The sequence below is a fragment of the Frankia sp. Hr75.2 genome (assembly GCF_949319125.1).
In the GTDB taxonomy this organism is placed as follows: Bacteria; Actinomycetota; Actinomycetes; order Frankiales; family Frankiaceae; genus Parafrankia; species Parafrankia soli.
This window is the reverse complement of record NZ_CASGGV010000284.1, coordinates 1-57,671: the sequence shown is the minus strand read 5'-3', so window position 1 is coordinate 57,671 and position 57,671 is coordinate 1. Positions and strand designations below refer to the sequence as shown.

Annotated in this window: 44 protein-coding genes and 1 pseudogene (1 of these 45 running past the window's edge); 10 read left to right on the top strand and 35 right to left on the bottom strand. The window is 73.3% G+C overall.

Annotated elements, in window-relative coordinates; all coding sequences use genetic code 11:
* From AC559T_RS19280 to AC559T_RS19230, 11 genes are all read right to left on the bottom strand, one after another.
* Positions 1–452, bottom strand: the 5' portion of a protein-coding gene (locus tag AC559T_RS19280; protein ID WP_498869631.1) for an NAD(P)-dependent oxidoreductase. 433 nt of this gene lie to the left of the window's left edge; only the first 452 of its 885 coding nucleotides appear in the window; its start codon is at positions 450–452; its stop codon lies off the left edge, out of view.
* Between the two features lie 76 nt (positions 453–528).
* Positions 529–2,094 (bottom strand): ABC transporter substrate-binding protein, encoded by a 1,566-nt coding sequence (locus tag AC559T_RS19275; protein ID WP_112108046.1) that lies wholly within the window; start codon positions 2,092–2,094, stop codon positions 529–531.
* A 44-nt stretch (positions 2,095–2,138) separates the two neighbouring features.
* Positions 2,139–3,542 carry an FAD/NAD(P)-binding protein gene (locus AC559T_RS19270; RefSeq protein ID WP_498869630.1) on the bottom strand — a complete coding sequence of 468 codons (1,404 nt, stop codon included), beginning with the start codon at positions 3,540–3,542 and terminating at the stop codon, positions 2,139–2,141.
* Between the two features lie 150 nt (positions 3,543–3,692).
* Positions 3,693–4,406, bottom strand: coding sequence for a 3'(2'),5'-bisphosphate nucleotidase CysQ (locus AC559T_RS19265; RefSeq protein ID WP_112108060.1), 714 nt, complete (start codon positions 4,404–4,406; stop codon positions 3,693–3,695).
* A gap of 5 nt (positions 4,407–4,411) precedes the next feature.
* Complete coding sequence (gene cysN, locus AC559T_RS19260; protein ID WP_498869629.1) at positions 4,412–6,355, bottom strand: sulfate adenylyltransferase subunit CysN; 1,944 nt, start codon at positions 6,353–6,355, stop codon at positions 4,412–4,414.
* Positions 6,355–7,257: a sulfate adenylyltransferase subunit CysD gene (cysD, locus tag AC559T_RS19255; RefSeq protein WP_498869640.1), complete on the bottom strand. Its 903-nt coding sequence runs from the start codon at positions 7,255–7,257 to the stop codon at positions 6,355–6,357. The genes cysN and cysD overlap by 1 nt, the downstream gene beginning before the upstream one ends.
* Before the next feature lie 65 nt (positions 7,258–7,322).
* Positions 7,323–8,357 carry a zinc-dependent alcohol dehydrogenase gene (locus AC559T_RS19250; RefSeq protein ID WP_498869628.1) on the bottom strand — a complete coding sequence of 345 codons (1,035 nt, stop codon included), beginning with the start codon at positions 8,355–8,357 and terminating at the stop codon, positions 7,323–7,325.
* Positions 8,354–9,160, bottom strand: a complete 807-nt coding sequence (locus AC559T_RS19245; RefSeq protein WP_498869627.1) for a sugar phosphate isomerase/epimerase family protein — start codon at positions 9,158–9,160, stop codon at positions 8,354–8,356. The genes AC559T_RS19250 and AC559T_RS19245 overlap by 4 nt, the downstream gene beginning before the upstream one ends.
* Complete coding sequence (locus tag AC559T_RS19240; protein WP_498869626.1) at positions 9,157–10,383, bottom strand: MBL fold metallo-hydrolase; 1,227 nt, start codon at positions 10,381–10,383, stop codon at positions 9,157–9,159. Before AC559T_RS19240 ends, AC559T_RS19245 begins: the two co-directional genes overlap by 4 nt.
* A complete protein-coding gene (locus tag AC559T_RS19235; protein WP_498869625.1) occupies positions 10,380–11,651 on the bottom strand; it encodes a sulfotransferase family protein in 1,272 nt (423 codons plus the stop codon). The genes AC559T_RS19240 and AC559T_RS19235 overlap by 4 nt, the downstream gene beginning before the upstream one ends.
* Positions 11,642–12,448, bottom strand: coding sequence for an SDR family NAD(P)-dependent oxidoreductase (locus tag AC559T_RS19230; protein ID WP_498869624.1), 807 nt, complete (start codon positions 12,446–12,448; stop codon positions 11,642–11,644). Before AC559T_RS19230 ends, AC559T_RS19235 begins: the two co-directional genes overlap by 10 nt.
* Positions 12,449–12,749: 301 nt before the next feature.
* Between AC559T_RS19230 and AC559T_RS19225 the strand changes: the two genes are divergently transcribed.
* A complete protein-coding gene (locus AC559T_RS19225) occupies positions 12,750–13,787 on the top strand; it encodes an aldo/keto reductase (RefSeq protein ID WP_112108055.1) in 1,038 nt (345 codons plus the stop codon).
* A gap of 12 nt (positions 13,788–13,799) precedes the next feature.
* Here the strand turns inward: AC559T_RS19225 and AC559T_RS19220 are convergent, their stop codons facing one another.
* From AC559T_RS19220 to AC559T_RS19210, 3 genes are all read right to left on the bottom strand, one after another.
* Positions 13,800–14,792: a ParA family protein gene (locus AC559T_RS19220; protein WP_020461750.1), complete on the bottom strand. Its 993-nt coding sequence runs from the start codon at positions 14,790–14,792 to the stop codon at positions 13,800–13,802.
* A 329-nt stretch (positions 14,793–15,121) separates the two neighbouring features.
* Positions 15,122–16,330 (bottom strand): glycosyltransferase 87 family protein, encoded by a 1,209-nt coding sequence (locus AC559T_RS19215; protein ID WP_498869623.1) that lies wholly within the window; start codon positions 16,328–16,330, stop codon positions 15,122–15,124.
* 428 nt (positions 16,331–16,758) lie between these two features.
* The gene (locus AC559T_RS19210; RefSeq protein WP_498869622.1) at positions 16,759–17,946 is read right to left on the bottom strand and encodes a YihY/virulence factor BrkB family protein; all 1,188 of its coding nucleotides are present in this window, start codon (positions 17,944–17,946) and stop codon (positions 16,759–16,761) included.
* A 166-nt stretch (positions 17,947–18,112) separates the two neighbouring features.
* Here AC559T_RS19210 and AC559T_RS19205 point away from each other — a divergent pair, with 166 nt between their 5' ends.
* Positions 18,113–18,472 (top strand): hypothetical protein, encoded by a 360-nt coding sequence (locus tag AC559T_RS19205; RefSeq protein ID WP_112108057.1) that lies wholly within the window; start codon positions 18,113–18,115, stop codon positions 18,470–18,472.
* 32 nt (positions 18,473–18,504) lie between these two features.
* On the opposite strand, the gene AC559T_RS19200 is transcribed toward AC559T_RS19205, so the two are convergent.
* From AC559T_RS19200 to AC559T_RS19180, 5 genes are all read right to left on the bottom strand, one after another.
* Positions 18,505–18,651 carry a DUF1059 domain-containing protein gene (locus AC559T_RS19200; protein ID WP_018500697.1) on the bottom strand — a complete coding sequence of 49 codons (147 nt, stop codon included), beginning with the start codon at positions 18,649–18,651 and terminating at the stop codon, positions 18,505–18,507.
* A 164-nt stretch (positions 18,652–18,815) separates the two neighbouring features.
* Positions 18,816–19,823, bottom strand: coding sequence for an ArsR/SmtB family transcription factor (locus AC559T_RS19195; RefSeq protein ID WP_498869621.1), 1,008 nt, complete (start codon positions 19,821–19,823; stop codon positions 18,816–18,818).
* Between the two features lie 26 nt (positions 19,824–19,849).
* Positions 19,850–20,719 carry a M20/M25/M40 family metallo-hydrolase gene (locus AC559T_RS19190; protein ID WP_498869639.1) on the bottom strand — a complete coding sequence of 290 codons (870 nt, stop codon included), beginning with the start codon at positions 20,717–20,719 and terminating at the stop codon, positions 19,850–19,852.
* Positions 20,655–20,945, bottom strand: coding sequence for a hypothetical protein (locus tag AC559T_RS19185; RefSeq protein ID WP_498869620.1), 291 nt, complete (start codon positions 20,943–20,945; stop codon positions 20,655–20,657). The genes AC559T_RS19190 and AC559T_RS19185 overlap by 65 nt, the downstream gene beginning before the upstream one ends.
* A gap of 134 nt (positions 20,946–21,079) precedes the next feature.
* Positions 21,080–22,498 (bottom strand): amidase, encoded by a 1,419-nt coding sequence (locus tag AC559T_RS19180; RefSeq protein ID WP_498869619.1) that lies wholly within the window; start codon positions 22,496–22,498, stop codon positions 21,080–21,082.
* Between the two features lie 641 nt (positions 22,499–23,139).
* Here AC559T_RS19180 and AC559T_RS19175 point away from each other — a divergent pair.
* A complete protein-coding gene (locus tag AC559T_RS19175; RefSeq protein WP_498869618.1) occupies positions 23,140–24,282 on the top strand; it encodes a DUF2637 domain-containing protein in 1,143 nt (380 codons plus the stop codon).
* A gap of 34 nt (positions 24,283–24,316) precedes the next feature.
* On the opposite strand, the gene AC559T_RS19170 is transcribed toward AC559T_RS19175, so the two are convergent.
* Complete coding sequence (locus AC559T_RS19170; RefSeq protein WP_071063123.1) at positions 24,317–24,835, bottom strand: MarR family winged helix-turn-helix transcriptional regulator; 519 nt, start codon at positions 24,833–24,835, stop codon at positions 24,317–24,319.
* A gap of 152 nt (positions 24,836–24,987) precedes the next feature.
* Between AC559T_RS19170 and AC559T_RS19165 the strand changes: the two genes are divergently transcribed.
* Positions 24,988–26,502 (top strand): MFS transporter, encoded by a 1,515-nt coding sequence (locus AC559T_RS19165; protein ID WP_071063121.1) that lies wholly within the window; start codon positions 24,988–24,990, stop codon positions 26,500–26,502.
* Positions 26,503–26,570: 68 nt separating this feature from the next.
* Here the strand turns inward: AC559T_RS19165 and AC559T_RS19160 are convergent, their stop codons facing one another.
* Both AC559T_RS19160 and AC559T_RS19155 read right to left on the bottom strand, forming a co-directional pair.
* Positions 26,571–27,974, bottom strand: a complete 1,404-nt coding sequence (locus AC559T_RS19160; RefSeq protein WP_112108950.1) for a histidine kinase — start codon at positions 27,972–27,974, stop codon at positions 26,571–26,573.
* 59 nt (positions 27,975–28,033) lie between these two features.
* Positions 28,034–29,821: a sensor histidine kinase gene (locus AC559T_RS19155; protein WP_498869617.1), complete on the bottom strand. Its 1,788-nt coding sequence runs from the start codon at positions 29,819–29,821 to the stop codon at positions 28,034–28,036.
* 305 nt (positions 29,822–30,126) lie between these two features.
* Between AC559T_RS19155 and AC559T_RS19150 the strand changes: the two genes are divergently transcribed.
* Positions 30,127–31,233: a cation diffusion facilitator family transporter gene (locus AC559T_RS19150; RefSeq protein ID WP_498869616.1), complete on the top strand. Its 1,107-nt coding sequence runs from the start codon at positions 30,127–30,129 to the stop codon at positions 31,231–31,233.
* A 24-nt stretch (positions 31,234–31,257) separates the two neighbouring features.
* Here AC559T_RS19150 and metX read toward each other — a convergent pair whose 3' ends face one another.
* The 3 genes from metX to AC559T_RS19135 all read right to left on the bottom strand — a co-directional run bounded on the left by metX (position 31,258) and on the right by AC559T_RS19135 (position 34,376).
* Positions 31,258–32,547 (bottom strand): homoserine O-acetyltransferase MetX, encoded by a 1,290-nt coding sequence (gene metX / locus AC559T_RS19145; RefSeq protein WP_498869615.1) that lies wholly within the window; start codon positions 32,545–32,547, stop codon positions 31,258–31,260.
* Positions 32,544–33,839: a bifunctional o-acetylhomoserine/o-acetylserine sulfhydrylase gene (locus AC559T_RS19140; RefSeq protein WP_498869614.1), complete on the bottom strand. Its 1,296-nt coding sequence runs from the start codon at positions 33,837–33,839 to the stop codon at positions 32,544–32,546. The genes metX and AC559T_RS19140 overlap by 4 nt, the downstream gene beginning before the upstream one ends.
* Positions 33,840–34,283: 444 nt before the next feature.
* Positions 34,284–34,376, bottom strand: a complete 93-nt coding sequence (locus AC559T_RS19135) for a putative leader peptide (RefSeq protein ID WP_338045467.1) — start codon at positions 34,374–34,376, stop codon at positions 34,284–34,286.
* A gap of 197 nt (positions 34,377–34,573) precedes the next feature.
* Between AC559T_RS19135 and AC559T_RS19130 the strand changes: the two genes are divergently transcribed.
* Together AC559T_RS19130 and AC559T_RS19125 are read left to right on the top strand one after the other, a co-directional pair.
* Positions 34,574–35,821 carry an isopenicillin N synthase family dioxygenase gene (locus tag AC559T_RS19130; protein ID WP_498869613.1) on the top strand — a complete coding sequence of 416 codons (1,248 nt, stop codon included), beginning with the start codon at positions 34,574–34,576 and terminating at the stop codon, positions 35,819–35,821.
* Positions 35,818–37,224 carry a bifunctional o-acetylhomoserine/o-acetylserine sulfhydrylase gene (locus AC559T_RS19125; RefSeq protein WP_083390972.1) on the top strand — a complete coding sequence of 469 codons (1,407 nt, stop codon included), beginning with the start codon at positions 35,818–35,820 and terminating at the stop codon, positions 37,222–37,224. The genes AC559T_RS19130 and AC559T_RS19125 overlap by 4 nt, the downstream gene beginning before the upstream one ends.
* A gap of 63 nt (positions 37,225–37,287) precedes the next feature.
* On the opposite strand, the gene AC559T_RS19120 is transcribed toward AC559T_RS19125, so the two are convergent.
* Entirely contained in the window at positions 37,288–39,807 is a 2,520-nt protein-coding gene (locus AC559T_RS19120; protein ID WP_498869612.1) for a TIR domain-containing protein, read from the bottom strand.
* Positions 39,808–40,021: 214 nt separating this feature from the next.
* A complete protein-coding gene (locus AC559T_RS19115) occupies positions 40,022–41,656 on the bottom strand; it encodes a serine/threonine-protein kinase (RefSeq protein ID WP_498869611.1) in 1,635 nt (544 codons plus the stop codon).
* Between the two features lie 337 nt (positions 41,657–41,993).
* Here AC559T_RS19115 and AC559T_RS19110 point away from each other — a divergent pair, with 337 nt between their 5' ends.
* Both AC559T_RS19110 and AC559T_RS19105 read left to right on the top strand, forming a co-directional pair.
* Positions 41,994–42,581, top strand: coding sequence for a pyridoxamine 5'-phosphate oxidase family protein (locus AC559T_RS19110; RefSeq protein WP_071063107.1), 588 nt, complete (start codon positions 41,994–41,996; stop codon positions 42,579–42,581).
* A 111-nt stretch (positions 42,582–42,692) separates the two neighbouring features.
* The gene (locus tag AC559T_RS19105) at positions 42,693–43,970 is read left to right on the top strand and encodes an MFS transporter (RefSeq protein WP_071063106.1); all 1,278 of its coding nucleotides are present in this window, start codon (positions 42,693–42,695) and stop codon (positions 43,968–43,970) included.
* Here the strand turns inward: AC559T_RS19105 and AC559T_RS19100 are convergent.
* The 6 genes from AC559T_RS19100 to AC559T_RS19075 form a co-directional block, all read right to left on the bottom strand.
* Positions 43,920–44,111, bottom strand: coding sequence for a hypothetical protein (locus AC559T_RS19100; protein WP_498869638.1), 192 nt, complete (start codon positions 44,109–44,111; stop codon positions 43,920–43,922). The genes AC559T_RS19105 and AC559T_RS19100 overlap by 51 nt on opposite strands.
* Before the next feature lies 1 nt (position 44,112).
* Positions 44,113–45,309, bottom strand: coding sequence for an FAD-dependent oxidoreductase (locus AC559T_RS19095; protein ID WP_112109124.1), 1,197 nt, complete (start codon positions 45,307–45,309; stop codon positions 44,113–44,115).
* 452 nt (positions 45,310–45,761) lie between these two features.
* A complete protein-coding gene (locus tag AC559T_RS19090; RefSeq protein WP_498869610.1) occupies positions 45,762–47,627 on the bottom strand; it encodes a DNA-binding protein in 1,866 nt (621 codons plus the stop codon).
* Between the two features lie 26 nt (positions 47,628–47,653).
* The gene (locus AC559T_RS19085; protein ID WP_498869609.1) at positions 47,654–48,325 is read right to left on the bottom strand and encodes a hypothetical protein; all 672 of its coding nucleotides are present in this window, start codon (positions 48,323–48,325) and stop codon (positions 47,654–47,656) included.
* Between the two features lie 140 nt (positions 48,326–48,465).
* The gene (locus AC559T_RS19080) at positions 48,466–49,338 is read right to left on the bottom strand and encodes a vWA domain-containing protein (RefSeq protein ID WP_020461782.1); all 873 of its coding nucleotides are present in this window, start codon (positions 49,336–49,338) and stop codon (positions 48,466–48,468) included.
* Between the two features lie 199 nt (positions 49,339–49,537).
* Positions 49,538–50,068, bottom strand: a complete 531-nt coding sequence (locus tag AC559T_RS19075) for a hypothetical protein (RefSeq protein ID WP_498869608.1) — start codon at positions 50,066–50,068, stop codon at positions 49,538–49,540.
* Between the two features lie 638 nt (positions 50,069–50,706).
* On the opposite strand from AC559T_RS19075, the gene AC559T_RS19070 reads away from it, so the two are divergent.
* Positions 50,707–56,805: a type I polyketide synthase gene (locus AC559T_RS19070; RefSeq protein ID WP_498869607.1), complete on the top strand. Its 6,099-nt coding sequence runs from the start codon at positions 50,707–50,709 to the stop codon at positions 56,803–56,805.
* Between the two features lie 103 nt (positions 56,806–56,908).
* Here AC559T_RS19070 and AC559T_RS19065 read toward each other — a convergent pair whose 3' ends face one another.
* Together AC559T_RS19065 and AC559T_RS19060 are read right to left on the bottom strand one after the other, a co-directional pair.
* Positions 56,909–57,034 carry a hypothetical protein gene (locus AC559T_RS19065; RefSeq protein ID WP_498869606.1) on the bottom strand — a complete coding sequence of 42 codons (126 nt, stop codon included), beginning with the start codon at positions 57,032–57,034 and terminating at the stop codon, positions 56,909–56,911.
* Between the two features lie 21 nt (positions 57,035–57,055).
* Positions 57,056–57,671 (bottom strand): annotated as a pseudogene (locus AC559T_RS19060) (hypothetical protein); the annotation flags it as partial.

Genomic DNA, 57,671 nt, shown 5'->3' with positions numbered 1-57,671 from the left:
CCGACCATGACCAGCAGCCTGCGCTGCGCGGCCGCATCGCCTCCGCCGCTGACCGGCGCGTCGATGATCGAGATCTCCTGCTTCGCCGCCTCGGCGGCAAGGCGCTGGCAGGTCTCCGGACGGATCGTGGAGTGGATGACGACGACTCCCCCGGCTGCCATACCGGCCAGGACACCGTCGTCCCGTAGCAGCACGTCCTCCACGTCGGCATCCGCGACCACACAGATGCCGACCACGTCACTCGACTCGCCGACCTCCGCAGGCGTGGAAGCTACGGCGGCGACCCCCGCGAACGGCTCCACGGACGCCGCGCGGCGAGCCCAGACCGTCAGAGGGTAGCCCTCGTCCGCGATGCGCCGGGCCATCGGCCCGCCCTGGCTGCCCAGCCCGATGAAACCGACTCTCGTTCCCCCGACGCCCGGCGGAACGGGGGAAATCGGCGGAGTGTCCACAAGTACCCCCCTGGGTGATCTCCGACGGGTCGGAGCCCATCTGTCGTCGGGTCGGCGCCCGGATCAGGAACGACCGCTACTTCTGGATCCAGATCTGGTCGGGCAGCAGAGATCCGAGTCCGTACTGGATGAGGCCGCCCACGTTCTTTCCCGCGATGGCGCTGGGTTCGGCTCGAGTGAGGAAGACCACCGGGGACAGCTCGGTTAGTCGCTGCTGCACCGTCTTGTAGGCGGCTGCGCGTTCCTGTTCCGACGTACCGGTCCGGCCGGCGAGGAGGGCGTCGTTGAGTTCCTGGTCGTTGATCCCGGACAGGTTCGCGGCCGAACCGGCGGCGAAGGCCGTCCACAGCCGTGGCTCGGGGTCCTGGAAGAACGCCGACGAGGTGGCGGCGTCGAAGTCGTGGGTCGTGCGTAGCGCGGCGAGTTCGGTCACTTCGATGACCTTTACGTTGACTTTGACGTTTTTGAAAGCGCCGAGCTGGGCCTGAATGTTCTCGGCTGTGTTCCTGTTCTCGGTGGTGGGAGCGCTGGAGTAGGTGAAGGTCACCGGCTTTCCTTCGGCAGCGAGTTCGTCGAAGAGCCGTTGGGCGGTCGCCTTGTCCGTCGTGCGCAGTGGTGTGTCCGAGTGGAACGGCGAGGTGTCGCTGAACAGGGTGTCGACGGGTTCGCCCTTGCCGTTGTAGACGGCGAGGTTCAGCGCGTCCATGTCGAGGGCGGCGGCGACGGCCTGGCGGGCGCGGACGTCGTCGAAGGGTGCCCGGCGGGTGTTCAGCGCGATGAAGGTGCCACCGCTGAGGGCCATGACGGTGGTGGGCAGGCCGGCGTCGGTGGCCTTTTCGATGTTGACCGGGTTCGACTCGATGGCCACGTCCGCGCCACCGGTGAGCACCGTGTTGAAGCGCTGGCTGGTGTCGGAGGTGGTGCGCAGGGTGAGACGGTCGAGGTAGGGCCTGGGTGCGTCCCAGTAGCGGGGGTTCCTGGCCAGTTCGATGGCTGCCTGGCGGGTCCAGCTCGTCAGGGTGAACGGCCCGGCACCGACCGGGGCCGCGTCGAAGGCCTGCGCGCCCTTTTGCAGAGCCGCGGGTGAGGCGATCCAGTTCAGGGTGGAGGTGATGACCGAGTGGGCGTACTTCGGTGCGGGCGCCGCCATGGCGATCTTCAGTGTGGTGCTGTCGACGACCTCGGTCGAGGAGATCATCGATGCTTCGGACAGGTTGGTCGCGCGGGTGGCGGGATCCTTGAGGCGGTCCCAGTCGAACTTCACCGCTTCGGCGTCCAGCGGGGTGCCGTCGGAGAACGTCAGGCCGGGGCGCAGTTTCAGGGTGAAGGTCGCGCCGCCGTCGGTGGTGGTGAACGACTCGGCCATCGTGTACTGGATCTCACCGGCGTCGTCGGTCGTCATCAAGGTGCCGTACAGGGCGTTACCGAGGGCGCCGGTGGTCGCGTAGGCGTTGCCGAGCGTCGCCGGGTCCAGGCTACGGGGGTCGCTGAGCATCAGGATGCGGCCATGACCACCCGCGACCGGCTCTCCGGTGGCACCGCCCGTCGACGACGCGGGATCAGCACCACCACAGGCCCCCAGAGCCAGAACCGCACCGCACACAACGGCCGTAACGATTAATCGAGACCTACTGAACATCATGAACTTTTCCCTCGCGATTGATATCAGGAACGTTTTCGGGTCTTCTACTGCGCGGTTTCCGCACCTGCGCCACGGCGCCGACTTCCGCTGTAAAGCAGCGCCGATATCTTCTCCGCCAGTGACTGGGCCTGTTCTCTGAGTTCCGGGATCGCCGTCGTCTCGAACAGGCCGCCCCGGCGCGGGGGGCCCAGCGTGAAGGCGTTGCTGTGGGGTCTCCCGTCACGGGCGATCAGCCGCCCGCCCGGATCCGTCTCCAGCCCGAGGTGTAGCGGTTCGACTCTCGCGAAGCCCGAGGTGAGGAGCTGGGCTGTCAGCCTGTCCGGGGAGCGCGAGACGTCGGCCGGCGGGCCCGAGCAGTCGACGATCCAGTGGAACCGCTGCTCACGAAGCTGGCCGTCCTGCAGGAGCCTGACCAGCAGCGCGTCGCCGTCGTTCGCCGCCTCGACGACGCTGCCCCGGCCGAGCCGCAGCTGCCGCCACCGCACCAGGTCGTCGATCCAGACCGCGACCTCGGGCGCCATGCGGTGGCGGTGGATGTCCCAGTAGCGCCCGAACCGGGCGAGGAGAACACGTCGGGAGTCGTGGTCGAGTCCGCTCCACACCTGCTCTGACCGGGCTCGCAGGCTGTCGACGACCTCGCGCCACCGGCAGGGGTCCACCGCCGCGGCGCGGCGGATCGCGTGGACCAGGTCACGAGGGCCCGCACCGGACGACGGGCTGAAATTCACCGCGGGCACCGAACCCGCTGCGGGATCCGCCGGCCGGTGCCGGTGGGGAAGCAGGCCATGCCGGGAGACGGCCCGGATCGTCAACCTCGGCCGCCGCTCCGTGAGCCGCAGAGCCACATCCACCATCGTGAGCCCGGTGCCCAGCAGGAGAACGTCGTCCCCGTCCTCGATGCGTCCGAGAGCGTCCCCGCGCAACGGGTCCGCCACGTAGCGCGCGGCGCAGCCGGGCTTCGTCGCCCAGCCGGGAGGCTCCCTGGGAAGAACGCCGAGCGCCAGGATCACGCAGTCGGCGTCGATCGGCTCCCTGCCCGGCAGCCCGATCCGGAGCCCTGCGTTGTCCGGGGCGACGGAGACCTCGGTGGCTTCGGCCGGCACCCACTCGATCGCGCCGGGCAGCGCGTCGCGCTCGGCCGAGGCGAGGACCTCGGTCAGATAGGACCCGTAGAGTCCGCGTGCCAGGAAAGCACCGGGGTCCGCTGGGACTCCGGCGCCCCGCGCCCATTCGACAAAGTGCTCCGGCTGGTCGGGAAAGACGCTCATGCGGCCGGCCGGCACGTTGAGGCGGTGCCGGGGATACGTGGTCCCGTAGGCGAGCCCTGGCCCGTAGCCGCCGTCCCGATCGATGATCGTGATGCGGACCAGCGCTCCGGACCTCGTCGACTCCCGCAGCAGGTGCGTCGCGCACAGCGCGCCGCTGGCGCCTCCTCCCACGATCGCCACGGACGGGCCGCCGGCGCCAGTCCGACCTCGACGCCCGGCCGCTGCGTCACCGCACGTGCGTCCCTCGGCGTGTGTCATCCCGGCTCCCCGCCGCCCGTGTGTCGGCAGCCTTTCCCGGCGGCCCACGGGGAAAGGCCGCGGGGGCCCCGGTCAGGCGTCATGGAGTGCTCGCAGGACTGTGTCGGTGAGCTCGGGACGGCAGATGAGCAGGTCGGGGAGGTAGGGGTTGGGCTCGTTGTAGCGCAGGGGGCTGCCGTCGAGGCGGGAGGTGTGCAGGCCCGCGGCGTGGGCGACGGCGACGGGGGCGGCGGAGTCCCATTCGTACTGCCCGCCGGAGTGGGCGTAGACGTCGACGTCGCCGCGGACGACGGCCATGGCCTTGGCGCCGGCGGAACCCATGGGGACCAGTGCCGCGTCCAGGCGGGCGACAAGCTGGTCGACGCAGGCGGGTGGGCGGGTGCGCGAGACGGCGAGGCGGACCGGGCCGGGAGTCGGGGCGGCGAGGGCCGGTGGTTCGCCGGTGTGCAGCACGAGGCCGGCGGCGGGCAGTCCGACCGCCCCCGCGGTGGGTGTCCCGTTGACGGCGAGGGCGACGTGGACGGCCCAGTCGTCCCGTGGCGGCTCGCCGTACTCGCGGGTCCCGTCGAGCGGGTCGATGATCCAGACCCGGCCCCGGGTGAGGCGGATGGGATCGTCGGCGCTCTCCTCGGACAGCACGGCGTCGTCCGGACGTGCCTGCGCGAGCAGGCGCAGCAGCAGCTCGTTGGACTGGCGATCCCCCTCGGCCCCACCCCGCCCGCGGATGTCGAGGAGGAGGGACCCCGCCTGCTCGGCGAGGGCCGTGGCAAGTGCGTGATCGTCCATGCTGTTCATGCTCCGGCGGGCGGGGTCGGGCGAGGCGCGGGCGGGGCGAGCACACCAGCCTGACGCAGATGGTCGACGACCAGGTCGGCGGCGGCCGCGGCCGGGTGGGCGCCGCTGGCGTCGAGGCGCAGTTCGGGGTTCTCGGGGGGCTCGTACGGGGAGTCGATGCCGGTGAAGTGGATCAGTTCTCCGCGCCGGGCCTTGGCGTAGAGCCCTTTGCGGTCCCGGGCCTCGGCCACCGCCAGGGGCGCGTCCACGTGCACCTCGACGAACTCGCCGGCGCCGAGCAGGTCGCGGGCCAGTGCACGTTCGGCGCGGAACGGGGAGATGAACGAGGCCAGCACGATGACGCCCGCGTCGACCATGAGCCGGGCCACCTCCGCGACGCGGCGGATGTTCTCGACCCGGCCGGCGTCGGTGAACCCGAGATCCTTGTTCAGGCCGTGCCGGACGTTGTCACCGTCCAGCAGATAGGTGTGGTAGCCCTGCTCGTGGAGCCGTTTCTCGACCAGGTTCGCGATGGTCGACTTCCCGGCGCCGGACAGGCCGGTGAACCAGATGACCGCCGGGCGCTGGCCTTTCAGCCGGGCGCGGGCGTCCTTGTCCACCTCGACCGCCTGCCAGTGCACGTTGTCGGCGCGACGCAGCGCGAAGTGCAGCAGCCCGGCGGCCACGGTGGCCTGGGTGAAGCGGTCGATGAGGATGAACCCGCCCAGGTCCCGGTTGGCGGTGTAGGGGTCGAACGGGATCTGCCGGTCGAGGCTGATGTTGCACACGCCGATCTCGTTGAGATCGAGGGTGCGGGCGGCGGTGTGCTCGAGAGTGTTGACATTGACCTTGTACTTCGGCTGCGTGACCGTCGCCCCGACAGTGCAGCTCCCGATCTTGAGCAGGTAGGGACGGCCGGGAAGCATGGGTTCCTCGGCCATCCAGACGAGGTGGCATTCGAACTGGTCCGCGACTGCGGGCGGATCCGAGGCCGCGGCGAGGACGTCGCCGCGGCTGACGTCGATCTCGTCCGTGAGCGTGAGAGTGACCGACTGGCCCGCGGCCGCCTCGTCGAGGTCGCCGTCGGCGGTGACGATCCGCGCGACGGTGCTTTCCTGACCGGACGGCAGCACTCGAACGCGGTCTCCGGGGCGCACGGCACCGCCGGCGATCTGCCCGGAGAAGCCACGGAAGTCCAGGTTGGGCCGGTTGACCCACTGCACGGGCAGGCGGAACGGGCCGGTGTGCAGGTCGTCGGCGATCTCGACGGACTCCAGGTGACCGACGAGGGTGGGGCCGGTGTACCAGGGAGTGTTCGGCGACAGTGCGGTGATGTTGTCCCCGGCCAGCGCGGACAACGGGATCGCGACGATGTCGCTCAGTCCGATCTCGGCCGCGAACGCCCGGTAGTCCGCCTCGATGCCGGCGAACACGTCCCGGGAGTAGTCGACGAGGTCCAGCTTGTTGATCGCCAGGACTATGTTGCGGATCCCGAGTAAGGAGACGAGGTAGCTGTGTCGCCGGGTCTGGGTGAGCACACCCTTGCGGGCGTCGACGAGAATCACCGCCAGATCCGCGGTGGACGCCCCGGTGACCATGTTCCGGGTGTACTGCTCGTGCCCGGGGGTGTCCGCGACGATGAACTTCCGCCGCTCGGTGGAGAAGAACCGGTACGCCACGTCGATCGTGATGCCCTGTTCCCGCTCGGCGGCCAACCCGTCCACCAGCAGCGCGAAATCCAGGCCGTCGCCCTGCGTGCCGATCTTCTTCGAGTCGGTCTCCAGCGCGGCGAGGTGGTCCGAGAACACCAGCTTCGAGTCGTAGAGCAGCCGCCCGATCAGCGTGGACTTCCCGTCGTCGACACTGCCGCAGGTGATGAACCGCAGCATCGACTTGTGCTCGTGCGCCGACAGGTAGGCCTCGATGTCGTCCGCGACGAGGTCGTTGGTCGCGTGCGCCATCAGAAGTACCCCTCCTGCTTCTTCTTCTCCATCGACCCGGACGAGTCATGGTCGATCACCCGGCCCTGGCGTTCCGAGCTCGTCGTCAGCAACATCTCCTGGATGATCTGCGGGAGAGTGCCGGCGGTGCTCTCCACCGCGCCGGTCAGCGGGTAGCACCCCAGCGTGCGGAAACGGACGCTGCGTCGGGCCGGCACCTCGCCGGGACGCAGCGGCATGCGGTCGTCGTCGACCATGATCAGCGCGCCGTCCCGTTCGACGACGGGGCGGTGCGCGGCGAAGTAGAGGGGAACGATCGGGATCCGCTCGCGGTGGATGTACTGCCACACGTCCAGTTCGGTCCAGTTGGACAGCGGGAACACGCGGACGCTCTGCCCGGGCTGCGTGCGCGCGTTGTAGAGACGCCACAGCTCCGGCCGCTGTGCCTTGGGATCCCACCGGTGCTGGGCGGACCGGATGGAGAACACCCGCTCCTTCGCCCGGGACTTCTCCTCGTCGCGGCGCGCACCCCCGAACGCCAGGTCGAAGCCGTACCTGTCCAGCGCCTGCTTGAGACCCTCGGTCTTCCACAGGTCGGTATGCGTCGCCGAACCGTGGTCGAACGGGTTGATCCCCCGCTCGACGCACTCCGGGTTCTGATGCACCAGCAGCTCGACGCCGAGCTGGTCGACGACACTGTCGCGGAACTCGTACATCTCCCGGAACTTCCAGGTCGTGTCCACGTGCAGCAGGGAGAACGGCGGCTTCGACGGGTAGAACGCCTTCATCGCCAGGTGCAGCATCACCGAGCTGTCCTTGCCGACCGAGTACAGCATCACCGGCCGCTCGCTCTCGGACACCGCCTCCCGGAAGATCTGGATGCTCTCCGCCTCCAGCCGCTGCAGATGCGTCATCCTCGACATCAGTGGAGTTCTCATGAATGGACTTCTTTCCATCAAGGGACGCACCCGGATACCGCAGCGGGAGACTAGGTGAGGCGCAGGGCGATCCGGATCGAGTCTCGGCCGGGTGTCCTGCGGGTCAGGAGCGCGAAGGCATCCTCGAAATGTTCGAGGGGGAAGGTGTCGCCGAGCAGCTCACCGGTCGGTACCTTGCCCGCGTTGATAAGGTCGACGGCCGCCTCGGTGTCGAGGCCCGCGCCGGGGTGCAGGGTGATCCGTCGGGTGGGGATCCAGTCGCTGTGGAAGCCTTCGAGGGGGCGGTCCTTCATCCCGGCGATGACGACGTGCCCACCCTTGCGGACGAGGTCCATGGCGAGGTTGACGGTGACCGGATTACCGGCGGCGGCGTCGATGACGACGTCGGCCATGCGGCCTTCGGTGAGCTCGCGGACCCGTTCGAGGGGGTCCTCGGACTCGACGTCGACGGTGTGGTCGGCGCCGACGCGCAGTGCCCAGTCGAGGCGGAAGCGGTCCCTGGCCGTGCCGGTGACGATGATGGTCGAGGCTCCGGCCGCACGGGCGGCGACGATGGTCGCCATCCCCATGTGGCCTGGCCCCTCGATGACGACGACGTCGTCCTTCCTGACCGGCGCCACCCAGGTGACCGCGCAGCTCAGCGGTTCGAAGACCGTGAGCTGGTCGGCGGGGAGGTCCTCGCGCAGGCGGTAGACCTGCGAACCGGGCAGCAGTTCGAGGTGTTCGGCGAAGCCGCCGTACAGGCCCGAGCCCTCGTCCACCGAGAAGTCGTGGCCGTAGATCCGGTACCCCTCGGACGTGACAAGGAGCTCACGGACGGCGACCCGGTCGCCTTCCGCCACCCCCCACGCCTCGGCCGTGGCCGAATCGATCTTCTCGACGCGGCCGACGATCTCGTGGCCGGCGATGGAGGGGAAGGCACCGCCCCAGGAGGTGTGGACGTGGCCACGGAAGTGGTCGATGTCGCTGTGGCACAGGCCGGTGGCCTCGACACGCAGGACGGCGCCGCCGGGCTGGGGGTCGGGGACGGGGAGGTCGCGTTCCTCCCAGGTCTCGTCGCCGTTGAAGACGATGGCACGGCTCACGTCAGGACCTCCTCGAGCAGCCCGCTCGCGCGTTCCACCGCGCGCCGGGTGGCGCTGATGTGCCCTTCGGCCTCGATGGCGGGGCCGACGAGTTCGAGTTCGAAGGCGCCGGTGTATCCGGCGTCGATCGCGGCCTCGACGAACGACGCGAGGTCGAGGTCTCCGTCACCGGGAACGACGCGGCCGCCGGGGGAGGGCTTCGAGGGTGTGCCGTAGACGGCGTCGCAGATCTGGACCGCCGCCAGGCGCGGTCCGGCCCGGCGGACGGTGTCCTCGACGTCGCGTTCCGCCCAGCAGTTCCCGATGTCGGCGATCAGGCCGATCCCGGCGCGGTCGGCGACGTCGATGCCGTCGCGCAGGGTGTGGACGAAGGACTGGTCGGTGCGCAGCGAGGGCTCGATCGCCAGCCGGACCCCGCGGGACTCGGCGTAGGACGCGCAGGGTTCGACCGCCCGTGCCAGCGCCGCCGCGAGCTCGTCGAACGAACGGCCGTCGCGCCGTCCCGGGGTGAAGTAGGTACAGCCGCCCACCTGGGCCGCGAGGTCCACGGCGCTGTTGATCCGCTCGCGGGTCGCGTCCCAGCTTTCGGGGGCGGAGAGGTCGAAGTTGCCGGTGATCACGGTGGTGGCCGTCAGGGAACGTGCCCGCAACGCGTCGACCGCGGCGGCGCGCCCGTAGTCGTCGGGTTTGGCGACGACGAGACCCACGTGGCGCAGGCCGAGCTCGTCCCACAGCGCGAGCTCGTCGGCGAAGGGCTGTGGGTAGGTACACATCTCGCTGACCGAGAGCCGGGGATGGGTCACGGCAGCATCTCCCGGAGGTCACGGATCTCGGCTTCGAGCCAGCGGACCTCGCTGAAGTTCTCCCGGCCGCTGCGCTCGAGCAGCAGTTCGTGGGCCCCGAGCCTGATCCGCAGGGCCTCGGGATCCTTCGGTTCCCGGGAGAGCACCATGTCGATCAGGTGCAGTGCCTCGACCGGCCGCCCGGCGTCCAGGTGGGCCCGGGCCCGGTCGACCAGCGGGCCGGTCCCACCGGCCATGTCCAGCAGGTCGGCCCAGACGGCGGAGGCGGGCACGTCGTAGAGCTCTGTGGTCGACTCGTAGCGGAACCAGCCGGTGTGCTCCTCCCAGATCGCCCGGACGATCCAGGGCACCTTGCCGTGCCCCTGCGGGATGGCCAGCTCGGGCGGCAGCGTGATCTGGCCCATCAGGGTCCACAGGTCGACGCCCGCGTTCATGCCCTCGATGGTGCGGTCGCGCAGGTACTCGGTGGCGTCGCGCAGCTGGGTGAGGCGGCGGCGGATCTCCTCGGCCCCGCGCACCGGCTCGCCGTGCCCGGTGATGAGGACCTCGGGTTCGAGCCCGATGACCCGGTCGACGGAGTGGATGTACGACAGCGAGCCGCGGATCTTGTCGCCGCGGATCGTGTACAGGTTGGGGACGTGCCCGAACAGCGGCCCGGTGAGGTTGCCGGTGAACACGGTGCGCTCGTCGGGGAGCCACACGACCAGGGAGTCCGTCGTCTCGCCGCCCGGAGTCGAGTAGAGCTCGAAGCGGCGTCCGCCCAGGGTGAAGGCGTGGTTGTCCAGGAAGGTGGTGGTGACCACGGCCTCGGGCGGCTGGTAGGTGCGGTCGACGCCCGTGACGTCGCGCTTCCACAGGTGGGTGCTGCGGCTGGAGTAGAACGGCTGCAGCCGTCGCCAGTACTCGCGGACGTCCGCGTGGTTGGCCTGGGCGATCGTCTCGACGCCCGGCGCGGTGATCTGGGACCAGCCGCCCACGTGGTCGGGGTGGCCCTGGGTGAAGACGATCATTTGGAGCGGGCCGGAGCTCACCCGGCCGAAGCGGGCCTTGATCTGCTCCGCCTCGGTGTACATGCCGGTGTTGATCAGCACGTCGCCGTCGGGGGTGGTGACCAGGTAGCTGTTGGAGATGCCCTTCGAGGTGAAGATGTGGTCGTTGACGGGGACGGCGTCCTGCTGGCCCTCCCCCTCCTTGACGGTGAGGGCGTTCAGGGGCTGCTTCACCGGGCGCCGCTCTTTCCCGCCTCGGCCGCGATGGCGAAGGCGTCGGTGTAGAAGGCGAACCGTTCCCGCAGCTCGTCCGCGGCGAGACCGAAGTCGCCTTCCAGGTCGTAGACCACTCGGCCGCGCTTTCCGCGCGGGTGGGAGGCTATGTAGGCGCGGATGTCGGCGACGCTCTCGTCGGTCACCGGCAGGCCGGCCCGCTCGAGCACGTGCGTCGCGGACCGGACGTCGTCGGCGATGATGTCGGCGAACTGCAGCTCGACGAGCTGCCCGTTCGGTACCAGCTCCCGGTCGCGCATATATCTACGCAGCATCTGCTCGATGCGGTTCACCCAGTACTCGACGTGCGCGTCGATGTCCGGCTGCTTCTGGCTGTTCTTGAGCGCGAGGCCGCGCATGGTGAGCAGGGACTGCAACGTAGCCACGGGATCCCGGTGGATCATCACGACCGTGACGTCCGGGTAGACGGCCAGCAGCGGGACCAGCTGCTCGCTGTGCTGGTTCGACTTGACCATCCAGCGCCGCTCGTCCGGGAACTGGTGCGCGATGGTCTTCAGCACGTCGCGCATGTACCGGTAGTGCGGTGTCTGGTCGTGGCTCAGGTAGTGGTCACTGAAACCGGGCACCTGGGCCAGCCACTCCCACTGGTAGCTGGCGAAGTCGGGGAGCTGCAGCTCGTTCTCGCCGCACGCGTGGTCGGGCGAGTGCTCGTGCATCGCGGCCATGATCTCGTTCTTGCTGACGTTCTGCCATCGCGCCTCTGAACGGAGCCACCGGGGGTCCAGGGCACCGGGCGTAGGCGTTTCGTCTGGCCGCGGCGCCGGCTGGGCCGCCAGGTAGACCGGAAGGTGACGGAGCCTGCGGTCCGCGGCGACCAGGTTCTCCAGGTGGGTGCTGCCCGAGCGGGGCAGCGCGACGACGTTGATCGGCCGCGTGATCCGCACGTCGAGCGCATCGGGGTGGCGCGTCCAGTAGTCCTGGATGAGCAGGCGGTTGACCGCGGCCTTGACGCAGTGGTCGACGAAGATCGCCTTGTGGGCCCGCCACACGTTGTCGTCGGCCGCCACCTCGTCCAGCAGCCGGCCGAGCCGTTCGGTGAAGTCCATGGGCCCGAAGTCGTCCAGACCGGTCTGGGTTCTGGCGGCGTCGAGGACGCGGCCGACGCTCATGTCGACCGGACGGCGTTCGGCCGACTCCAGCGCGTTCGTCTCCTCGGGACTGCGCCGGTTCTCCCGCATTCCCTCGACGCGGAGCACTTTCACGGCCACTGGGGAAGCTCCCTGATGTTGGTCTTGCCGGCGTTCGCCATCCACCCGCCGTCGACGACCGCGAGATCGCCCGTGTGGAAGCGCGACCAGTCGCTCATGAAGTAGACGCCGATGCCCTCGAAGTCGTCCGGGGTACCCATCCGGCCCGAGGGGTTGTAGGCGAGGATGCGGTCGGACAACGGGCTGCCCGCCGGGATCCGGACCGTCTCGCTCGTCGTGTGCCCGGGGCACACGACGTTGCAGCGGACGCCGTAGCGGCCCGCCTCGACGGCGATGCCCCGCGACATGGCGACCATGGCGCCCTTGGAGGCGTTGTAGTGCTGCATGCCGGGGCTGCCGGTCAACGCTGAGAGGCTGGCGCAGAACAGCAGCGACCCACCGGCGTCACCGGCGTCGTACCGGGCCTTCATGTGCCGCGCGCCCTCGCGCACGGTGAGGTAGGCGCCGTGCTGGTTCACCGCCAGCAGGCTGTGCCACGCCTCGGTGGTCATGTCGAGGAAGCTGCGCTCGTTGCGCATCATCCCCGCGTTGGCGATGACGCCGTCGACCCGGCCCATCTCCTCGACCGCCTCAGCCATCGCCCGCACCACGCGGTCCTCGTCGCTGACGTCGACCTCCTGCGCCAGGACCCGGTGGCCGAACCCGGACAGCACCCTGGCCGCCTCGGCGTTCTTCTCCGCCCGGCGGCCCCAGATGACGACGTCACCGCCAGCCCGGGCGATGCCACGGGCGAAGCCCAGGCCGATCCCGGCGTTCCCCCCGCTGATCAGGACCACACGTCCCGTTAAGTCGAACACGAGATATTGCTATAGCAAAACGTAAATCGCTGTCAAGCCTCCACTCGACTGCGGCTGCTCCCGGGAGGGCGGATGTTGTGATCGAAGGGGATGCCCTCGTACACCGCCTGACCACGCCGGACGGTCACGTTCCGCAACCGCGTCCGGCCCCGGTCCGGTCCCGTGCCGGCTTCGCGGGGTGGACTGCCAGGGCCTCCCTGCCGGGCGCCGACCGGCCTAGCCTGCGCTGTGACGCAGCCGTGGAAGCGACGACATGAACACCGACGCACGGCGTTCGTGCCGGTGTTCGGACAGGACAGACATGGAGCATCGTTCTCTCGGCCGTACCGGTGTCTCGGTCAGCAAGCTGTGCCTCGGAGCCATGATGTTCGGGCGTTGGGGAACCGAGGATCACGACGAGAGCATCCGGATCATCCATCGTGCGCTCGATGCCGGCATCACCTTCATCGACACCGCGGACGTCTACTCGCGGGGCGAGTCGGAGACCATCGTCGGGAAGGCGCTGGCCGGTGGTCGGCGCGAGGACGTCATCCTCGCCAGCAAGGTCCACATGCCGATGGGCGACGATCCCAACCAGCGGGGCAACTCGCGCCGCTGGATCATCCGCGAGGTCGAGGACTCGCTGCGGCGGCTCGGGACCGACTGGATCGACCTGTACCAGATCCATCGCTACGACCCCGGCACCGATCTCGACGAGACGCTCGGCGCGCTCACCGACCTGGTCCGGGCCGGGAAGGTCCGCTACGTCGGCCACTCGACGTTTCCGGTCTCCGCGATCGTCGAGGCCCAGTGGACGGCACGGGAGCGCGGCCGGGAGCGTTTCGTCTGCGAGCAGCCGCCGTACTCGATCCTCACCCGCCGGATCGAGGTCGACGTCCTGCCGACCTGTGCCCGGTACGGGATGGGTGTGATCCCGTACAGCCCGCTCGCCGGGGGCTGGCTCTCGGGCCGCTACAGCGCCGGCGCGGACGCCGCGGCGCCGGCGTCCGAGGCGCGGCGGCGGCTCAGCGACCGCTTCGATCTGGCGCTGCCGGCCAACCGGCGCAAGCTGGACGCCGCCGAGCAACTCGCCAAGGTGGCCGCCGAGGCGGGGATCAGCCTCATCGAGCTGGCGATCGCCTTCGTCCTGCGCCATCCCGCGGTGACCGCGGCGATCATCGGCCCGCGAACGATGGACCATCTGGAGTCCCAGCTGACCGCCGCCGACATCGAGCTCTCCGACGACGTCCTGGACCGCATCGACGAGATCGTGCCTCCCGGTACGACCATCAACCCCGCCGACGACGGATGGGTCAGCCCGGCCCTGGCTGCTCCGGCACGCCGCCGACCGACGCGCTGAGCGCGGACGGCGTCACGACATCCAGGCCGGGTCGACGAGCACTGAGGGATCAACGGAGCGGGTGGTCGCGGCGCCGGCCGGCCTGATGCGCCGCAGGAACTCCTCGACCAGGGCGAGCATGTCCCGGGCCAGGTCCGGAGAGAGGTCCGGGGAGAGCACGGCCGGCAGCTGGGCGCCGGCCGTGCCGACGAAGCTCCGGTTGCTGAGGCGGAGCATCGACTCGAACACCGGGATGCCGAGGCTGCCGGCCCGGTCGATGTGCGGGCGCAGGAAGCTCGTCGGCCGGCCGCGGTAGTACTGCACCATGGTGAGTACGACGCCGAGCAGGCGCGGCTCGAGCCGTTTCACCGCCGGGCGGATTCCGAACTGCAGCTCCGCCACCCGGTTGTACTCCCAGACGAACCGGCCCAGCTTGCCCATCAGGTGCTCGATGCCCGTCGTCGACTGGTTGTCGGGCCGGGACGGGACGAGCAGGTGGTCGCAGGCGGCGACCGCGGCCCGGGTGATCACCCCGAAGTTCGACGGGCAGTCGATCAGGACGAGGTCGTAGTCGTTCGGCGAGAAGGAGGCCAGGCCGGTCGCCAGCCGCTGGTAGACGTCGAAGTAGTGGCGGGTGGACCGGTGCGCCTGCGCGCCGCCGAGCCGGGCGACGAGGTCCATCTCGATGTCGCCGAGCGCCAGGTGCGAGGCGAGCAGGTCCAGCGTCCCGCCGCGGGCGGCGATGGCGGCGGCCACGACCGGCGGGGTGGTCACGTACCCGGCCAGCGGCGGCGGGATGGCCTCCGGCCGCCACGACTCGAACCAGGCCTTGACCGTCCTGCGCTGGTCGGCGAGCTCCGTGTGCCAGGTGTCGGCGCGGTAGAAGTTGAGGGTGAGGTTCGCCTGCGGGTCCAGGTCGATCAGCAGGACCCGCCGGCCCAGGCTGGCGATGGCCGCGCCGATGTTGGCGGTCAGCGTGGTCTTGCCCACGCCGCCCTTGTAGCTGGCGATCGCCACGACCTTCACCGCGTCCTCGCTCCCAGTCGCACGCTCCGTTCGATGACGGACCGGCCTTCCGCTCGGCCGTACTGTCGGGCTCCCCCGTCCGGCTTACGAGCAGATTACGGCGATCGACGGGACCGGCCCACCCAGACCGGGGCAGAGGGGACGCCTACCCGGCCCGATGGTGTGGGCCGGGCCGAGAAGTCCCTGCTCAGGCGAGGTCCCGGACGTCCCACCGGCCGCCGCGCGATGCCGACCAGCGTCGTGCCGTACGGGCTGACCCGTTCCGGCGTGCGCGACGCGCGGCCCGTGGGCATCGGGACCGCCGTCGTGGGGGGCCGTACCTGCTGTGGTTACTCGCCTCCGGGAAGGGCACCGGCCACATCTCCTGATCGCCGCCGCGGGTCGGGGACCCGCGGCCCGGGCACACGCCGCCCGACGATCCGCTGGTCGGGCAGCCGTGGCACGGGGGCCCGCGGCCCGCCGCGGGCCCCCGTCAGCGCCCACGCCGCCAGCGCCCCGAGAAGGAGCAGCGCGGCGAGGAAGTAGCAGTTCCCGGCCAGCAACTGCCAGCCGTGGTGGGAGAACTCGGCGTCGCCCGTGTTCGGGACCCACCAGATCGGAGCGGCCACGAGCAGCCCGTAGCCGGCCACCGCGGCGCCCCGTCCCCACCGCGGCCGGCCGGGGGCCGCGGACATCCAGAGAAGCGCGGGGACCGCCCACACCCAGTGATGGCTCCACGAGATCGGCGACACCAGCAGGCCGGTCAGAGCGCAGGTGACGTCCCCGGGCAGCCGCGCACCCGAGCGGAACAGCCGCGCCGCCGTCGCCAGGCCGACGGCGGCGACCACCGCGGCCAGCGGGAGATAGAGCGGCCGCGCGTTGTCCGCACCGGACATGAGGCGGGCCAGGACGCCGAGCAGTGACTGGTTCCCGGCGAACGGGACGCCACCCACGTGGCCGGTGTCGAGGAACGTCTCGGACCAGTACGTCGCCGACGAGCCGGGGCTCGCCGCGAAGCCGACGCCGATCGTCACGCCGAACGTCGCCACCGCGGTCAGGGCGGCGCGGTGGCGGCCGGTGAGAAGCAGATGCGGCACGAAGATCAGTGGGGTGAGCTTGATCCCGGCGGCGATCCCGATGAGCACACCCCGCGGCAGCGGCCCGCGCCGGCCGAACAGGTCCAGCGCGACGAGCAGCCCCAGCGCGATGTTGATCTGGCCCAGGTCGAAGTTCCGCCGGATCGGCTCGGCCAGCATCGCCAGGCCGACGACCGGGCCGACGGCGCGGACCCCGGGCCAGCGGCCGGCCGGGGACGGCCGGATCGCCGCCAGCGAGGTGGCGCAGAAGAAGTACAGCGAGACCAGCAGGAGCAGCGTCCAGACCAGTTGCGCGACCGGCCGCGGCGGCAGTGCGAGCGGCGTGAACACCGCCGCCGCGAAGGGGGTGTAGGTGAACGGCAGCCCCGAGGCGGGTTCCACCGCCGAGTAGAGGTCCCCGCCGTGCAGCAGGACGTTCCCGCCCAACCGGTAGACGACGAGGTCGGTCAGCCGGCTGGTCACCGCGAAGGTGAGGAAAAGAACCGCGAAACCGAGCCCGGTGGCGGTTCCCGTTGTTCGAGCGGCAGCCTGAAGGCGCCGCGGTTGTGGCGCCAGGTTCAAGGACGCACTTCCATCCACCGAAAGCCGAACGTGCTGCGGGCTCCCATTACCCGCGACGCACTGGACATCAACGGGCCGACACCGGGAAAACGAGGTCCGCGGGCGCGGGATCCGTGCGGGCTCAGACGTTACCGCACCGCCGCGGCCCCGCCGCCACCGCTGCGGCCCCACCGCTCAGGGCCCACCGGGCCGGCCTGGACCGCCGGCGGACAGTGCTGCTCGCATCGCATTCACCGATTCCGGTCGACGCCCCCTGATTCCGATAGGGGATTACTCCGCGCCGGGCGGTGAGATACTCGGCGAGCGTGTCTCGCTGTGACTGCAGGTCGTCAGCTCTCGGCAGCGCCAGCCATGCGGCGGCGCGACCGCCGGCCGGGCAGCCAGGACCGGCGCCGCCCCGCCGGCAGGGACGCCTTCATCTCCTTGGGCCAGGCACGGGTGTCACGGGGTTCGACGTAGGGCTCGAGATCCTCCGGGTGGCCCACCGAGATCGCCCGTCCCCGGGCGATCTCGGTGTCGAACTCCAGGCCGAGCAGGATCGCCAGGTTCGACAGCCACAGCCACACCAGAAAGACGATCACTCCGGCGAGTGCCCCGTAGGTCTTGTTGTACGAGCCGAAGTTCGACACGTAGAAGGCGAACGCCGCGGACGCCGCCAGCCAGATCAGGACGGCCAGCAGGCTGCCGGGCGTCATCCAGCGGAAGCCGCGAACCCGGGCGTTGGGGGTGCTCCAGTACAGCAGCGCGATCATGACCACGACGAACAGGACCAGGACCGGCCACTTCGCCACCGACCACAGGGTGATCATCGCGTCGTCGAGGCCGATCATCCGGCCGACCTGCCGCGCCAGCCCGCCGCTGAACACGACGATCACGGCGCTCCCGGCCAGCAGGACCATCAGCAGCACCGTGACGGCCAGCCGGAGCGGGGCGACCTTCCAGACGGGACGTCCCTCGGGCATGTCGTAGATGGCGTTGGCGGCTCGGATGAAGGCCGCGATGTACCCGGATGCCGACCACAGGGCCGCCGCGAGACCCAGCACGGCGAGCAGCCCGCTCGTGCCGGGGGCGTCCCGCAGCCCGGTGACGGCGTCGTGCACGATGTCGCGGGCCGACCCCGGTGTCAGTTCCTGCAGGTTCTCCAGGACGCTGTCGGTCGCCTGCCGCCCGACGACGCCGAGCAGCGAGACCAGCACGAGAAGCGCGGGGAAGATCGCGAGCACCCCGTAGTAGGTGAGCGCGGCGGCCCGGTCCGGGAGATCGTCCCGGCGGAACTCGCGGACGGTGCGGACCAGCACCCAGAACCACGAACGCAGCCCGAGCCGGGCCGGTGCGGGCACCTCGTCCGCCGGCTCGCCGCCCCGTTTGTCCCCCATACCGGCGCGCTTCCCGCGCATCCCCACCATGACGATGTTGTTGCCGCCCGGACGGTTCGCAAATCCCGCCGAGCGGGGCCAGATCGCCAGACCGGTGCGTATCCGCTCGTCCCCGAGCCGACGTACGGCGCCGGTCGGCACCGGGGACCCTGGAGACGGCCGGAAGTGATAGACATTCACGCCGGCCAGGCCCGGACGAGGACACACCCAGATTGCCGTCGCGGGACCAACCCGGGCGGGACGAGCCCCACCGCGGCCAGACCGGACGAACCGGCGCCGTGGACAGGTAGTCGACATACTGGGCCCCATGCGCCAAGCGTTCGCCCACGACGCCGTGATCGACATGAGCCCCGACGCCGACGTGGCGGCGCCCGGCGCCGCGGTCACCGTCGCTCTCTGCGGGCACTGGGAGCATCAGCCTCCCTGCCCCCTCGCCGCGCACCACACACACGCGACGCGGACGGGCCACCGCGGGGTACGGCTGCGGATCCTCTTCGCCACCGAACCGGAGCAGGAGCACACGGTTCGGCGCCGGATCGAGGCGGCGCTGGCCACTGGTCGGCTGCACGGACCCAACGGCCCCACCCGCTGGCAGCTGCGCACCAGCCAGCGCGGCGACCTTGCCGCCTCGGAGTCCGCGCACGCCGAACGGCTGACCCACGGCTGACCCACCACCGGGGCCCGCCCGCACGAGCCGGCTCAGTAGGCGAGGAACAGGATCTCGTCCCGCGAGTACTGGTGGTCCGGGTGCTTCTCGGCGAGATGCGCCTGCGTCTTCTCGACCAGGTCGTCCTCGTCCTCGCCCTCGATGAACGCTCCGCACGGGCAGCTGAGACGCCGCTTCACCGCTCCTCCTCTCCGGCGGGCGCGTCGCGCCCGTCACCGCCGTTGCTGTCGCACCTATTGTCGCTTCCGGGCGGGTCACGTGTGCGGTCCGCGGACCGGCTCGCGCCGGAACAACTGGTGAACCACGGCCGTCCCGGCGGGACGTCCCAGCGGCCGTGGGTGCCTCAGTACTGCAGGGCCGTCGCCAGATCTCGCCCGATGCGGCCGACCGCGCCGACGTCGAGCTCGTAGAGGACGTGCCGCCCGTGGCGCTCCATCCGCACCAGCCCCAGCTCGCGCAGGGCACGCAGATGGCGGGAGACCTGGGGGCGGGTCATCGTCAGCCGGTCCGCCAGGTCTGCGGTGGTCATGGCCTGCCGCGCGATCAGCCGGCACAGCCGCACCCGGCTCGGATCGGTGAGTGCCAGCAGACGGGCGCGGGCCAGGGTGACGCCGACCTCCGGCGCCTCGACCGGGAAGTGGACGACGGGGGGCAGACCTGGCTCGTTCTTCACCAGCAGGTGCGGGGCACCGTAGCGGGTGGGGATGAGCAGCAGCGGAGTCCGGGCCGGGTTGATCACCGCGTGGTGCACCCTGTCGAAGACGACCCGGGCGGGGCCGGCCGACGGCGCGACGAGACGCGCGCTCGACGGGCTGAGCGAGACCAGGGCCGGCGCGGGCCCACCGTCGGCGAGCCGGCGCCGCACCAGGTGGGCGGCCCGGTCGAGCACGGGCGCGGTCTGCGCCCAGAGCCCGCCGAAGAACACCCGCCCGCACAGGTCGAGAAAGCGGAGGATGTCCGCGCGCAGCGCCTCCGGGTCGCGCAGCAGGTCCTCGGCCAGGCCGAGGTGCGGCTCCGGCAGCCGGGCGGCGGCATGACGCAGCACGGCGGCCTGCCCCGGGTCGTGGCAGACCTGGCTGAAATCGAAGCCGTGGTACCCGCTGGCGCAGGCGTATGCGGTGAGCTCGGCGAACCGGTCGATCCCGAGGCCGGCCAGCGGCGCGAAGCGGCCCAGCCCGGCGCGGAAGGCGGGCGGGGCGGTGCGGGTGACCTGGTCGGCCCAGGCCGCGTGCTCGGTGTGGTGCGCGGACCCGGTCAGCACATGCAGGCAGGCGGCCAGCTCCGCGAGCGGCGAGACGGCGACGCTGAACCGGCCGGGGGCGGCGCCGTCCAACACGATCACGACCGACATGGGCTGACTGTACGGAGGCTGGTCGATCAGTCCGTGCCACCCGTGGACACCGTCGTGAACTCCGCCCGTGCCGCCGCCAGCAGGCCCGGGTCGGTGAGCAGGCCGGTGACCACCCAGGCCAGCCCGGCCGCCGCGACCTGGGTGCGGTCGTGGGCGAACGCCGTGGCCGCCGCCTCGCGCAGTGCGTCGGAGTGACCGGGCGTACCGACCTCGGCGATCTGGATGTACGGGTGGATGACCGGCAGCAGCTGGGAGAGGTTGCCGATGTCGGAGGAGCCGGCGGGGCCGCGCGGGTCCCCGGGCGCGATGTCCACACCCAGCGCGCGCACCGCCGCCGCGAACCGCTCGGCGAGCACCGTGTTGTCGCGGCGCTCCGCGTACAGCGGGCCGGTCTCGGTGACCTCCGCCGCCGTCCCGGTGGCGAGCGCCGCGCCCGCGGCCGCCGCGCGGACCCGCTCGACCAGTTCCTCGACCGAGGCTGCCGTGCCGTCCCGGACGTACAGGTCCACCGCGGCGTGGGCCGGGACGACGTTCGGGGCCTGGCCGCCGTCCGAGATGATGCCGTGCAGCCGGGCGCTCGGCGGGACGAACTGGCGCATCGTGTCGAGTGCGTTGAGGAACAGCTGGGCTCCCGCCAGCGCGCTGCGCCCCGACCAGGGCGAGAGGGCCGCGTGCGCGCTCGTCCCCGCGAACGCGACCCGCAGGTGGGCAGCGGCCAGCCCGGGCCGGCCGGTCAGCGACCGGTCGCCGGGATGGAACATCACCGCCGCGTCGACGCCGTCGAAGACCCCGGCCTCGGCGAGCCGGATCTTGCCCGCGCCGCCCATCTCCTCACCGGGCGTGCCGATGACGGCGATCGTGCCGGGGTGGGCGGGCAGCGCGCGGACGGCCGCGATCGCCGCGCCCGCGCCCCCGGCCGCGATGAGGTTGTGCCCGCAGCCGTGCGTGAAACTCGGCGAACTTCAGCTCCGGCCGGGCGTGGATGGCCAGGCTCACCGCGTCCATCCGGGGCCGCAGCACGGCCAGCGCGACCGAGATGCTCTCCAGCACGGACTCGATCGCCGGCCCGGCGGGCCCGGCCGGCGCGGTGCGCGCGGCGGGTGAGGCAGACATGACGGGCATGAGGACTCCCCTCGTCGGACACGAGCCGACACGCCACGGGTGGTGACGATTCGTCGTGCTCGTCGAGACTGCGCCCGCCCGGACCCGGCCAGCCCCACGTTGCCGCGGCCCCGGTAACCCCGGCGCGGGACAGCTCAGCCGTGGCCGGCGTGCACCGCCGGGGTGCGGTGCGCCCAGGGCAGCGCCCGTTCGAGCTGGCCGGCGACCCGCAGCAGCAGGTCCTCCCGGCCGTGCGCGGCGACGAGCTGCACCCCGATCGGCAGCCCGTCGGCGCTCTCCCCGAGCGGCAGGCTGATCGCGGGCTGGCCGGCGATGTTGAACACGGCGGTGAAGGGCCCGTGGTCGAACAGGGTCCGCATCCAGCCCTCGACGGTGTGGCCGTCCTCGTCGTAGTCGAGCGTGCCGTGCGGCGCGGGCGGCCGTGCCAGGGTTGGCGTGACCAGCAGGTCGGTGTCCGCGAAGAACCGGGCGACCGCCCGACTCACCCGTCCGGCCGCGTTCAGCCCGGCCACCAGGTCGACGGCACGGCGCTCCCGGGCGGCGGAGATCATCACCCGGGAGACCGCCTCGAGCCGCTCGGCCGGCGGCTGCCGTGGGGCGAGCAGGAAGGGCGCCGCGGAGGCCACCGCCTCCGCCGCCACGGCGCTCACCACGCTCTCCCAGTCCAGGACGGGGCTGACGACATCGACGTGATGGCCGAGCCCGGCGAGGCACTCGGCGGCCCGCACGGCCGCCTGGGCGACCTCGCCGTCGACCGCGGCACCGGACCACGCCCGGGTGGTGACGGCCACCCGCAGCCGCCCCGGGTCGGCGGTGACCTCGTCGGCGTAGCGGCCGGTGGGCGGCGGGGCGGTGAACGCGTCACCGAGCCCTGGGCCGGCGACGACGTCCAGGAGCCGGGCGGTGTCGCGGACCGTTCTGGTCAGGGCGAACTCGGAGAGCATCCCGAGCAGGCCCATCCCGGTGTCGGCGCCGACGGGGGTGCGCCCGCGGCTCGGCTTCAGCCCGGCCAGCCCGCAGCACGACGCGGGGACGCGCAGCGAGCCCGCGCCGTCGTTGCCGTGGGCCAGCGGAACCGCGCCGGCCGCGACAAGGCCCGCGGCGCCGCCGCTGGAGCCGCCGACCCCGCGGTCGAGGTTCCAGGGGTTGCGGTTCGGTCCGTACCGGACCGCCTCGGTGGCGAAGTTGAGGCCCAGCTCCGGCGCGGTCGTCAGGCCCATCGTGACCAGCCCGGCCGCCCGGAAGCGGGCCATGAGCTCGTGGTCCTCCTGGGCCGGCACACCCGGGCCGAGGGCGCGGCTGCCGCAGTAGAAGGGAACTCCCCGGGCCATCGGGCCGATGTCCTTGATCAGGAACGGCACTCCGGTGAACGGGCCGTCCCCGTGATCGAGCGCCGGGGTGAACAGCGGCGCGACCAGCCCGTTGATCTTCTCGTTCACCGTCTCCAGGGCCCGCCGGGCGGCCTGTTCGACCTCGGCGGCGCTGACCTCGCCCCGGCGGATCAGCCCGCTCAGGCCGACCCCGTCATGGCATGCGTACTCGTGAGTCTCCATCGATCTTTCCTGTTCGGAGGCAGGGGACATCGGCGGCCGGCCCCGTCCGGGCACCGGCCGCGAGGTTGATCGTTTCGATGGCGACTCAGGCTCGCATGCGGCGCATGCATCCCCCCTCCGGCCGGCCGCCGTCCATTGGGTTTCCGGCTGGCAGCGGGGCTGCGGGCCCACTCGGACGGCGCTACCCGGAGTACGTCACCCGGAGTACTTCGTCAGCACGCGGAACGTCAGGAAACACCGGGTGGAAATCCCGGGAAAACGTCGCCGGTATGCGCTCGCCGGCATTCCGGGCCGGCGGCGCGGTGTTCGGACGGCCGTTCATCGAGCGGGCGCCGGCGCGACAGCGGGCGTTCGACCCCACGTCCCCAGCGTCGGCGAGTGCGGCCCGGCCGCCCGGACCCCGCACGGAAACCTGCTGGTCACGATGCTCGTACAGGCTCGCGGGAGACGCCGCGGGCGGTCGCTGGAACAGGTACTCCCGCGGAGTTCCGCAGGGAAACCTGACGGTCACCCTTTGGAGCCCCACACCGGCACCACGGTGCATAAGAACCGTACGCGCCGTTCGCGACTTCCGTCTTGTGTGCGATGGTTTGTGTCGAGAGGTTCCAGGCTGTTATTGACGGGCTGAAAAGGTGATCGGTGTGGTCGACGGACGTCCGGCGCAGGAGGCTCGGCGGGCCGGAGGCCGGGCGGAACGGGCCATCCGGATCACCACCGTGATCGCGGTGGCCACGGTCGCGGCCGTGGCGGGTTTCGTCTCCTACCGCCACATGCGCGGCGTCGCCCTGCAGTACGGCGAGGACGCGATGACCTCGGCCGTTCTCCCGTTCAGCGTGGACGGGCTGATCGTGGCCGCGTCGATGACGATGCTGGCCGACCGGCGGGCCGGCCGGCGGCGGTCCTGGCTGTCCTACACACTGCTGATGCTGGGGGCGTGCGCGTCACTGGCGGCGAACGTCCTGCACGCCGAGCCGACCACCGCAGCCCGGATCATCGCCGGCTGGCCTCCGCTGGCACTGCTCGGCTCGTACGAGCTGCTCATGCGCCAGATCCACCCGACCAGCCGGCGGACAGCCCGCCAGCAGGCCGCCGCCGCGGCGCCGGCCGACGTCCCGGCTGTCGATCCCCAGGCTGATGGCCCAGCTGCCGGTGGGCAGCCGGGCGGTGGGCAGCCGGTTCCGGCGCCGGGGTCCATTCCGCCGCAGCGGCAGCGGATGCCCGCCGTCGGCGGCGACTTCCCGGCTGGCACCCCCGCTCCCGCCGCGACAGCTCCCGCGGCGACCGACAACGCTGTGGCCGACAACGTTGTGGCCGACAGCGCGGTGGCGGTGGTCGACCTCTCGGTGACCGCACCCATGGTCACGCCCGCCCCCGCGACGACCCAGGCCCTCGACCCGGCACCCGGGCAGACGCCTGCGCCGGGCCCGGCCGTCCCGACAGGCGCCTCGGCAACCGTCCCGACAGACGGGCCGGCGTCCACGGCCGGGGCCGGCTCCGCCGGCGGAGTGGACACCGTGGACTCCTCGGTGAAGCGCGAGGCGATCATTCGCGCGCTGGACGAGACCGGCGGTTCGGCGACCGCGGCGGTCACCCTGCTCGGCCGGTGGGGCATCACGGTGAGCAAGAGCTGGGTGTACCAGGTGCGCAAGGAGACCCGGCACGCCGACGTGCAGACCGGGCCGCTGGTCATGCCCACCCACCGTGCCCATCCCGCCAGCCGCGGGCGGCGGCGCGGCATGGCGCCCGACCGGCCGCTCGTGGCACCGAGGACGACCGGGGGCTGACGCCCGCCGTTCGTTGGCCGCGCCCCCGCAGTGACTAGAGGGCGCGCAGCAGAACGCGCAGCGCCTGGTCGAACTGCTCCCGCTGCTCAGCCGTGAGGTGGTTCGCCAGCCGCGCGATGTTGGCGGCGTGCCCGGTGAGCGCGTCGTCGATGACGGCGAGGCCCTTGTCGGTCAGCCCGACCCGGAAGCTGCGCCGGTCGTCGGGATCCAGGTTGCGCTTCACCAGGCCGGCGGCCTCCAGCCGGTCGAGCCGGTTCGTGATGCCGGCCCGCGACATCATCAGCGACGCGGAGAGCTGCGAGGGGATCAGCACGCACGGCGGGCCGGTGCGGCGCAGCGTGGAGAGCACGTCGAACTCGCCGGGAGTCAGGCCGTGCTTGTCCAGCTCGTCGTCCATGCTCGCGGTGAGCCCGGCGATGAACATCTTCATCCGGGCGAACATCCCCATCGCGCTCAGATCAAGGTCGGGGCGCTCGCTCTGCCACTGCTCGACGATGCCGTCGATCTGGTCGGGCTCCGCCCCACTGATGCACGCGTCCGTACCGCCGTCCATGCACCGAGCTTATTTGATCATCGATGGTTCGACCAGAAATAATTCGAGCCTGTACTATCAGGCCGCGTACTATTCGACAGCGAACCAGATGCCGGGCCACTCCCGGTGACCACCTCGACTGACAGCAACCACCGGACACGAGGAGATCTTCCGTGACCGTTTCCACCGACGTCGTCGGCGACGGGCACCCGCCCGCCGCGGTCGGGTCACCAGGGGCGAGTAGCCAGCTCGACCCGCGACGCTGGCTGGCGCTCAGCATCATCGCGGTCGCCCAGCTCATGGTCGTGCTCGACGCGTCGATCGTGACGATCGCCCTCCCGCACGCCCAGAGCGACCTGGGCATCTCCACCGCCAACCGGCAGTGGGTCATGACCGCCTACACCCTGGCGTTCGGCGGCCTGCTCCTGCTCGGCGGGCGCATCGCCGACTTCCTCGGACGCAAGAGGATCTTCATCTGGGGCCTGGTCGGCTTCGCGGCCGCCTCGGCGCTGGGCGGCGCCGCTCCCAACGCCGAGTTCCTTTTCGCGGCCCGGGCCCTGCAGGGTGCCTGCGCGGCGCTCCTCGCCCCGGCGGCACTCTCCCTGATCACCGTGACGTTCACCGAGGGCAAGGAGCGCGCCCGCGCCTTCGGCGTCTACGGCGGGATCTCCGGTGGCGGCGCGGCGATCGGGCTCATCGTCGGCGGGCTGCTCACCGAGTACGCGTCCTGGCGCTGGTGCCTGTTGGTCAACGTCCCGATCGCCCTCGCCACCGCCGCGGCCGCGCTGCCCATCGTGCGGGAGAGCAAGGCCGAGGGCACACCGAGCTACGACATCCCCGGCGCGGTGACCGTCACCGCCGGCCTGCTCGCACTCGTGTACGGGTTCACCGTCGCGGCCGACGACGGCTGGGGCTCGGCGACCACGATCGGCCTGCTCGCCGGCGCGGTGGCGCTGCTCGCGGTGTTCGTCGTGATCGAGACACGCACGGCCGCCCCGCTGCTGCCGATGCGCGTGCCGCTGGAACGCAACCGAGGCGGCTCCTTCCTGGCGTCGCTACTCATCGGCGGCGGCCTGTTCGCGATGTTCCTGTTCCTCACCTTCTACTTCCAGTCGACGCTCGGGTACAGCGCGCTGCGCAGCGGCTTCGCCTTCCTGCCGTTCAGCGCGGGCATCATCCTCTCGGCCGGTCTGGCCAGCCAGTTCCTCCCCCGGGTGGGGCCGACGATACTGATGATCATCGGCACCGCGCTGGCCGCCGGCGGGCTGGTCCTGCTCAGCCAGATCGGGGCGGACTCCAGCTACGCGGGCCACGTCCTGCCCGCCGAGATCCTGATCAGCCTCGGGATGGGCCTCGCGTTCGTCCCGATGTCCAGCGTCTCCCTGCTGGGGGTCGCCGACCACGACGCCGGTGTGGCGAGCGCGCTGGTCAACACCACCCAGCAGGTCGGCGGGTCACTCGGCGTCGCGCTGCTGAACACCGTGTACGCGACGGCGGTCTCGGACTACCTGGGCTCGCACGGCACCGGCGCGGCCGCGCAGCGGCAGGCGGCCATCGAGGGCTACACCACGTCGTTCGTATGGAGCGCCGGGCTCGTGGGGATCGCCCTGGTCGCGGTGATCCTGCTGGTCCGTGCGGGCCGGGACGACGTCCCCGCGGTCGACGGGGTGCCCGTCCACGCGGGCTGATCGCGTCTGCCGGCCGATCAGCCCTTCGGCTGGCCGGCCGGCTGATCGGCTCCGGCTGGCCGGGCTGATCAGCCGGCGGAGCGGGAGCGCGCCGGGGCCGCGTGGGTGCCGTCCCGCGGGCTCAGGCCACGCCCCAGGTCGCGGACCTCCTGGTTCGCGGCGAGCAGGCCCTCGTGCAGCCCCCGCAGCACGGTCCGCGCCGCGACCGGGTCGGCCGCCGCAGCGTCCTCGGCCGCGGCGGCGGCCCGCTCGAGCTCGGCGAGCCGCCGCTGCATCCCGTCGTGGAGGTCGCGGGCCATCCGGCGGCGCTGCGCGGCCTGCGCGTCGGCCTCGCGCAGGTGCGCCTCCCGCGTCTCGACCAGCCGGGCCCGGACGGCGACCTGCAGCTGGGCGTTCTCCAGCGCGAGGCGCCCGGCCCGCAGCGCCGCGTCGGTGAACGCACCGTGATGGCCGAGCGCGGGATCACCCGTCACCACGGCGAGCGGCTCGCCGGCCCGGGTGCGGACGTCGCGCGTCCAGCGGGGACCACGCGGTTCCACCGGGGCGACGGCCGGCCGGCCGTCCACGTCGACATACCCCGCGCCGCCGGGCAACCGGAAGTACACCTCGACCGTCGGGTCGTGCAGGACGGCACGCAGCGCGTCGCGGACGCTGCGCACGGTCGCCGGCGCGGCGAGACGGAGCACCCGGTCGGCGGCGGTGGCCACGCCGAGCACGCGGCGGCCGGTGGCGACCACCAGCATCGCCGGGAACACCGCCAGAACAGCGCCCTGCGACGCGACCGCCCCCAGCACCCGGCTCAGGTCATCGGCCTCGATGGCCGGTGCCAGCAGGGCCGCGCCGGCCATCGCCACGCCCACCCCGAGCAGCACCAGCGGCGCGACGGCGCGCTCCGGGCCGCGCACCCGCCGGAGCCGTCGGATCAGCAGAACCGCGAAACCGACCGCGAGCAGCGGGTTGACCACCTGGTACGCGTCGCTGATCGCACCGAAGACGTCCTCGTCGGCCAGGGGCGCGGGCCACCAGACGTCCGGGGCGTACCCGTTCCACTCGGGCCGCGAGGCGAGGATGCTCCACAGCATCAGCGGCCCGAGCACGATCGCCATCAGCACCAGGATCGCCCGGTCGGCCCGCCCGATGAACCGCCCGTCGGGGTAGAGCAGCAGCGCGGTGCAGAACAGCAGATAGAACTGGCAGCTGCCGGCGATGCCCAGCAGCGGCAGCACGCCGGTGTCCCAGCTCATCGTCCACGTCGTGAGCCAGGCGAGACCGGCCCCGGCGAGCAGGACGCCGGTGCGCCGCAGCAGCGCCGACCCGGCCAGCAGGACGCCGGCGGTGGTCAGCGAGCCGGCGACGAGAATGTTCAACGCCGCCAGCGCGGGCTCGTGACGCAGGTAGGGCCAGCCGGCGCAGAGCGTCCCCGCGGCGACCGCGGCACCGGCGCCCACCGCCGGCAGCAGCGGACGCGCCACCGCCCACCCCCGCCGGACCAACCGTGCCAACGGGTGCGCCATGTGCCCCGGGCGCGGCGTCAGCGCGCACCGCCGACGGGGACGCTGACAAGTACCGTCGTCCCTGCACCGGGCGGGCTGGTCAGCAGCATGCTGCCGCCCGCGGCGTCGACCCGGTCCCGCAGGCCGGCCAGGCCCCCGGCGGTGCCGGCCGCGGCGCCGCCGCGGCCGTCGTCGCGGACCTCGGCCTCGAGCCGGGCCTCACCGCCGGTCAGCCGCACCCACACTGCGCCGGCCCCGGAGTGCTTCACCGCGTTCGCCAGCGCCTCGCAGACCGCGAAGTACACCGTGCGCTCGGCGAGGTCGCCGTAGGGGGCGGTGCCGGTGAGCTCGACGCGCAGGTCCACGGGCAGCCCCGGGCGGCCGGCCGCGTCCCGGACCGCCCCGGCCAGGCCGGCGGTACGCAGGATCTCCGGGTCCAGACCGCGGGCGACGTTGCGGACCTCCGCGTTCACCGCCAGCAGCCCCGCCCGGATGTCCCGGAACACCGATGCCGTGCTGTCCGGATCGTCGTCGGTGGACCACTCCGCCGCACTCGCCGACATCGCCAGCGCGAGCAGGCGTTGCTGCACACCGTCGTGCAGATCACGCGCGATGCGGTTGCGCTCGGCGGCCTCGGCCTCCTCGACGCGCCGCTGGGCGGCCCGGGTCTCCACCAGCTGCGCCTGGATGGCGACCTGGAGCTGCGCGTTCTGCAGCGCCAGCCGCGCGGCCCGCAGCGCGGCCTCGGTGAACGGTGCGTGCCGACGCAGCAGCGGCCCGCCGGTCACCACCGCGAGCCGCTCCCCCGAGGTCGCCGTCACCTCCTGGCGCCAGGCCTGCGGCCGCCCGTCCGGGTCGGCCGCCTCCCCGTCGACGTCGACGAAACGATGCTCCTCGGGCAGCCAGAAGAAGACGTCCACGGTGCCGTCGCGCAGCACGCTGCGCAGCGCGTCCCGGACGGCGCCGACCGTCGCCGGGCCGCCGCCGAGACGCAGCATGCGATCGGCCGCCGTCGCCGCGGCGACGGCGCGCCGCACCATCGCGACGAGCAGCGCGAGCGGGAACACCGCCAGCGCGGCGCCCTGCGCGGCGATACCGTCGGCGACGTGCCCAGGCCGGTGGTTCTCCAGCGTGGGTGACAGCGCCGCCAGGCAGAGCACGACGACGCCCAGCACGGCGAGCGCGGGCGCGATCAGCGAGCGCTCCAGCCCGTAGAGCCGGGCGCAGCGCCGCACGAGCAGGCCGACGAACACCACCGCGAGCACCGGGTTGACGACCGTGTAGAGGTCGCTGACGAACCCGAACACGGCCTCGTCGGACAGCAGGGACGGCCAGCGGACCTCCGGCGCGAACCCGTTCCACTCCGGTTCGGCCACGATGATCGCCACCACGGCCAGCAGGCCGAACGCCACGGTGGTGGCCATGGCCGCCCACCAGTCCGCCCGTCCGGTGAGCCGCCCGTCCGGGTAGAGCAGCACCCCCCAGCCGAGCACGACGAAGAACAGCGCGTTCGCGAACAGGCCGATCGCCGGAAGCGGTCCGACCTCCCGGCACAGCAGCCAGGTGGCGGCCCAGCACAGCCCGGCCGCGATGGCGAGCAGACCGGTGCGGCGCAGCGCGGCGAGGCTGGCGAGCAGGATCCCGGAGGTGACGAACGCGCCGGTCACGAAGGCGTTGACCGCGGCCGCCGCGGGCTCGGCACGCCAGTACGGCCATCCGGCGGCGAGGGCGAGACCGCCCGCCACCGCGCCGAGCGCGAGGGCCGCCGACGCTAACCGGTACCGGCCCCAGCGGTCCGTTGCCGGGCCGATCACGATCGTCGACACGGATCCCCTCCGCCGGCCGCCACGTGGCGTGGGCGGCTGTGCAGTTACGCGTTCACAGCGCGGTCACCGAAGCCGCCGCTCTGCGTGGCGATCGTCGCACGCTCACGGACAGCCACGGCCGCCGGGGATCACGCACCGCCCGGCCGGGGGACGACTGATCGACCAACTGGGGGTCACAACGACGCTCACCCGGAGCCCACCCCCGACGCACCAGAGGAATGGTCGCAGAAGCGAAATGCTTGCACCTGCGACATCGGGCTTTCCGCCTTGTAGCCGCAATATTGTTTTCGTGTCACGGTATTCGCGTGAAGGACTTCAGCCCGCCGAATCCAGCTCCGGAAAATGCGGCGAACGACGATCGGGCACACCATTCGCGCGGCGCCGTCCACGGGCACGGGCACGGGTCACGGCACCGCGGCTGGGAGCGGCTGCGTCTCCCGCACCCCCACCGCCACTCGCACGGCCTGTCCGGCCGGATGGACGCGGAGGCCGCGTCCGCGGCGGGGATACGGGCGCTGCGGAACTCCCTGGTGATCCTCGGTGTCACGGCCGTCTGTCAGTTCGTCGTTGTCCTGCTCTCCGGGTCGGTGGCCCTGCTCGGAGACACCATCCACAACGCCGCGGACGCGCTGACCGCGCTTCCCCTCGCGGTCGCGTTCTGGCTGGGCCGGCGGCCGGCGACCCGCCGGTTCACCTACGGGTACGGCCGTGCGGAGGACCTGGCCGGCATCGCGGTGGTGCTCGTCATCGCCGCGTCCGCGGGGGTGGCCGCATACGAGGCGGTGGACCGGCTGATCCATCCGCGGGACGTGTCGCATCTGCCGGCGGTGGCGGTGGCCGGCCTGCTCGGATTCATCGGCAATGAATGGGTCGCCCGCTACCGGATCGAAACAGGCCGGAGAATCGGGTCGGCGGCACTGGTCGCCGACGGGCTGCACGCCCGCACGGACGGATTCACCTCGCTGGCCGTGCTGATCGGCGCCGGCGGGGTCGGGCTGGGCTGGCAGCTGGCGGACCCGCTGATCGGCCTCATGGTCACGGTCGCGATCCTCGCGGTGCTGCGGGACGCGGTCCGGGAGGTCTACGAGCGCCTGATGGATGCCGTTGATCCCGGGTTGGTCGACGCGGCGGAGGCCGCGCTGGCCGCGACGGCCGGGGTACGCGGGGTCGGCGCGCTGCGGCTGCGGTGGATCGGCCACCAACTCCGCGCCGAGGCCGACATCCTCGTGGACGAGCACCTGACCGTCGTCGACGCGCACGCGATCGCGGTGGAGGCCGAGCACTCCATGATCCACGCCGTCTCCCGACTGACCGCGGCGACGGTCCACACGGATCACGCGTCCACCGCGTCGTCGGGCGGCAGGCACGAGGCTTTGGCCCACCACCTCCATCAGGTCGGACCCGCCGGATAGCGGCACGAAGGCCGCCCGGGGCGATCAGCACGTCGCGGCGGGGGCGAGCGCGTCGCGGACGACCCTGCCGACGGCGGCCGTCTCGAGCAGGAAGCCGTCGTGACCCGACGCGGAGGGGACGAGGCGCAGCTCGGTGCCCAGGTGGCGGGCGAGCTCGGCCTGCAGGCGCGGCGGGTAGAGGCGGTCGCTGTCGATGCCGGCGACCGTCACCGGGACGGGGCAGGCCCGCAGCGCCGCTGGCACGCCGCCACGGCCGCGGCCGGCGTCCTGGCTCATCATCGCCGCGGTCAGCGTGAGGTAGCTGCCGGCGTCGAAACGGTGCGCCAGCTTCGCCCCGTGATGCTCGACGTAGGACGCGGCGGCGTAGCGGCCGTCCGCCTGCACCGCGTTGCCGAACCGGTGGGCCAGCTCGCGCTCGCTGCGGTAGCTGACCTGCCCCATCTGCCGGGCCAGGCCCAGCCCGACGTGCGGCCCGGCCCCGGGCGGGCGGTCGTGGTAGTCACCGCCGTGCCAGTTCGGGTCGGCACGGATCATCGCAAGCTGGGTGGCGTAGAGCGCGATCTGTTCGGCGGTCGCCGCCGCTCCGCAGGCGATCACGACGGCGCGCCGTACCCGGGCGGGGAACGCCAGCGCCCATTCCAGCGCCCGCATCCCGCCCATCGAGCCGCCGATGACGGCCGCCCACCGGCCCACGCCGAGCTCGTCGGCCAGCAGGGCCTCCGCCCTGACCTGGTCACCGACGGTGATCTCCGGCCAGCGGCCACCCCAGGGACGTCCGTCGGGCGCGGCGGAGGCCGGGCCCGTGGTGCCCTGACAGCCGCCGAGGACGTTCGGGCAGACGACGAAGAACCGGTTGGTGTCGAGGACGGCGCCCGGCCCCACCAGCCCACCCCACCAGCCCGGGGTCGGATGCCCCGGCCCGGCGCCGCCGGCGGCGTGACTGTCGCCGGTGAGCGCGTGCAGCACCAGCACGGCGTTACCCGCGTCGGGCGCGAGCGTGCCCCACGTCTCGTAGGCGATCGTCACCTCGGGCAGCGAACCACCGCGTTCCAGGGTCAGCGGGCCGGCCGACCTGACGAACCGGCGATCTCCCACCGGGTCGCCGGGGCGCCACGCCGCCGACGCCGGCGGCGGCGGCGGCGACGGCGGCGGCGGCGGCGACGGCGACGGCGACGGCGACGGCGACGGCGACGGCGACGGCGACGGCGACGGCGGCGGCGACGGCGACGGCGGTGCCGGCCGCGGACCCGACGGTGGCCGGGGTGGCGGCGCCGGCTGGCTGGCGGGTGCGGCGTCCTGACGCTGGTCGGTCATCCGGACTTCGCGGCCCGGAAGCCCGCGTCGAGGTCGGCGAGGATGTCGTCGATGCCCTCGATGCCCACCGACAGCCGGATCAGGTCGGGGGTGACCCCGGTCGCCGCCTGCTCGGCGTCGGTGAGCTGCGAGTGGGTGGTCGTCGCCGGGTGGATGACCAGCGAGCGGACGTCGCCGATGTTGGCGAGGTGGCTGAACAGCTCCAGGCCCTCGACGAACTTCCGGCCCGCCGCCGCACCGCCCTCGATACCGAACGCCAGCACGGCGCCCGCGCCGCGGGGCAGGACCCGGCTCGCCCGCTCGTACCACGGCGAACCGGCCAGCTTCGGGTAGGCGACCCAGCTCACCTCGTCGCGCGCCTGCAGCCACTCGGCGACCCGCTGGGCGTTGGCGCTGTGCCGCTCCATCCGCAGTGACAGCGTCTCCAGGCCCTGCAGGAACAGGAAGGAGTTGAGCGGCGCGACGGCCGGGCCGAGGTCGCGCAGGAGCTGCACCCGGGTCTTGGCGATGTAGCTGCCGTGGCCGAGGGCGTCCCAGTAGACCAGGCCGTGGTAGCTCGGGTCGGGGGTGGTGAAGTTCGCGAACCGCCCGCTGGCGCCGTAGTCGAACCGGCCGCTGTCGACGATGATCCCGCCGATCGAGGTGCCGTGGCCGCCGATGAACTTGGTCGCCGAGTGCACGACGATGTCGGCGCCGTGCTCGAACGGCCGGTACAGGTAGGGCGTCGCCAGGGTGTTGTCGATGATCAGAGGTATCCCGGCCTCGTGCGCGACGGCCGCGACGCCCTCGGTGTCGAAGACGTCCCCGCGCGGGTTGCCGATCGTCTCGCCGTAGAAGGCGCGCGTCTCGGGGCGTACCGCGGCCCGCCAGGCGTCAAGGTCGTCCGGGTTGTCGACGAACGACACCGAGACGCCGAACTTGGGCAGCGTGTAGTGGAACAGGTTGTAGGTGCCGCCGTAGAGGTTCGCGGAGCTGACGATGTGGTCGCCGGCCTCGGCCAGGTTGAGGATCGCCAGCGTCTCCGCCGCCTGCCCCGATGCCGTGGCGAGCGCGCCGATCCCGCCTTCGAGGGCGGCGACGCGCTGCTCGAAGACGTCCTGGGTGGGGTTCATGATCCGGGTGTAGATGTTGCCCGGCTCGCCGAGCGCGAACAGCGCGGCCGCGTGGTCGGTGTCGCGGAAGACGAAGCTCGTCGTCTGGTAGATCGGGACGGCTCGCGCACCGGTCGTCGGATCGGGCTGGGCGCCCGCGTGGATCTGCTGCGTCTCGAACGACCAGTTCGACTCGGTCATGGCGGAAGTCCCCCTCTGGCGGTGGTGGTACGGCGGAGCCTGGTTCGGGGTGGTTCTCGGACGGCGGCGTGGACGGGGGGCCTCACGGGGTGCGCCACGCCCATCTCATGGCCTGGCCGGCCCCCCGGCGCACATCCGTTGGTCGCGGCCGGGTGGCCGTTCGGCACCTCGGCCCGGGGCCGGAAGAAGGATGCCCCGCCCGGAGCGGAATGGCGCGGATACACGCCGCACCGGCACCACTCCGCCGGGTCATGGCCTGGCAGCGCGTCGGCCGAACGGCCCCGCTCGCAGTGCGGGTCACAGCGGTGCCGGACCACATGTACGGGACGGCGGGCGCCACCGGACGGATGCGTGCGGCTTGCGGGAGCAGCGCGAGCGTGGGAGCGCAGGAGCAGCGCGAGCGTGGGACCGTGGGAGCGGGGTGTCGCGCTCGCCCGACGGGAACTAGCCGAGCGGCCGGCCGCCGGTACAGGCGGCCGAGGTGACGCGGAGCAGATCGATGTACTCCCGACGCACCAGCATCAGCGGAGTCGACATGCCCGAACCGAAACACGCCGGATACCGGGCCGACAACACGCGTCCAACGTGTCCCACGCCGCACTCCTGTGTGTCACCAACCCAACACCGAACGTCCTGTGGACCCACGACCTCGCCCTTTACGGAAAACTACTTCTCCGATCGGGAAAGGGAGTAAAGTCCCGCCGACGCATCCCGCCCGGAGCAGGGAGGCTCGCATGCCCGACTCCCCCGACTCCCCCGCTCGTCCGCGCGCCGCGAGCGCGGGTGCCGCGCGACTCCCCGTCCTCGACCTGCGCGACTACACCGCGCCGGACGGCCGTGCCGACCGCCGGGACTTCCTCGACGCACTGCGCGCGGCCTGCCGCGATCCGGGCTTTCTCCAGCTGACCGGGCACGGCGTACCTTCCGGCCTCACGGAGCGGATCATCGCGGTGAGCCGCGCGTTCTTCGACCTGCCGCTCGCTGCCAAACTCGAGATCGAGAACGTCCACTCCCCGCACTTCCGCGGCTACACCCGCCTCGGGCACGAGATAACCCGGGGCAGGCCGGACCTCCGCGAGCAGATCGACATCTCCGACGAGCGGCCGGCCCGCGTCCTCGGGCCGGACGACCCGCCCTACCTGCGTCTGGACGGGCCCAACCAGTGGCCGGCGGCGCTGCCGGAGCTGCGCGTGGCCGCCCTCGCCTACCTGGCCGAGCTTGGGCGCGTCGCGCGGGTGCTGGTGCGTGCGCTCGCCGAATCGCTGGGGCTGCCGCCCGACCACCTGGACCCGACCTTCTCCGCCGAGCCCCGCTCCCATCTGAAACTGCTGCGCTACCTGCCGACCCCCGCCGGCAGCACCACCGGACACGACGCTGCCGGACACGACGCTGCCGAGCCCAACGCCGCCGCGGACGGCCAGAACGTCGACCAAGGCATCGGCCAGGGCGTCGGCGCGCACAAGGACGGCGGCTTCCTGACCTTCGTCCTGCAGGACGGCGTCCGCTCAGCCCGCCAGGACAGCGCCCACCCGGACCCCCGCTCCCCCACGGGCCCGTCCGGCCTACAGGTCGCCGACGGCGCGGGCGGGTGGATCGAGGCCGCCGCAGTGCCTGGCGCGTTCGTGGTGAACATCGGCGAGATGTTCGAGCTGGCCACCCGGCGTTACCACCGGGCAACCGTCCACCGGGTCGTGAGCCCACCACCAGGCCACGAGCGGGTGTCCGTGGCGTTCTTCTTCGGGCCACGGCTGTCGGCCACCCTCGAACCCATGCCGCTGCCCGACGCCCTCCTCGCGGAGATCCCCGACGCCGAACCACCCGACCCGGAGAACCCGATCTTCGCCCAGCACGGGACGAACACCCTGAAGAGCTGGCTGCGCAGCCATCCCGAGGTGGCCCGCCGCCACTACGCCGACGTGGCACCCCCGGCGGGCGTGGCACCCCCGGCGGGCGTGGCGCCGGCGGCCGGAGGCGGCGCGTGACCGACACCATCGGCGCCTCCCCGGCCCGCCAGAACACCGCCGCGCCGGCAGGCCAGAAGGCCGTCACGCCGGCGCCCCGCGAGAGAGGCGAGCCGGGGCGGCCGGCGGCGGGCACGCCGGACTGGTCGTTCGAGACCCGGCAGATCCACGCCGGGACCCGCCCCGATCCCACGACCGGGGCCCGCGCGGTGCCGATCTACCAGAGCACCTCGTTCGTGTTCCCGGACGCGGCCTACGCCGCCGGTCTGTTCGCCCTCACCGAGACGGGTTTCACCTACACGCGGGTGGTGAACCCGACGCAGGACGCCCTCGAGCAGCGCGTCGCCGACCTCGAGGGCGGTGTCGCCGCCCTGGCGACAGCCAGCGGGCAGGCCGCGCAGACCCTGGCCGTCCTCAACCTCGCCTCCGCCGGCGACCACCTGGTGTCGTCCGCGTCGCTCTACGGCGGAACGTACGCCCTGTTCCGCCACACCCTGGCCGACCTGGGCATCGAGACCACGTTCGTCGACGACCCGGACGACCTCGACGCCTGGCGCGCGGCGATCCGGCCGAACACCGCGGCGTTCTACGGCGAGACGATCGGCAACCCGCGCGGGAACGTCCTCGACATCGCCGGCGTCGCGGGGGTCGCGCACGAGGCCGGGATACCGCTGCTCGTCGACAACACGCTGGCCTCGCCCTACCTGGCCCGCCCGCTTGAGCATGGGGCTGACGTCGTGCTGCACTCGGCCACGAAGTTCATCGGCGGGCACGGGACGTCCATCGGCGGGATCATCGTCGACGGCGGCCGGTTCGACTGGGGCAACGGGCGCTACCCGCGGTTCACCGAACCGGACCCGGCCTACGACGGCCTGGTGTTCCTCGACGCCTTCCCCGAGACGGCCTTCATCCTGCGGGCCCGCGCGCGGCTGCTGCGCGACCTCGGCCCCGCGCTGGCGCCGATGAACGCGTTCCTGCTGTTGCAGGGCCTGGAGACGCTGTCGCTGCGGATGGAGCGGCACAGCGCCAACGCGCTGCGCGTCGCCGAGTGGCTGGCCGCGCGCGACGAGGTCGGCTGGGTGGCCTACCCGGGGCTGCGTTCCAGCCCGTGGCACGCCGCGGCGGCGCGTTACCTGCCGCGCGGCACCGGGGCGGTGGTCGCGTTCGGCCTGCGCGGCGGGGCGGCGGCCGGGCCCGCGTTCATCGAGGCGCTGGAGCTGCACAGCCACCTGGCGAACGTCGGCGACGTCCGCTCGCTGGCCATCCACCCGGCGTCCACCACGCACGCGCAGCTGCGCGAGGACGAACGGCTCACCAGCGGGGTGTCCGCCGACCTGGTCAGGCTCTGCGTCGGCCTCGAGGGCGTGGACGACATCCTCGCCGACCTCGACGGGGCGTTCCGCGCGATCACGGGCCCCGTCTGAGACCTCCGGCGGTCGGGACGCCCGCGGTCGGCTGACGTCCCGACGGCGCCCGGGCGGGGCGGGTCAGGGCGCTCCGAGGCCGACCTCCCGACCGTCGCAGCGCGTGCTCGCCGCTGCCGCGGCGCGCGGGTCCGGGATGGCACAGCTGACGGTGATGACCGCGCGCGACGGTTCCGCGGAGAGCTCGTAGACCACCATCAGCTTCCCGGCCGGGTCCAGGCCGCCGCCCTGGTCGGGCACGTCGAGCGCGCGGTCGGGCTCGGGGTCGTGCACGACCCCGGTGACCCCCACGAAGCCGCGTCTGCCCTGGTAGACCTCGCGGAGCGCGACGTACAGGTCGAAGCCGTCGAAACCGGTGGTGAGCCGGCGGTGCGACGTCTCGCGGACGGCGTCCGCCCGGTCCAGCAGCTCGCGGCACCCGTCCCCGGCCGGTTCGCGCCGGCACGACCCGGCACGCAGCCCGACCTGCCCGGCGAGCGTGACGGCGTCGTACAGGGCCCAGGCGGCCGAGTCGGGAAACTCCGCGAATCTGGGCCGGTCCTCCTCCGGGAGAAGGTCCCGGACCCTGCGGAATTCGCTCTCGGCCGGGCCGAAGTCGGCGATGAGACCGTTCTCGAGCAGCCTTCGCGCCGAATTCGGCTCCTCCGGGCCGAAAGCCGAGAACAGGAGCTTCGGCCTGGTGACGGGGTCCTTCTCGAGAATTTCCCGGACGGTGTCCCAGGCATCCCCGTCGCGCAGGTCGGAAAGCGCGTCGCCACCCAGCACGTGGACGTTGCTCCGGCACTTCGCGGGCAGGGTCATGAGAAGGCTGAGCAGCTCGGGGAGTTCTGCCGTCCGCCCAGCATAGATGATGAGCCGGGGTGCGTCGGTCACCGCCGTTCCGTTTATCTCGGGGTTGTCCCCGCAGATCCTGTCCTGCGGTTCCGCCAGCACGTCACCCAGCGGTCTCGGGGTGTCGGGATCCGTCGAGTAGGCGATCACCCGCTGCTCGAGCAGGGTCTCGAACGCGGTGCCGTCGAACCGGGACTTGTACTCGGGGCTGGTCAGCTTCCGGTTGTAGGCATCGAGCATGCTCCGGCCCCAGCGATCCGCGTCGTCGTAGACGATGAACGGCACAACCCGGTGGAGCAGGCCCCGCGGCGCCCAGGACAGCCCCATCTCGGCCTGCCGGTCGTCGGATCCGCCGATCCGGAAGTAACCGGGCTCCCCGGTCAGATCCGTCCCGGACTGGGTGGCTGCGATCATCGGCACGCCTGAGAAGGCGTCCGTGTTGCCGGCGAGGTCCATCTGGCCGACATTATTGATCATCTTCTCGGAGTCGTCACGGGTCTGGCCGAGCCCCACGACGATCACCGGCCCGACATCCCTGGCGGCCTCGCTGATCTTGTCCCCGGCCTGCGCGGCGAACTCCGCGTCCCCGCCGAGGTTCGCGGCCCACACCCGCATCCGCAGGTCGTCACGGTGCGCGGCATTGAACTGCCGCATCCCGGTCAGCGCGGTAAGCAGCTCGACGTTGTCGAGCCCGTCCGTCTGTTCCCCGGAGCTCAGGTGGCCGGCCAGCACGACCGTCAGGTAGTCGGGCGATGCGCCGCGCTCGCGGTCCGCCCGCTCGGTCCGCTCGTTCTCGGCCACGATCTGCTGCCAGGCCGCCTCGATGCTCCGCTCGGTGTCGCTGGGCACCTCCCCGCCCGCCGGCACGCCCTGGCCGGCCGGCGCGCCGTCACCGGCGTTCGGATCGGCGACGGTAAAGGCCCCGTCCGCGCCGGTACGGAGACCGATGCACTGCAGCTTTCCCAGGATGGCCTCGCCCTGGCGCGACCGCACCACCTCCAACGCCGCCGTGCCGCAGGGGCCGCCGGTGCCCGGGCCGGCGGCGGTGCCATCACCGCCACCGGATCCGAGGATGTTCCAGAGCACGAACGAGACCAGCACCGCAAGGACGGTGACCAGGCCGACGAGGGCGGTCCGCAACCGGCCCCCCCGGCGGCGGGCGAGGACGGATACCGACCCGGCCAGCCGGCTCCCGAGGCTCGGCGGCGGGGGCAGCCGGTCCGCCATGACCTGCGCCAGGCGGCCGATCTCCCGCACGTACGTCCCGCTGCTCGGGCGCAGGGTGCGCAGTGGCCTGATGGCATGGTGCTGGCGGTCGCGCAGCACCCGGAGCATGGCGGCGCGCTGATGGTCGCTGCTCTCCTCGGCGGCGGCGAGCAGCCCGGCCAGGTCCACCTCGGACCAGTAGATCGGGATTATCCGGCGGCGCGCGCCGCGCCTGGACTGCTCGGCGCGTTCCAGGGCCAGGAACTGGGTGAACTCGCGGAGGCACTCGTCGCTGGCCACGAAGGCGGGGGACACCACCGGCAGCAGGAACAGAACCCTGCCCAGCCCGGTCTCGAGTGTGGATCTCCAGAGGTCACCCGCTACGACGTCGCTGCGATCCTGGAAGATCTTGATATCCCGGCCGGAGCGCTCGCAGAGCTCGTGTTCCAGATCCGTCCTGAGCCTGGTGAGACGACCGCGACCGGTGTCGTCCGTGTGCGCATAGCTCAGGAAGGCAACCGGCTCCACCATGGCCCGCGGCGCCATTCAACGTCTCCCCCCTCGTGCGAACACGTCAGTATCACCTGCTCGCACACAGTGGGGGAATAACCGGTGCCGTTCCGCGCCGGCAGAACAGGCCGCGCACGGAGCAAGCCGACATCTGGCGGGACTCGCCTGGGACGGCCCCGCCCCCTGGCATGGGGAAACGATTTGTCGTGCCGGCGGCCGGTATGCGGGCCGGTATGTCGACGCAGCCGGGTCAATGCCCCCGCGAGGTGCCCCGACCAGCACGTTCCCGCGGCTCCGACCGCATCCAGGACAGCGTCCGGAGCAGTTCCACCGACGGCACGGGTGTCCGGGAGAAGACATCGGGCAGGCGGCGGGAGAGCACCAGGACCGGCCGCGCTCCCGGGACCTCGACGGACACCCCCGACACGTCGGGCAGGTCCGGCAGGTCCGGCACCCGGGGGGTCGCCACCTCCCCCACTGTCGGCCGCCACGGGGCGAGCAGCCGGTCGAGGCCGGCGAAGCCGGCCAGCGCCGACTCCGCCGCGGTCCCGGCGCCCGCGGCCGCCGGGTGCCCGGCCCACGCGCGCCGCACGGGGGCCGGCGCCGGACGACCGGCCGCGGCGGTGACTCCACCGATGGCTCCGGTGACGGCCACCGCGGGCGGCTCGACGGGCGGGGGCGGGGGTGGCGGGTCCATCGGCACGGCCACCCGGTCCCGCCCGTCGCGCGTCGCGGGCGACCCCGCCGCCGGGCCGGCCCCGGCCGCACTCACCACGGGCAGCGCCGCCTGCTCGGCCCGGCTGGACCGCGCGGCGGTCAGCGCGTCCCCCGGGACGACGTTCATCCCGGCCGCCGCGGCGACGATCGCGACGACCCCGGCGGCCGGAACCAGTCGGCGGCCCGCCGCCGGCACCCGACGACGCAGACCCGGCCGGCCCTGCGCGCCGTCCCCGGCGGCACCTCCGCTGGCCGGAGCGTCCCCGCCCGTCGGAGCTCCCGCACCCGTCGGAGCGTCCGGGCCCGTGACGACCTCGAGGACCCGGTCGGCGTCCGCTCGCGGGTCGATGCCGGCCGGCACGTCACCGGAGACCAGCCAGCGCAGCAGGTCCGCCGCACCCGGGCGCAGCTCCGGCCGCTTGCGCAGCGCCGTGGTCACCACCGGGCGCAGGTCGGCGGGGACGCCGTCGATGTCGGCGTCTCCCTGCACCGTACGCAGCACGAGCGCCTGCAGCGGCCCGTCACCGAACGGCGCCCGCCCGGTCGCCGCGAACGCGACCGTCAGCGCCCAGCCGAAGACGTCGGCGGCCGGGCCCGGCCGGTTGTCACCGGCGATCAGCTCGGGCGCCATGTAGCCGACGCTGCCCAGCACCACACCGGAGGCCGTCATCGTCCCCGGCAGGCCCGCGGCGATGCCGAAGTCGATCACCTTCGGGCCGTCCGCGGCGAGGATGACGTTGCTGGGCTTGAGGTCGCGGTGCACCACGTCGACGTCGTGGATCGCGCGCAGCGCCTCGGCGAGACCGGTCGCGAGGGTGCGCAGGGCCTCCTGCCCGGCGGGGCCGTCCGCCGTGACGGCGCCGAGCAGGGTGGGGCCGTAGACGTATTCGGTGGCGATCCACGGCGGGTCACCGGCCGGTTCGGCGTCCAGGAGGCGGGCGACCCGCGGGCTGTCGATGACGGCGATCGCGGCGGCCTCCCGGGTGAACCGGCGGCGGAAGCCCTCGTCGTCGAGGTACTCGTCGCGCAGCACCTTGACGGCGGCCTGGCAACCGGCGCCGTCCACGCCGAGGTACACGACGCCCATGCCGCCGCTGCCCAGCCGGGCCGCCAGCCGGTAGGGCCCCACGACGAGCGGGTCACCGGCCCGCAGCGGCTTCAACGCCACCAGCTCCTCCGACCGCCAGGTTCCTGGGCCGCTGCGTCGGACGGGTTCACGGTCACCACCGGATCACTCGTGATCGGACATCGGACATCGGGCATCGGGCGGACGTGCCCGACGGGCTCGGCACCCGGTTGGCGGCCCACCGCCGCGCGCACGGCGACCACCGGGCTCGAGCCCGTCCACAGGTAGATACGCGGTGACCACCCGGCTACCCACGCGCCACATCAGCGCAGCCACCCGAACGGCCCCGAGCCAGGTTCGGAGTCGGGTTCAGGACCGGGTTCCGGGCACCGGCGCCGAAGGCCGGTGGGCGGGCCGTCCGGTCGCGGATACTCCGGGAATGGGGCGCACCTATGACCGGATCGACGACCGACTGCGGTCGTTCATCGAGGATCAGAAGATCTTCTTCGTGGCGTCGGCGCCGCTCTCCGCCGACGGCCACGTCAACCTCTCGCCGAAGGGCCGCGACGGCTCGCTCACCGTGCTCGACGAGCGGACGGTCGCCTACCTCGACTTCGGCGGCAGCCACGCGGAGACGATCGCGCACCTGCGCGAGAACGGCCGGATCACCCTCATGTGGTGCGCCTTCGACGGGCCACCGAAGATCGTCCGGGTGCACGGGACCGGTGAGCCGGTGTTCCGCGACGACCCGCGGTGGCCGGAGCTGATCGCCCGCTTCCCGCCCGGCCAGGCGGCCGCGGGCGGGCTTCGGGCGGTCATCCTGATCTCCGCGCGGCGGATCAGCGACAGCTGCGGCTACGCCGTCCCCTTCATGGACTACCGGGACGAGCGCCCGCTGCACGCCCAGTACTTCGACCGCAGGACGGACCCCGAGTTCGGCGCCTACTGCGATCGGGCCCCGTACAACGGCGCGAGCATCGACGGCCTGCCCGCCCTCCCGCTCCCCCTGCCGCCCCGCACCGGCTGAGCCGCTCTCCTACCGACCGAGCCACCGGCTGAGCCGGCCCGTGCCTGCCCGGCCTGCGGCGACATCGCAGGTCCTGTCACCTGCGAACGGAAAGCACCGTACGATCCCGGCGTGTCGGTTTCGCCTCCCGCCGCGCCGCGAGGCCGCGCAGACGACGGGTCTCCCGCCTCCCCCGCGACGGCCCCGCCCGTCGCCCCGGCCGGCGGGCGGGCAGCCTCGCTCACCCATGCCCGGCTGCCGCTGCTGTTCTCCGCCGTCGGGCTGGAGAGCACGACGGCGGTGGTCGCACCGTTCATCGCCGGGACGCTGGGAGCCGCGCCGATCGCGCTCGCCGGGATCGAGGCGGCGGGGCGTGCCGGCGGCAGCGCGGCCCGTGCCGGCGCGACGAAGCTCGCCGACCGCCGGCCCGGGCTGCGCGGGCCGTTCACCGTCGCCGGGAACGCCGGGCTGGCGCTGGCCGCCGCCTTCCTGGCCGGAAGCAACGCCGTCTGGCAGGCCGGGGCGTGCCGGTCGGGGTCGTGGGTGGCACGCGGCCTGGGTACCCCGCCGCTGCTGGAGGTGGCGAGCTCGACCTCCGCGCCGCGCGAGCTCGGTGCCCGGCTCGGCCTCGAGCGCTCGGTGGGGGCCCTCGGCGCCGCCTTCGGCGCGCTCGCGGCGGCGCTGCTGCTGGCGTTCGTCGAGGTGCGGACGGTGATCCTGCTCGCGCTGGTCCCGGTGGTCGCCGCGGTCGCCGTGAGCGCGCACGGCACCCTGCGCGGGCGGGACACGCTCGACCACGGCATCCCAGCCCAGACCCGACCCCAGCTCTCGCTGCTGCGCCAGCCGCCGCTGCGCCGGCTCGCCCTCGGCATCACCTGCTACGAGGCGTCCAACATCGCGGCCGTGCTCCTGCTGCTGCGCGCCAGCAAGTTGCTGCCCGACGGCTCCGGACGGCTCAGCCAGCTCCAGGTGGTCGCCGTGCTCTACGGCCTGTTCCACCTGTCCTCGGCCGCCGCGGCGGTGTGGGGCGGCCGGCTCGCCGACCGGTTCGGGGCCGGTCGGGTGATCGCGACCGGCGCGGCCTTCCTGCTCGGCGCCTACGCCGGCTTCGCCTTCGCCGGCGAGGGTGACCTGACCGCGATGACGGTCTGTTTCCTGCTCGCCGGGACGGCCGCGGGCGCGGTCGACGCCGCCGAGTACACCGGCGCCGGGCGGCTCACCCCGCCGGAGACGCACCGGGCCGTGTTCGGCGCGCTGTCCGGGCTGCAGAGCGCCGGCCGGGTCGTCGCGACGATCACCGCCGGCGGGCTGTGGACCCTCGTCGGGCCCGAGGCCGGGCTGCTGGTCTGCGGCCCGCTGCTAGTCCTGTGCGTCGCCCTGTTCACCAGGGGCACCGACCGACCGCGTTGACGGCCGCCCGCGGGCCCGCTCGTCGGGGAGCGTCACGGTGTAGGCGTCGAGTGTCTCCAGGGTCGTCCTGATCACCGGATGGTCCAGGTCGTAGCCGAGCAGCCGCAACGCGATGATCGAGTAGACGGCGGGTGGCTGGATGTCAGAAGACGGTTGAGAGCGGGTCGCGGCCGGGGGACGGCTCGTCCCAGGCGATCCGGTAGTCGTACATGGCGGCCATCTGGCGCAGGCCGACCTTCATCGCCACCGGGACGATGTGGTCGCGCATCCAGCGGGCGGGGGCGTTCGGCGGCGGGGTGCGCGGCCGGTTGCGTCGGGCCAGCCGGTGGACGTGCGCCACCCGCTCGGCGCGGGCCGCCCGGTAGGCGGCGAAGCCGATGGGGGCCGTCGGGGCGTCGCGCAGGCAGCGGCCGAGCACGATCGCGTCCTCGATCGCCATGGACGCCCCCTGGCCGGCGTGCGGGAGCATGGCGTGGGCGGCGTCCCCGAGCAGGCAGACGTTGCGGCGGTACCAGGTCCCGACCGGCTCCAGGACCGACAGCGGGAGCCGCTCGAGCCGGTCGGTCGCGTCCACGACCGACCGCAGGTGGGCGGGGGCGTGCTCGAGCTGGGTGAGCAGCCGGCGTCGCACCTGCTCCTGACCGGCGTCGGTGCGCGGTGAGGGCCACGGGTCGGTGGACACCATCGACATCGCCCACATCACCTCACCGCCCGCCGTGCCGTAGTGGATGAACGTCCCGGTGCCGACGATGGTGAACTCGAGCATGCCGGTCTTGTACGAGCGGCCGACGCGGTCCGCGAACCCGCCGACGGTCACCAGGCCGGCGAAGGTCGGCCAGGGCGTCTCGGGCGCGACGTGGCGGCGCACCCGGGAGCGCAGGCCGTCGCAGCCGAGCAGGAAGTCACCCACGGCGCTGGAGCCGTCGGCGAAGTAGGCGCGGACGCCGGCCTCGCCCCGGTCGTCGACCGAGTCGAACCTGCTCGCCGGAACGACCGGGATCCCGCGCCGGTCGAGCTCCCGCAGCAGCACCCGCCGCAGCTCGCTGCGGCGGATCACCCGGGCGGGCGCCTCGATCGTGCCGAGGTGGCGGCCGTGGACGTCGACGAAATGGTTTCCCGCCGAGAGGTGCCCGGCCTCGTCGAGGCCCTGGACGCCGAGAAGCTCCAGGCCGCGCAGGCCGTTCGGGGCGACGCCGAGCAGCAGGCTGCCGGCGGACTCCGGGTCGGCGTCGGCCTCGAAGACCGTGGGAAGAATGCCGGCCCGGGCAAGCGCTATCGCCGCCGCGGGTCCCGCGATGCCCCCACCGATCACCAGCGCCTGCCGACCAGCCATCCCCATGCGCTTAATTATCCGCACGAATAGGCGACCACTCGGACGGGGCGGGGGTGGGGCCCCGCCGCGATGGTCAGGGCGGCGGGGTAGGGCCCCGCCGCGGGGGTCAGAGCGGCGGGGGTGCAGCTCCGCCGCGATGGTCAGAGCGGGCGGGGGGTGCGGCCCCGCCGCGGGGGTCAGGGCGGCGGGGCCGCTCTGCGCGGCAACGGCCGTCGGGTCAGGGACGGCCGTCATCAGGAATTCGCCGCCGGCCGGGGCCGGCCCGCGAACAGATCGCCGCAGCGCTCTCGGCACCGCCTCGTGGGGGGCCCGACAGGCCCCGGGCGGTACGCCGATCGGGGTGTGTTTTCCCTGGTGGCAGGGGTTTCTCGAGTCCCGGGGAGGGACTAGTCCCGGGCTATACGGACACCACCCGTCCGGGCGAGGGGCACCACGATCGCGGGGGGCCCGCGGTGCCGTCAGCTCCACCCGCGCCACGCCGGCGAACGGGTCAGCGTCGGCCCCGGCACCGGCGGCGGAGGGATCGGCCGGCGGGGCGGCAGGACCGGCCCCGATCCGTAGGCCGAGCGGGTCGCGGGCGCGGCGGGCACCGTCCCGGGCCGGTTCAGCAGGCTCTCGGCCTGGCGCTCGGTCAGCACCCGCAGCAGGCTCCCCCTGCGCAGCTCGATCCGGGGCGCGGGCGGCCGCCCGGCGGCAGCGTCGGATCGGCCCCCCCGGCTGTCCCGGCTCCCGCTGCCGGCGCGGCTCCCCCGGCCGTCGCGGCCGTCGCGGCCCGAGCCGCTGGACTGGCTGGACCAGCTCGGCCCGGTCGGCCGAACGAGCCGCGCCGGCGACGTCGCGGTGGGCCCGTGAAACGAGCTCCCCCGGTCGTCCACGGCCAACTGCCCGATCACCCGCACCCAGGTGCCCGCGAGCCGCGCAGGGTCGCCGTGGGTCGCGACGAGCTCCCTGCTGACCCGGTCCCACCCGACGACGCTGAAGCCGCCGCCACGGTCGTCCCCGAACTCCAGGACCGTGATCATGCCGGTGCGTTCCAGCTGCCGGACCCGGACGACCCGACCGACGACGGTGATCTCCTCCCCCCGGCGGGCGAGCAGACCGGCCCGGTCGAGGGCGGAGAGCACCCCGGGCCCACCGACGGGCACCGGGGCCGGCCGCAGCGGCCGGGTGCGCAGGTAACGCGCCGCGCTCACCGTGCTGACCACACCCACGACGCCGGCCGGACGCGGGTGCCATGTCACCGCCTCGTGCCCGCCCACCGGCACCGGACCAGCCGGCCGCGCCGGCCGCACAGGTCGCACCGGATGCGGCGGAAGCGCTGAACGGTCCGCGGGCGCCGCGCGGCCCGCGGGCGCCGGGCCGGCCGCGAGTGCCGGGCCGGTCACCCCGGCGCAGCCGGCCCCGCCCACCGCGCCCGACCGGTACGGAGCGCCCGACCGGTACGGAGCGAGCGCGTCGGCGTCGAGCACCGCCGGCACGTCCTGGAAGTCGACCAGGCAGGCGTCCCGCAGCCGGCGCGCGGCGGCCGCGACCCCGGGCATCCGCTCGAGGCGGGCGAACAGGGCCGAGGCGGACGGGTCGGCGAAGTCCGCGGCCGAGAAGATCAGGTTCTCGCCGGTGTTGAACTCACGCCACAGGCCCGGATTCCGGGCGAGGGCGGCGAGCGACACCGTGATCACCTCTTCGGCGAAGCGGTCGAGCGTGACGTCGTACTGGTTCGAGCGGTCCGGATGCTGGTAGTTGCGGTGGCCCCGCTCGGAGGCGCCGAGCCCGCTCAGCCCCGGCAGGTACATCCCGTCGTAGTCGACGAGCCGCACGGACGTGTCCGGCAGCACGAGGATGTTGCCGTGCTGCAGGTCGCCGTGCGCGGCACCGCGGCGGCGCAGCTCGGAGACGGCGAAGCCCAGGCCGAGCCGGGCCCGGTCGAGGTGCGCGGGCCGGTCCAGGTTCTCCTGGACCCAGTCGTCGAGCCGCGCGCCGTCGATCCACTCCATCCGCACGATCGGCCAGCAGTGGCCGCGCACCCGGATCCCGGCCGGCTGGTAGTCCACGCCGACCAGGAAGTCCAGCGCGGCCGAGCGGACGAACTCGGCGATGCAGGCGTAGCGCAGCTCCAGGTTGTCGCTGTGCCGGTGGAAACAGCGCACGGCGTGGCGCCGGCCGTCCAGGCTGACGTCGAAGGTCAGGGCGAACCCGCCGGTGGCGACCGCCGGCATGCCCAGCGGGGTCAGCCGCGGCACGCTCTCCCGCAGCTGGTCGTCCAGGAAGGACAGCCGCGGGATCTGGACGGCCTGCTGGTAGTCGAGCAGGGTTGGCAGTTTCATTCACATGCCCTCGGGCCGGCGCGGGCTCACGCTTGCACCACGCAGATCGTCGTGTCGTCGTCGGCGAGGTACCCGTGGTGCCGGTAGGCGGCGACGGCGCGGGAGAACCGGCCGGCGGTCTGCGCGAGCCAGCAGGGCGACGGCATCCGGCCGCGGGTCTCGGCCGCGTGCAGCAGGAGCCGGGCGAGCGCGTCGGTGGCGAGGACGAGCACGTCGCCAGGCCGCAGCTCACCGGTCAGCAGGGTCGGCTCCGGGGCGGACGGGCCGTGGCTGCCGACCAGCTCCGCGAACCGGGTGAAGTCGCTGGACCGCCCGACCGGGCCCACCGAGCGCGTCTCCCCGTCGCGTAGGTGGAACACGCACGAGTCACCGACGCACGTCGCTGTCCAACTCTGGTTCGCGACGTCGACGGAAAGCCCGAGGAAAGACGCGTCTGCGCCCGACTGCAGCTTCGCCCGCGCGAACCAGGGCAGCCCCGGCCGGCTCACCTGCGCCCACCAGCGCTCGCGCAGCGCACGCAGGACGTCGGGAGCGAGCGGGTCGAGCCCGTCGTGGGCGTAGGCGTCGACCAGCAGCCGGCTCCACACCTCCGGTCGGGCCGAGGTCGACGCCCCGTCGGCCACGGCGAACCGGCCGAGCTCCGGCCGGATCGCGCAGCTGTCCTCGTTCTCCGCCGGCGACCGGCCGAGCCTCGCCACCGAGTGGGCTGTAGCCGCCAGAACAACGGCCGCTCCCGAGGGCATGGGCGTGGGTTTCGGCGCGGGCGGCGGTGCCGGCTGCGACGGTGCCGGCGAGGCGGTCGCCGGGCGCGCGGACGTCGCCGTGGCGGGCAGCGGGGTCATCCCGCCGACCGCGGCCCGACGGTGAGGTCACGCAGGCCGGTCGGCGTGACCGCGCGGGTCCCGATGTCGAGGAACTCGATCAACGCGGTGACGTCGGCGTTGTAGAGGAATCCCCGCGAGCCCGTGCCGGCGGGATATCCCAGGCTGCCGGCCGCCGCCACCATCGTGGGGGGCAGCGCGCTCGACATGTCGAACAGCGCGCGGGCGAAGTCGTCGGGCAGATCGGCCCGGTCGTCGGGAAAGGTGACGGCGTTGCGCGCCGTGGCCGACAGGTGGGCGTTGAACAGCAGCGCGTCGCCGTCCGCCGTGCCGGCGGCCCGCACCCGGGCGGCGGCGATCCGCGGGTCACCGTCCGTGCTCTGACCGTCGGTGACGTTGACCACGATCGGCGGGAAGCTGGAGGCGTGCCCCCGGCACCACTCGTCGACGATCCAGGCGGCCGTCGTCAGCGCCTCTGCCATCGGGGTCCAGCCGTCCGCGACCGGGTCGACCCAGGCCGGGATCGGCGTCTGCACCTCGACCAGGCCACCGGCGCCGTCGGAGATCCGGCGCAGCACATGGTCGACCCGGTTCGGGTTCAGCGCGACCTCGCTGATGGGCAGCAGCGGCCGGCTCGCGCTCGAGCCGTACAGGACGGGCGACACACCGCGCCCATAGCCCAGAATTCCTACCTCGAAATAGTCGTAGACGCGGTCGTCACCTTTACTGCAGAGCAGCACGGCGTTGCCGAGAAGCCGATTGACGGCGAGCGCGAGCTGGTCTGCCTTGCTCATCGCGCCACCGGCCCAGGTCTCGGCCATCGACGTCGAGTGATCGATGACGAGCAGCAGACAGGCCGGCTGCTTGCGATTGATCTCGGCGGAGTACATGTCCTTATCGTTTCATATCGCCTGGCCATTCCGATGCTCCGGTGGCGCTCGACAACAGTCCGCGCCCGGCCCGGTAACACCTTTTGATGAATGCGCGCCGGAATCTCGTCCGGGCTGCCCGACAACAACGGGCCGCGCCGGCGCGGGAGCGGTGCCCGCGGGCTCGGCGCGGCCTGCGGCGCCGCCGCCGGAGCACCGGTCAGCGCGGTGCTCCGGGGCGGTCCGTCGATCCCGGCACGCCCGGCGCCGGCTCGCGGGCCGCCTTACCTGCCGGGGCCCCCTCGTCGGCCGGGGCCCCCTCGTCGGCCGGGGCCGTCGCGTCGGTCGGGGGCGTCGCGTCGGGTGCCGCGCCGGCTGTCGGGTCCCGTCCCGGCGGGGCTCCCCGCAGGACCGCCAGGGCGTGCTCGTAGGCGTCGTGGGTGGGCAGCAGCCTGCGAACGTTCAGCGGCGCCAGGTCCTCGCGGTTCGTCCGGCCACAGCGGGGGCAGGTCTGCTGGCTCAGGGGCAGCAGCACGCCACAGCCGCCGTCACCTGCTCCGCAGCGGCGCCAGTCGTCCCCCACCTCGATGCGCGATCGCTGGTGGGCGAGGCGCCCGGCACCGCCGCGCCCGAGGGCCCTGGCCAGCCGCCGGGCCGGGCGCGGCCAGCCGCCCCGGGCCGCCTGGTCGCCCGCCGTGCTCGCCGTGCTCGCCGTGCTCGCCGGGGCGCCCGGCGGCGTGGTCTCTCGCATGCGCGTCCTCGCTCCTCTGTCGGGCGATGGCGGTGATGTCCCGGCCTCGCTCACCGGCCTCCCGCACCGGCTTCGGTCACCGGCCGCACCGGCCCCGGCCGCCGGCGTCGGGCCGGCCGGCGAGGGACCGCCCGGCAGCCGCCAGCGGCCGCCGGCGCGGGACGCCGCCGGTCAGAGATACGCCCGGCGTCAGCGGAAAGCGACACTACGGATCGATGGTGATATCGACAATCCGTCGGTGCCAGCCAATGGCCCGAACGTCTCACGCGTTCGGGTCGCACGTCCTCATCTCGGCGCCCGGGCGCGGGGTGGAATGACCCGCCGCCGCGGGGTCGGGGTACTGCCCGTTACCCCGTTTAGCGTAGCCCGATGGCGCCATCCCTATTTTGAGCCCATACCCGACGTGGGGCACGATTCGCCCGTGGTCGCTCCGTCGGCTTCTTCGCCGGCCGGGTGCGCGGTCCCGACCGGGCCCGATATCCGCCGGGCGCCGCCCGATGACTTCCGCGCGCGGGCCGAGCCGGTTCTCCCGCCCGTGTTCCCCCCACCGGACGGACCGAGAACCGCCGAAAAGGTCACGGGAAATCGCCCCGGCGCGGCGCCCAGCCGCCCCGCCTGCGCACGTCAGGAGTGTTCGGATGGACAGCACCCGCCCAGAGCAGGGCCGCTCCGGGGCGACCGCGGACCGGGCCCGCGACGCGTGGCGGGCCCGGCTCGCCGAGCTGTCGCCACCCGCCCAGATCGAGGCGCTGCTCGACCTCGTCGTCGACCACGTGGTCGTGGTCACCGGCAGCCACGGCGGCTCGGCGGGCGTCGACCGCGGTGCCCCCTGGCGCGCGCTGGGGGTCTACCGGCGCATCGCGGACGTCCTGCGGGCGAAGCTCACCGCGGCGACCGGGGTGCGGCTGCCGGCGACGGTGCTCTTCGAGCGCCCCACACCGAAGGCGGTGGCCTCGTTCCTGCACGCCGAGATCCTGGGCGTGCGCGAGGAGGCAGCCGACACCGTGCCCGCGCCCACGCCGGCCGCACCGGCAGAGGGGGGCGGGCGCGGCGCCGATCCCGTGGTCGTGGTGGGCATGGGCTGCCGGCTGCCCGGCGCCGACTCGCCGGAGGCCCTGTGGGAGCTGGTGGCGCAGGGCCGTGACGTCATCGCCGGCCTGCCGACGGACCGCGGCTGGGACCTGGACGGCCTGTACCACCCGGACCCCGAGCACCCGGGCACCGCCTACACCCGCCAGGGCGGCTTCCTCCCCGGGGTCGGCCTGTTCGACGCCGGCTTCTTCGGGATCGGACCCCGCGAGGCCACCGCGATGGACCCGCAGCAACGGCTCATGCTCGAGGTGTCCTGGGAGGCGTTCGAGCACGCGGGCATCGACCCGCACCGGCTGCGCGGCAGCCGCACCGGGGTGTTCACCGGTGTCTCCCTGCAGGACTACGGCCCGCCCTGGCACGACGCCCCCGCCGAACTGCAGGGTCACCTGCTGACCGGCAACGCGCTGGGCGTGGTCGCCGGCCGGGTCTCCTACACCTTCGGCTTCGAGGGCCCCGCGCTGACGGTGGACACCCAGTGCTCCGCCTCGCTCGTCGCCGTCCACCTGGCGACCGCGGCCCTGTACGCCGGGGAGTGCGACCTCGCCCTCGCCGGCGGCGTCACCGTGATGAGCACGCCGTCCATGCTGATGGAGTTCAGCCGCAAGCGCGGGCTGGCGCCCGACGGCCGGTGCAAGGCGTTCTCCGCCGACGCCGACGGCACCGGATGGGCCGAGGGCGCCACCGTGGTCGTCCTCACCCGGCTCTCCCACGCCCGCGCGCGGCAGCTGCCGGTGCTGGCCGTCGTCGCGGGCAGCGCCGTGAACCAGGACGGCGCCAGCAACGGCCTGACCGCCCCCAACGGCCTGTCCCAGCAGCGGCTCATCCAGCAGGCCCTGGCCAACGCCGGCCTGCGCGCCGGCGACGTCGACGCGGTCGAGGCGCACGGCACCGGCACCCCGCTCGGCGACCCCATCGAGGCCCGCGCGCTGCTCGCTACCTACGGCGCCGGCCGGTCCCCGGACCGGCCGCTGTACCTGGGCTCCCTCAAGTCCAACATCGGCCATGCCCAGGCCGCCGCGGGCACCGCCGGCATGATCAAGATGATCGAGGCACTGCGCCACGAGACGCTGCCCGCCAGCCTGCACATCACCGTCCCCACCCCCCACGTGGACTGGGCGACCGGCGCCCTCACCCTCCTGACACAGCCCACGGCGTGGCCCGCCACCGCACGGCCGCGCCGCGCCGCCGTCTCCGCCTTCGGCGTCTCGGGCACCAACGCCCACCTCATCCTCGAGGAGCCCCCCGGCCCGGCCCGCATCCCCGCGCAGGCCACGCCTACCGCCGCGCCCACCGGCGCCGCCGAGGACCGGGACGCCGTCCGCGGCGGGGACACTCCCGAGCGGGCGGCCAACCTGCCCACGACGGTGATCCTCTCCGCCCGCGGTGACGAGGCGCTGCGCGCGCACGCCGCCCGCCTCGCCGACCACCTCGCCGGCCATCCGGACGTCACCGTCGACGACGCCGCCCACACCCTGGGCGCGCGTGCCCAGTTCCCCACGCGCGCCGCCGTCGTCCTGGACGGGCCGCCGACGGAACGGGCGTCCCACCTGGTTCGGGCGCTGACCACGCTGGCCGCCGGGCGGGCGGCGCCCGCTCTCATCCGCGGCAGCACCCCCGCGGACCTCGCCGGCGCCCGGATCGCGATGGTGTTCACCGGCCAGGGCAGCCAGCTCCACGGCATGGGACGGCGGCTGCACGCCTCCTACCCGGCCTTCGCCCGCGCGCTCGACGCCGCGTGCGACCGCTTCGAGCCGCATCTCGACGAGCCGCTGCGCGACGTCATGTTCGCCGCCCCGGACACCCCGCCCGCCGTCCTGCTGGACCAGACGCTGTACACCCAGTGCGCGCTCTTCGCCTACCAGAGCGCCCTGTTCCGGCTGTTGGAGAGCTTCGGGGTCACCCCGCACCTGCTGCTCGGCCACTCCGTGGGCGAGCTCACCGCGGCGCACGTCGCCGGCGTCTGGACCCTGTCCGACACGGCCGCGCTGGTCGCCGCCCGCGGCCGTCTCATGCAGAGCTGTGTGCCCGGCGCCATGGCCGCCGTCGGCGCGACCGAGGACGAGGTCCGTCGGTGCCTCGACGAGTACGGGGGCCGGGTCGACATCGCCGCCGTCAACGGCCCCACCGCCGTCGTCGTGGCCGGTGACTACGACGCCGTCGGCGCGCTCGCGGCGCACTGGGCCGAGCAGGGGCGCCCGACCCGCGGCCTCGCCGTCAGTCACGCCTTCCACTCCGCGCACATGGATCCCGTCCTCGACCGCTTCGCCGCCGTCGCCCGCACGCTCGCCCACCGCCCGCCCGCCGTCCCGATCGCCTCCGCCCTCACCGGACGTCTGAGCACCGACCCGGATGCCCCGGTCGACCTCACCGACCCGGCGTACTGGGTCCGCCACATCCGCGAAACCGTCCGGTTCCACCAGGCCGTCACCCGCGCCGACGCCGAGAACATCACCACCTACCTGGAGATCGGGCCGAAGCCCACGCTGACGCCGTACCTCGGCGACGCCCGCGTGGTCACCGCGGCACGCCGCGGGCAGCCCGAGACCACCGCTCTGCACATCGGCCTCGCCGAGCTGCACACGCACGGCACCCCGATCGCGTGGCGGGCGGCCAACAACCCGCACGCCGCCAGCCGCCGGCCCGCCCACCGCCACCTGCCCACCTACCCGTTCCAGCGCCGCCACCACTGGACGGACCCGATCCGCCGATCCGCCCCGCCCGGCGCGCCCGGCCCGGACGGGTGGCGCTACCGCATCAGCTGGCGCTCCCGGCCCGTCCCCAGCACCGGCGCCCTGCCCGGGACGGACGGCACCCCGCCGCCGCTCACGGGCCGCTGGCTCCTGCCGCTCCCGCCCGCGGGCGTCACCGACGAGGAGATCTCCCGCGTCTCGTGGATCGTCGAGCGCCTCGGCGGCACCGTGCTCCGCGTGCCACTGCGCCACGAGGACGCCGACCGGGCCCGCCTCGCCGCCCGCCTGCGCGCCCTCGGCCGGCCCGGTGCGATCGCGGGCCGGGGCGGCGTGCTGTCACTGCTCGGCCTCGACACGACGCGCCACCCCGACCACCCCGCGCTCACGACCGGTTTCGCCCTCACCTGCGCGCTCGCGCAGGCCCTGCACGACATCGAGCTGGACGCGCCGCTGTGGACGCTCACCCGTGGCGCCGTCCGGACCGGGGCCGCAGCCGCGACGGCGGCCAGCGACCGGATTCTGGATCCGGCCGGGGCGCTACTCTGGGGGCTGGGGCGGTCCCTCGCCCTCGAGCGGCCAGGTGCCTGGGGCGGTCTCGTCGACATCCCCGCCGAGCTGGACGACACCACGCTCGGCTGGCTCGGCGCCGCACTGACCGCACCGGACGGCGAGGACCAGTTCGCCGCCCGCCCGGCGGGGCTGCTGGTACCTCGCCTGGTCCGGGAGACCACGCCCGTCACCACCGCACCGTGGGACGTCCGCGGAGCGGTTGTGCTCATCACCGGAGGCACCGGCGCCCTCGGCACCCGGATCGCCCGCCGTCTCGCCCGCGACGGAGCCCGCCGGCTGATCCTGGCCAGCCGCCGCGGCCCGGACGCGCCCGGGGCGGCCGAGCTGTGCGCCGAGCTGACCGCCCTCGGCGTCCAGGCCGTCGTCCGTCGCTGCGACGCCTCCGCCGCCGACGCGGGCACCGCCGCGGCCGCCGGCACGGGCACGGGCACGGGCACGGGCACGGGTCAGCTGGCCGCGCTCGTCCGCGAGCTCGCCGCCGATCCCGAGGCCCCGCTCACCGCGATCGTCCACGCCGCGGGCGTCGACGGCCCCATGGCCGCGCTGCCCGAGCTCGACCTGGGCCAGATCGCGGCCGTGCTCGCGCCCAAGGCCGGCGCCGCCGAGCTCCTGCACGAGGCCGCTGGGACCATCCCGCTCGTGTTCCTGTCGTCGGTCTCGGCGACCTGGGGCAGCGGCGGCCAGGCCCCGTACAGCGCGGCGAACGCCTACCTCGACGCGCTGGCCGCGTTCCGGCACGCCAGCGGGCACCCGGCCACCTCGGTCGCGTTCGGCCCGTGGGCCGAGGCCGGCATGGGCGCCGAGCCGGCCCGCCGTGACTACCTGCACCGCCGCGGCCTGAACCCGCTCACCCCCGACCGGGCCATCGATGCCCTGGCCCAGGCGGTTGGCACCGGACGTCCCGGCCCGGTCACCGTCGCCGATGTCGACTGGGCGCGGTTCCTGCCCGCCTACACCGCCGCCCGGCCCTCACGCCTGTTCGACGAGCTACGCGCCACCGCCGACGAAGCCGCCTCCCCGGCCGCCGCCGGAACGCAGCCCGCGGATCTCACCGGGGCGCCGCGCGGTGATGGCGCGGAGCCGGGTGATGATCTCGCGGCGCTGCCCGCGGCGGAGCGGGGCCGGGCGCTGCGCGAGCTCGTCCGGGCCGAGGCCGCGGCGGTGCTGGGCCACCGTGAGGCCGACGAGGTCGAGACGGGACGCCGCTTCCTCGAACTGGGCTTCGACTCGCTGGCCTCCGTGCAGCTCAGCCGCCGGCTGGCGGGTGCGACCGGGGTCGCGCTCGCCACCGCCGCGGTCTTCGAGCACCCCACCGTCGCCGACCTCGCCGACCACCTCCACGCCCTGCTCGCCAGCCGGCCCGCGCCCGGCGCCACCGGCGCCGGCGTCGGCGCGGTCGGCGCGGTCGGCGCGGTCGGGAGCGGCACCCGAACCGGGACCGGCTGGACCTCGACCAGTGCCAGTGCCGCCGGCGGCCCCGCCGTAGGCGGCGCGGAGCCGGTCGGCGTCCGTGGGCTCTACCGGCAGGCGTGCGCCGACGGCAAGTTCGCCGAAGGGGTCGGGGTGCTGCGCGCCGCCGCAAAGCTGCGGTCGACGTTCACCGCGCCGAGCGAGCTGGCCAGGCGGCCACGTCCGGTCACCCTCGCGTCCGGCCCGGCCGGGCCGGCGCTGGTCTGCCTGCCGTCGATGGTCGCGCCGTCCGGGCCGCACACCTTCGCCCGGCTCGCCCTGCACCTGCACGGCCGCCGCGCCGTGCATGCGCTGGCACACCCCGGCTTCGGCGACGGCGAGCTTCTGCCCGCCACCGCCGATCTCGTGGTCGACCTGCACGCCGAGACGGTGGCCGCGCACTTCCCCGACACACCGGTCGCGCTCGCGGGCTACTCGTCCGGCGGCTGGCTGGCACACGCCGTCGCGGCGCGGCTGGAGGCACGCGGCATCCACCCGAGCGCCGTGGTCCTGCTCGACACCTGGCTGCCCGGCGACCGGATCCCCGAGGCCGACATCGCCGAGGAGCTGCGCGGCATCGCCGTCAACGACCAGGCGTTCGCGCTGATGACCGAGTCCCAGGTGACCGCGCAGGGCGCCTACCTCGACCTGTTCGAAGGATGGAAACCCACGTCGGTGCGTGCGCCGATCGTCCTCGTCCGCGCGGTCCAGCGCATGCCGGGACAGCGGGCCGACCCGGACCCCGCGGGCCCGGTGACCGGCTGGGCGGACGAATGGGACCTGGCCTTCGACACGAGGGACACCGCCGGCGACCACCAGTCGATGATGAACGAGCACGCCGGCTCCACAGCGCGCACGGTCCACGCCTGGCTCGGCGACCTCCACGCACGCCGGTCCCCGGCCCGTACTGTCGCCAGCGGGACGGCTGTCCGCTGACGCCGCCAAAGCCCCATGCCCCCACGCCAGCCCGAACCCGGTCCAGGCCGGGGGTGTTGTCGGGCCCCCGGCCTGGATCATCCGTCACACCGTCCGCCGGGTTTCACTCCCGTGCCGCATGCCATTGCCCGGCTGGCGCGCGGGGCAGGCCGACGTCGGTCAGGTGCAGGATCCCGGGCCTTGCGGCCTTGACGTTGAAGGCGGCGTTGACCGCGGGCAGGGCGGTCATGGTGTCCCACTCGTGGTTGCCCTAGTGCTCGGGCGGGATGAAGCGGATCCGGGTGTCGATCCCCGGCTCCCCGTCGATGACCACGCGGTACTGGTCGTCGTTGAACTCCCAGTCCTCGTTCAGATGCTTGGTCAGGTACCAGCGGAACTTCATCTGGATGACCGTGCTGCCGCTCAGGTTGCCGTTCCAGCCGACCTCCACAGCGGCGTTCGTGCCCTTCTCGATGGTCATGTAGCCCAGGTCGACCGTCTGGGAGGCGGTGGCGTAGCCGAGGAAGAACTCGACGCTGTCGAGCGTGTATTCCAGGGCGTGCGCCATGCGCTGCACGGCTTCCTCGGCCGGCATCATCCACAGCTTCGCCATGTCGGCGATCTGCGGTGTGGTGCCGGTCAGGGAGATGCCCATGGCCTCCCAGGTCTCCTTCGACTCGTAGACGGAGCAGTCGGCGGCCTCCAGGATGGAGATCTTCCGTACGTCCCGGCACACGCCGGTCATGGCCGTCACCATCGTGTTGATCCACCCGGGGCTTATGCCCGTGATGTAGAGCGAGCTGTTCCCGCGGGCGCAGGCGGCCTCCAGCCGCTCCTTCGTCTCACCCTTGACTCCGCCGACGTTGAAGAACAGGTTGGTGCTGACC

Coding starts and splice junctions, on each gene's coding strand:
- AC559T_RS19275 (WP_112108046.1), bottom strand. CDS start 2,094: ATGATGTTCAGTAGGTCTCGATTAATCGTTACGGCCGTTGTGTGCGGT.
- AC559T_RS19265 (WP_112108060.1), bottom strand. CDS start 4,406: ATGGACGATCACGCACTTGCCACGGCCCTCGCCGAGCAGGCGGGGTCC.
- cysN (WP_498869629.1), bottom strand. CDS start 6,355: ATGGCGCACGCGACCAACGACCTCGTCGCGGACGACATCGAGGCCTAC.
- cysD (WP_498869640.1), bottom strand. CDS start 7,257: ATGTCGAGGATGACGCATCTGCAGCGGCTGGAGGCGGAGAGCATCCAG.
- AC559T_RS19225 (WP_112108055.1), top strand. CDS start 12,750: ATGGAGCATCGTTCTCTCGGCCGTACCGGTGTCTCGGTCAGCAAGCTG.
- AC559T_RS19205 (WP_112108057.1), top strand. CDS start 18,113: ATGCGCCAAGCGTTCGCCCACGACGCCGTGATCGACATGAGCCCCGAC.
- AC559T_RS19195 (WP_498869621.1), bottom strand. CDS start 19,823: ATGTCGGTCGTGATCGTGTTGGACGGCGCCGCCCCCGGCCGGTTCAGC.
- AC559T_RS19185 (WP_498869620.1), bottom strand. CDS start 20,945: ATGCCCGTCATGTCTGCCTCACCCGCCGCGCGCACCGCGCCGGCCGGG.
- AC559T_RS19180 (WP_498869619.1), bottom strand. CDS start 22,498: ATGGAGACTCACGAGTACGCATGCCATGACGGGGTCGGCCTGAGCGGG.
- AC559T_RS19170 (WP_071063123.1), bottom strand. CDS start 24,835: ATGGACGGCGGTACGGACGCGTGCATCAGTGGGGCGGAGCCCGACCAG.
- metX (WP_498869615.1), bottom strand. CDS start 32,547: ATGACCGACCAGCGTCAGGACGCCGCACCCGCCAGCCAGCCGGCGCCG.
- AC559T_RS19140 (WP_498869614.1), bottom strand. CDS start 33,839: ATGACCGAGTCGAACTGGTCGTTCGAGACGCAGCAGATCCACGCGGGC.
- AC559T_RS19135 (WP_338045467.1), bottom strand. CDS start 34,376: ATGTCGACTCCGCTGATGCTGGTGCGTCGGGAGTACATCGATCTGCTC.
- AC559T_RS19130 (WP_498869613.1), top strand. CDS start 34,574: ATGCCCGACTCCCCCGACTCCCCCGCTCGTCCGCGCGCCGCGAGCGCG.
- AC559T_RS19120 (WP_498869612.1), bottom strand. CDS start 39,807: ATGGCGCCGCGGGCCATGGTGGAGCCGGTTGCCTTCCTGAGCTATGCG.
- AC559T_RS19110 (WP_071063107.1), top strand. CDS start 41,994: ATGGGGCGCACCTATGACCGGATCGACGACCGACTGCGGTCGTTCATC.
- AC559T_RS19095 (WP_112109124.1), bottom strand. CDS start 45,309: ATGGGGATGGCTGGTCGGCAGGCGCTGGTGATCGGTGGGGGCATCGCG.
- AC559T_RS19090 (WP_498869610.1), bottom strand. CDS start 47,627: ATGAAACTGCCAACCCTGCTCGACTACCAGCAGGCCGTCCAGATCCCG.
- AC559T_RS19080 (WP_020461782.1), bottom strand. CDS start 49,338: ATGTACTCCGCCGAGATCAATCGCAAGCAGCCGGCCTGTCTGCTGCTC.
- AC559T_RS19075 (WP_498869608.1), bottom strand. CDS start 50,068: ATGCGAGAGACCACGCCGCCGGGCGCCCCGGCGAGCACGGCGAGCACG.
- AC559T_RS19070 (WP_498869607.1), top strand. CDS start 50,707: ATGGACAGCACCCGCCCAGAGCAGGGCCGCTCCGGGGCGACCGCGGAC.
- AC559T_RS19065 (WP_498869606.1), bottom strand. CDS start 57,034: ATGACCGCCCTGCCCGCGGTCAACGCCGCCTTCAACGTCAAGGCCGCA.